Source organism: Rhizobium laguerreae (assembly GCF_019778565.1).
GTDB lineage: Bacteria > Pseudomonadota > Alphaproteobacteria > Rhizobiales > Rhizobiaceae > Rhizobium > Rhizobium laguerreae.
Genome location: NZ_JAAXQT010000007.1, coordinates 345,711 through 399,947, shown reverse-complemented (window position 1 = coordinate 399,947; position 54,237 = coordinate 345,711). Strand labels below are relative to the sequence as shown.

Here is a 54,237-nt window from a genome sequence, read left to right as displayed (position 1 = left end):
ATCGTAGTAGCGCGACAGAACCGTCGCGGCATCGAGCGAAACCTCACCGTAGGCGGCAATGATGAACGGGCCACTCCGTGGCAGCGGCATCGCCGGCTGGCCGGCCAAAGCCTCGGCTTCGAGGGAGAGGAAATCGATCTCCAACGCCCCGCCGATGGCGGCGCTCAACGGGCCAAGTTCTTTGGGTAAGGGCCTTTCGTTCTTGTCTCTGCCGAACCAGCCGATCATGATACCTCTCCCATTCGAGCCCAAGCGATGGCAGCGGGATCTAGCCGCATTCCGCTGATGTAGTAAAGGGTCTCGCCGCCCCGAAGCGGCGTCTCGTCTCGGCAATTGAGGTCGGTCATGCCCTGGCTCAGCATGCCCACCAGCGTCACATTGTGCTGACGTTTGAGGCTTAAAAACACGTCCCCATAGAGTAGCGGGGTTTGCAAGGGCGGTACCGGCAGGGAAAAGGCCGTGTCGGTGGAGGCGGCCGACAGCAGCCGTGCGGCGATTTCCGAAGAGCCCGGATCACGGGCGGAACGCGACAGCAGCTCCTCGGCGAGCGAGCCCACCGCCTCGACGCGCGGCCGGCGTTGTTTGACCATCTGTGCCGTGCGGTCGTCGGCGAAATAGGCCACGATATGAGCATTGGGGGCGTGGTCTTCGGCAATCAGCACGGCAGCGAGCGTCTCGTCGTCATTTGCTCCGCGCGCGATGATCGCGCGCGCCTTCGCCACTCCGGCCCGCACCAGAGCGTCGGCATCGGCAAGCCGCTCGGTTCTGATATAGTCGGCGTAATTGCTGGCGGGATTTTCCGGCAGGTCCTTGGCAACCAGAACACTCATCGGTTCATTGGCCTGTCGTTCGGAGTACAGCAGCCGCAGCGTCTGATATGTCTGCCCCTCTTGCCAGCCCAGGACGATGATATGGCCGGCGCGTTCGCTGTAATCACCCAATCCACGCATGCGGTTCCTCCAGATCGTACCGATAGTTGTCAACAACTTGCCAAGAACAGCGGTGAAGATGGCAATGCCGCCGGGAAGAACGAACAGGACAGCAATTAATCGGCCGAGCCCCGATTTTGGAGAAAGATCGCCATAACCGACAGTCGTTGCCGTCACCATATAGTAATAAAGAAAGTCGACCGGATTGCCGACGAGATCGCTTTCGCCGGCCAGCATGAAGAGCAGGTAAGAAGCGACCAGGTGGATTACGAGGATAACAAAAAGGGCTGACCAGGCCAATTCGCTGAGCGAGAGATATACACGCCGCATCAATGAAGCGATAAATGGCAAGCGATTCGCCCCCGTTCCTAACGCGTACCCTAGCGAAATTTATTTAGCGCACCAGATCTTTAAGTTGCAAACCGATTACCCAAATATTTTGACGTTCCAACCGATGGAGGACTTTTTGGAGACCTGGAACCTCACCACCTTAACGCGCCTGTTCGCCGCCGATCCCGACGCCCTGGGCGATGTGGATGTAGCCGTACCCGCACAAGGCGACGTCATATGCGTGACTCTTAAGGAAAAAGGCGATCTCGACGTCTTCGTCGCAGTGAGCGGGGAGCGCGACATCCTTGTCAGCGCAGTTCTGGTGCCCTGCAAGGACGTGCCCAATCGAGAAGCCTTCGAACGTATGGTGCTGAAGACCCATAAGTTCGTGCCGCTCTCCAGCTTCGGCATCACCACGATCGACGGTGAGGATTGGTATGAATTGTTCGGCTCGCTGTCAGCACGCTCGCCGGCCGAGACGGTGGTCGAGGAAGTGGCGATTCTGGCTGCCAATGCCGTCGATGCGGCACATATGATTGAAGAATGGAAAAGCGGGGAGATTGCAGCGTGAGCACCTGGGGAAAGATTTTCACCGCCATTCGCGGCGGCATCAACGAGGCAGCGGAAGCGGCCGCCGACAGCCAGTCCATGCGCATTCTTGATCAAGAAATCCGCGACGCCGAACAGTCGCTGCGTGCGGCGCGATCCGATCTGGCCGGCATTATGGCGGCCAACAAGAGCGTGATGCGCCGACTTGACGAAAACCGCGCCAAGGAGACCAAGGATACCGACAGCGCTCGCGCCGCGATCTCCGCGGGCCGCACGGATCTGGCGCAGGGTCTCGCTCAGCGCATTGCCGGTACCCGTGCCGAAGTGCAGCGCGACCAAGAAGAGCTCGATCGGCTACTGCCCCGCCAGCAGCAGATGCTGCGCACGATCCAGGAGACCGAAGCGCGCATTGCTCAGATGAAGCGCGAGGTGGAGAATGTCAAAGCCAACGAGTCGCTGCTGCGCGCTCAGTCGGCGATCGCCCATAGCCAGTCGGGCATCAATACCCGCCTCGGCAGCGCCGTCGAAAGTCTCGAACGCATCAAGAAACGCCAGGAAGTCACTGCCGGCCGCATCGAAGCCGGTGCTGAGCTGGCCGCGCTGGAAAACGGCAGCGACCTCGATCGTCAACTGCGCGAAGCCGGCATTGGCAGTTCCAGTCACTCGGCCGACGACATCCTTGCACAGCTGATGGCACCGAAACATTCGGTCGAGCCCATCTTGCTGCCAGCGCCGACCAGCAAAAAAGACTGACAATCCCGGGAGCGGCAGCCCTGCCTGCCATTCCCGCACGCTTACGGAATTGGAGCGCCGCGACCCAGCCTCTTAAAGCAGTGGGATCGCGGCATTTCAATCCGCTGCAAGCTGCCCTTGGCAGGGCGTGCCATCGCCGCCTGCCCGCTTGTTTGGCGCCGGCAGCGAGAAAGGCACGGTTCCGCGGCCGATACGCCGGATACGCCCGTTAGATCTTGAAATTCATCGCGACACATGACATATAAAAAGCGACAGATGACGTAGGAGAAAGATCATGGCCGTCGCAGCAAAAGCACCTGCTTCAGCGGCAGGCGGTGGTGAACTGCAAAAAATAGAGGCATTGCTCGGCGGCTCGCGCATTCTGTCGCGCAGCCTGACCAATGCTCTCGACGCCCATGAGCTACTCCTGCACGGCCTGCCTGCAACGGCGCTGGATCATCTTGTCGGTACTCTCGTCGTCCTCGGCAAGAACGAGTCCCTCGAAAAGGCGGTGGGCATGAGCTTGCGCACCTGGCAGCGGCGGAAGGATACGCCTTCCAAGCCGCTCAGCCAGGAACAGAGCGGCCGCGCGTGGAAATTCGCCGAGATTCTCGCAAAGGCAACGGATATCTTCGGATCGCAGGCGGAAGCCGAACAATGGCTGGAGCGTCCGGCGGTCGGACTTGAGCAGCGCCGCCCGATCGATCTTCTCGGGACGCCCGCCGGCGTCGAGCTTGTCGAAGATCATCTCGATCGCATGGAATACGGCGTCTATGCATGACCCTTTTGCCGATCGCGCTCGGCGGGGCCGAGCTGGTCGCGTGGCGGCTCGATCAGGCCGTCCATGCGCCGACTTGGGATAGCGGAGAAGGCGCCTATCGGGTTGGCGGCCGCTGGAACAGCAAGGGGGTTCGCGCGGTCTACTGCTCGCTCGATCCCGCGACGGCGATCCTTGAAGTCGCGGTCCACAAGGGGTTTCGGGCTCTCGACACGGTGGCGCATATAATGACAGCAGCCGTCATTGCCGATGCCGGCGATATCCATGTTGTCGATCCGGGAAGCGTGCCCAATCCCAACTGGCTGCGCCCGGGCATTCCCAGCGCCGGGCAGCAAGCCTTCGGAGACGATTTGCTTCGACAGCATCGTTTCGTGGCGATCCCGAGCGCGGTCTCGCGGCATAGCTGGAACCTGATTTTTCTGGCAGGCGGCGCAACGGGCGCCTATGCGCTGAAGTTCCAGGAGAAGTTTGCCCTCGATACACGGCTGCATCCACCCACGTCATGAACGTCTTGGAGCCACGGGGATAGTCGGAAGGGACCGAATCTCAATGTCAAATATTGACATCGCGACCCGGATACAGAACAATTTCAGGAATTTGATAAGGAGGGTGCTACATGACCAGCAGCCTGCATGTAAGCTTGCCCGATGAAATGCGCGCCTTCGTCGATATGCGCGCCAACGGGAAGAGCCAGTACACGACGCCGAGCGAATATGTACGCGCCCTTATTCGCGAAGATATGGCACGCGAAGAAGATCGCCGCTATGCCATCCGCTCGCTGCTGCGGGCGGAAGAGGAATTCCGGCGCGGAGAGACGCTGCCCCTTTCTGCTCTGGATGCTATCGATGCGGAGCTGGATGAAGAACTGCGCTAGTGGCTCCTCGCGTTCTCATCCTGCCGACCGCCCTTGATAACTACCGTCTGGCAGTCCGCGAAACGGCGCGAAAATGGTCCACCGAACAGGCGAAAGCCTATGGCCGCTTGCTGCGGGCGGGATTTGAAGGCATCCCCGAAGCCTGTGCCCGCGTAAGGATAAAGAAAGACGAGCGCGCCGGGAATTCGCTCTTCCGGCTCCACAAGATAGAGCACCATTACGCCGTATACATCGTCGTTGACGACTCAACCTTCATCATTGCCGCGGTCTTGCATGAGCGGATGGATATTCCCGCACAGCTAAGGACAATCGAACGATTGACCGACAGAGAGTATGCAGCGTTGATGGGACATCCTCGGCCGAAGTCCTGAGGACGGTCGGCCGCGATCACCGGCGGCGCGGCAGCAGATCGAGCAGCAAGCCGCGTTAGATAGGCGAAAGGCGCCCCGCTTACAGAGCGGATAATCGACGCGCAAACGCAGCTCGCCATAAAAATGCTCGATCCGCCAAGTCCGCTATTCTCACTGCCTCCTAAAGCGTGTCGCGATCTTTCAGATTCGCTTGTCGCGCTTTAGCTCTTTGTTTTTACGCATGTCGTTGTCGCAAAACCGCTGCACACTTTTGCGCGACATGCTTTAGTTGACACCGAGAAATTGCTTCAACTCGGCAGTCTGCGGATTGGCAAAGACTTCCTCCGGCGGGCCAGCTTCGTGGACTCGGCCCTGGTGCATGAAGACGACGCGGTTGCAGACGTCGCGGGCGAACTTCATCTCGTGCGTCACCATCAGGAGGGTCATTCCCTCGGCGGCGAGTTCGCGCACGACGGCCAGAACTTCGGCGACCAGTTCCGGATCGAGCGCCGAGGTGATTTCGTCGCAAAGAAGTGCAGTCGGCTGCATGGCCAGTGCACGGGCGATGGCGACACGCTGCTGCTGGCCACCCGAGAGCTCGTCCGGATAGGCGTCGAACCGGTGGCCCAGCCCTACCCGCTCCAGCATCTTGCGGGCGGTGGCCTCGGCTTCGGCCTTCGGGGTCTTCTTGACCACGGTCTGCGACAGCATGACGTTGCCGCCGACAGTCAGGTGCGGGAAGAGGTTGAACTGCTGAAAGATCATGCCGACCTTGAGGCGCAGTGCCTTCAGATGGACTTCGTCATCAAGGAGCTGGGCGCCGGCCACGGAGATGGAGCCGTCAGTGATGGTCTCCAGGCCGTTGATGCAGCGAAGCAGGGTCGATTTGCCCGAGCCGCTCTTGCCGATGATGGCGATGACCTCGCCGGCCTCCACGTCGAGATTGATGCCTTTCAGCACCTCGGTGGTGCCAAAGCTCTTGCGGACTTCAGTGATTTCGATGAGCGACATTGAGCTTCCTTTCCAGGATCTGGCTGCTTTTCGACAAAGGCCAGCAAAGGGCGAAGTAGATGAGAGCGACGAGCCCGTAGACGGTGAAGGGCTGGAAAGTGGCATTGGTGACCACGGTGCCGGCTTTCGACAATTCGACGAAACCGATGATCGAGGTCAGCGCCGTTCCCTTGACGATTTGAACGGAGAAACCGACCGTCGGCGGTATGGCGACCCTCAGCGCCTGGGGCAAGATGACATAGCGCATCTGCTGCAGCCGGCCCATGCCGAGGCTGGCAGAGGCTTCCCATTGACCCTTCGCGACCGCTTCGACGCAGCCTCGCCAGATTTCGGCGAGAAAGGCGGCACTCCACAGGGTGAGCGCCAATCCCGCAGCAAGCCAGGCCGGCACGTCTATCCCGAAGAGGCCGAGACCGAAAAATGCGATGAAGAGCTGCATCAGCAGCGGCGTGCCCTGGAAGAGCTCGATGTAATATTTCGCGAGTGCCTTGAATGCCTTGCGCTTGCTGATGCGCAGGAACAGCAGCCCCAGTCCGACCGCGCCGCCGCCGATGAACGAAACGAGCGAAAGCAGGATCGTCCAGCGGGTGGCGAGCAGCAGGTTGCGCAGGATGTCCCAGAGTGTGAACTCGATCATCGTGCTGCTCTCCTCGGGAAAATGAACCCGCCGACCACCCCCAGCAGCTGCCGGAGCAGGATCGCCAGCACAAGGTAGATGGCTGTCGAAACGATGTAGGCCTCGAAGGCGCGGAAGGTTCGCGATTGTATGAAGTTTGCGGCAAAGGTCAGATCCTCGGCGGCGATCTGCGACACCACCGATGAGCCGAGCATGACGATGACCACTTGCGACGACAGCGCCGGCCAGATGCGCTGCAGGGATGGTACGAGAACGACATGCCGGAAGGTTTCGAAGCGCGTCATGGCGAGGCTCTCGCCAGCCTCGAACTGGCCTTTCGGGGTTGCCTGGATGCCCGCGCGGATAATTTCGCAGCTATAGGCGCCGAGGTTGACGACCATCGCGAGGTTGGCAGCCGTCAGTTCGGGAAGCTGCAGGCCGAGCGACGGTAGACCGAAGAAGATGAAAAAGAGCTGGATCAGGAACGGCGTGTTGCGGATCAGCTCGACATAGGTCGCAACGACAGGCTTCAGCCAGGCCGGGCCGAGTGCCCGCACCCAGGCACAGAAGATCCCGAGCGATATGCCAAGCACGCCACCGATCGCGATAAGCTCCAGGGTAACCAATATGCCCTTGATGATCTCAGGATAATATTCAAGCAGCCAGCCGAATTCGAAATGATAGCTCAAGGAACTGTCCCCTCTTGCGGTAACGGAGCATCACGTCATCCCGCGTGCGGACGCGGGATGACATCCGTAAGACCGGGTCCTAGAGATCCGAGGGAAGATCGGCGCCGAGCCACTTCTGCGATATGGCGTTCAGCGCCCCATCGGTTTTTGCGGCGGCGATGATGCCGTTCACCTTCTCCAGAAGCGCCGCCTGTTCCTTGTTGAGGCCGATATAGCAGGGCGAGTTCTTGATGAGGAACTTCATCTCAGGGCGCTTGGGGGGATTCTTGGCGAGGATCGCCGCGGCCACGACGTTGCCGGTGGCGATGGTGTCGACCTGGCCGGACAGGAATGCCGAGATGGTGCCGTTATTGTCCTCGTAACGCTTGATCGTCGCATCGGTCGGCGCGATCTTCGTCAGCTCGAGATCCTCCACGGCGCCGCGCGTGACACCGATGCTCTTGCCGGCGAGATCTTCCACCTTGGCGACCGAAAGATCGGCCGGTGCGAACACGCCGTTGAAGAAGGGGGCGTAGGCCGCGGTGAAATCGATCACCTTTTCGCGCTCCGCATTCTTGCCGAGGCTTGATATGACCAGATCGACTTTGTTCGTCTGCAGATAGGGAACGCGGTTGGCGCTGGTGACCGGCACGAGTTCGGTCTTGACGCCGAGCTTTTCGGCAATGAGATTGGCTACATCGATGTCGTAGCCCATCGGCGCCATCTCGGTACCGACGCTGCCGAAGGGCGGGAAATCCTGAGGGACGGCGACACGCAGCGTCCCGCGCGCCGTGATGTCGGCGAGAGCATCGGCGTAAGACGCGGAGCCGAAGCCGAAGGTTGCAGCCAGGGTCGCGATTGCGAAGAGGACTCGTCTTGTCAGCATGGTTTAATTGCTCCTTTGGATTTGTGGTTTTTGGGGTCTGACAGTTGGGGCGGAGGATACGGTCTTGGGAGGAAGTGACAGGGAACTGCGCAGTTCCGAGAGCGGGTCCGGGCGTGTGGTGAGGTCGAGGCCCGTTTCCACTTCGTCCAGATGTTCGATGGAGAGTTCTGCGGCTCTGACGAAATCGCCCGCTTGCATGGCCTCGAAGATGCGGCAATGCCCGTCATGAGACTGTGCTGCATGAAATTCGGACTGATAGAGCATCGAAATGAGGATCGTCCTCGCGGTGAGATCGCGGAGGATATCGACGATGATAGCGTTACCGCTCAATTCTGCGATGCGGATGTGGAAATCGCCCATCAAATAGGTCAGGCGCTGGCGGTCGCCCGCAGCCATTGCGCTTTTTTCCTCGTTCAAATGCGCGCCGAGCGCTTCGCGTCCCTCGTCCGTCAGCACACGCATGCTGCGAAGCAATCCGGCCTCGATGACGCGCCGTGCCTCATAGACCGCGATCGCCTCTTCACCGGACGGCTCGACGACAAACCAGCCCCGTCTCGGACTGACATGCACGATGCCGCGTGTTTCCAGGCGCATCATGGCTTCGCGGACACGGGTTCGGGACACGCTGAAGAGCGCCGCCAGCTGGTTTTCGCTGAGACGCGTCCCAGGCCGAATTTTAGCTGAAAGAATCCCGGAAACGATCGTCTCCTCGATGGTCTTTTGCGTGCTCTCAGATGTGTGGCTATCTTGCATACAAGACAGGAAAGCAAAGCTCGTGCCAAAATCCTGCCTTCAGGATTTCCAAGATGTCTCGGATCCCTCCCTTGGAATTTGCACGCTGGGATGCAAACTGAGCGTAAATTGAGCGACTCCCCGCAATTCCTTGCAAACTCCTCAGCGTCGGCCGCCCAAAGCCGGCAAAGCCCCTTCCCTGTCAAAAAGTTGCTTGCGGCTAGACCGCTTCGGCTTATATAGTCATGATAGTCACTATAGTCAGGATATAGCGAATGCAGCCCTCACGACCAGAGGATAAAAGTTGGACCGTCGCCAGTGCGAAGGCCAAGCTGTCTGAGGTTATCGAACGCGCGCAAGCAACGCCGCAAACGATCATGCGCAATGGTAAACCAAGCGTCGTCGTCGTTTCGGCCGAGGAATGGCAGCGGAAGACCGCCCGCAAGGGCACCCTTGCAGAGTTTCTGATGCAATCGCCGCTGCGTGGCGCCGATCTGGACGTCGAACGACAGCGCGACGAACCGCGTGATCTCCAGCTGTGAGACTTCTGCTGGACACCAATGTGCTTTCCGAGGTGACAAGGCCGCGTCCCGATGCACGTGTCCTACAATGGCTGGACAGTCTCGACGAGGATCGCTCATTCATCAGCATCGTATCGATCGCGGAGATTCGGCGTGGTGTTGCATTGATGGAAAGCGGGCGGAAGCGCGACGCGCTGGCTGAATGGCTTGCCCAGGACCTGCCGCAGCGCTTCGAACAGCGCGTCATCCCTGTGGACCAGCCGGTTGCGATAGCCTGGGGCGACGTGATGGGGCTCGCAAAGCGAAGCGGACGCGGCTTGTCGTCAATGGACGGCTTGATTGCTGCCACCGCGATTGCTCACGATCTCACTCTCGCCACGCGCAATATAAAGGATTTCGAGGGCTTTGGGATCGAGCTTGTCGACCCTTGGACCGAACGCTCGTGACGACCCACCGAGCGGATCGTCATGAGATCTTTCTTTTCGTCTAGTTGAAACTCGAGGTTTTGAGGAATTCCGCCAGCCGTTCGGTCTTCGGGTGCACGAACATGTGCTTCGGATCGCCCTCCTCGCAAATAACGCCCTGGTTCATGAAGATGACGCGTGACGAAACGTCGTAGGCAAAGCGCATCTCGTGGGTGACGAGCAGCATGGTCATGCCGTCGGCGGCAAGCCCCTTGATCACCTGGAGCACTTCGCCCACCAGCTCCGGGTCGAGCGCAGAGGTCACTTCATCGAACAGCATCAATCTCGGCGACATGGCGATGGCGCGGGCGATCGCGACGCGCTGCTGCTGACCACCGGAAAGCTGTCCGGGATAATGGTTCGAGCGGGCGGAAAGGCCGACACGATCGAGCCATTTTTCCGCGATGGCACGGGCATCCGGCTTCGCCATTTTCTTCACCTTGACGAGGCCGAGCATGACGTTTTCAGCGGCGCTCATATGCGGGAAAAGATTGAACTGCTGAAACGCCATGCCGGTCAGCGCGCGCTGGCGCGCAATCTCCTTCTCGCTCTTGCGGCGCCGCGTCGCGCCTTCGGCGCGGTAGCCGATCTCCTCGCCGTCGAGGCTGATCGTGCCGCCCTGGAATTCTTCGAGCATGTTGATGCAACGTAGCAACGTGGTCTTTCCGGAGCCGGACGAGCCGATGATGGAAATGACTTCGCCCTCCTGCACGGCGCAATCGACGCCCTTGAGGACTTCGTGGATGCCGTAAGTCTTGCGCAGACCCTGGATGTCGAGAATGGTCTTGGCCATCGGAAAGTCTCCTCAGGACGGCAGGGCGGTCTTGCGCTCGACATATTTGCCGAAGTGCTCGATGCCGTAGTTGATGATGAAATAGAGACCACCGGCCAGGAAATAGAACTGGAGGCTCATGAAATTGCGGGAGATGATCTCCTGCGTGCGCAGGAGAAGCTCGGCGACACCGATGACGGAGAGCAGCGTCGAAGCCTTCACCATCTCGGCCGCCGTATTCACCCAGGCCGGCAAGCACTGGCGCATGGCCTGCGGCCACAGCACCGAGGTGAAGGTCTGTGTAAAGGTCAGGCCGATCGCCTTGGCGGCTTCGGTCTGCCCCTTCGGGATTGCCTGAAGCGCCCCGCGCACGATTTCGCCGACATGGGAGGAGCAGAAGATGGCGAGGGCGAGCACGCCTGCCGAGAACGGCCCGAGATCGAGGCCGACAGCGGCGGAGACATAGTAGCTCGCCAGCACCAGCACGAGCACCGGCGTGCCGCGGATGATATCCGTATACGCGCGCACGGCCAGACGCAAAACAACGCCGCCATAGACGAGCGCCAAGCCGACGAAAACACCGAGTACGGAGCCTGCAAGGATGGCCAGCAGGGAGATCGACACGGTCACGCCGATGCCATTCATGATGACGTATCGGGCGATCCAGAGTTGTTCGAGAAAGGTGTGGGACATCGGCTTATCTCGGCAGGGCCAGACGGCGCTCGATGAAGCGCATCACGGCGGCGATGAGGAAACAGGTCGCGACATAAAGGGCTGATGTGACCATCCAGGTTTCTATGACGCGGAAGCTCTCGACATTGATCTTGCGGGCGGCAAAGGTCAGTTCCGGCACGGCGATGGCAGCGGCGAGCGAGGTGTCCTTGAAGAGCGAGATGATCGTCGAGGACAGCGATGGCAGCACGTTGCGCAGCATCAGCGGAGCGATGATGGAACTGCGGATCTGCATCCCCGTCAGGCCGATGGCGAGCCCCGCTTCCGTCAGTCCTCTCGGAATGGACAGCAGCCCGGCACGGAACACCTCGGCCAGATAGGCACCTGAATAGAGGGACAGAACCAGGACGAAGCTTTTTATCTTGTCGAGGCGAAAGCCCATCTGCGGCAGCGCGAAAAAGACGAAAAGCACCAGGACGAGAATCGGCAGGTTGCGAATGACAGTGACATAGACCCGTGCCGGCACGACTGCAAAACGGCTCTTGGAGGTCAGGGCGAAGGCCACGACAAGGCCGATCGCGGCCCCGATCAGGATCGAGATCACCGCAAGGCCGAGACTGAGCGCCAGCCCGCTCAAGAGAAAATCGAAGTTGCGCCAGACGGCAGCGAAATTCAACGTGTAACCCATACGGGCCGCCCTTTCAGACCAGAGCATGATGCCGAAAAGTGCGAGTGGTTTTCGGCATCATGCTCTCACTCTTTAAATGCAGAGCGGGAAACATGTCCCGCTCCGCATGGCTGTTACTTGAACTCGACCGGGAAGCCGATCTGCGGCGGCGTCAGATCTTTGCCGAACCAGGTCTTGAAGGACTTGGCGTAAAAGTCGAATTCAACGCCGGTCATGGCTTCGTGCAGGGCGGTGTTGACGAAGTTCAGCCAATCCTGATCGCCGCGCTTGACGGCACAGGCATAGGTCTGCGGGTTCCAGCCGTAGCCGGCATCTTTATAGCGGCCCGGGTTCTGCGTCATGTACCAGGCGAGCGACGACTGGTCCGTGGCGACTGCATCGGCGCGTCCCGATTCCAGCGCCTGATAGATCAGGTCGACGGAATCGTATTGGTCAACGGTCGCCTCCGGCAAGGCCGCATGCACCATTGCCTCGGCATAAACGTTCTGGAGAACCGAAATGGTGACGGAGGAGCCGGCCGCCTTGAGGGTGGCGTAGTCGGCATATTTGCCATCCGCCTTGAGCATCAGGCCGACACCCTCGCGATAATAAGGAATGGTGAAGGCAACCTGCTGGGCGCGCTCGCCGGTAACGGTCATGAACTGGCAGGTGATGTCGACTTTGTCGGTGGTGATGTTCGGAATGCGGGCGTCGGAGGACTGGTTCACATATTCGATCTTCTCAGGATCGCCGAAGAGCGCCTTGGCGATGATATGGCCCATGTCGACGTCGAATCCCTGAAGCTTGTCGTCGGCGCTCTTGAAGTGCCAAGGCGCATTGGTGCTGCCCGTGCCGAGGACGAGATGGCCGCGGGCCAGCACTTCATCGAGCTTGCTGCCTTCGGCCAGCGCAGGCGTGGACAACAGAGCGGCGACGGCCAGCGACATCACGCCGGTGCGAAAGGAAATGGTCATGGCGTTCCCCTTATGGATGATTCCTACTGTTCCAGTATAATGGACGCATGTCTGTTTTACTGGAACAATGTTATGAAGTGCCATCAAGGATGAATTGTCAATGGGTCATGCCGAAAAAACGCGCAGTGGTGCGCGTGGCGATTTTTTCGGCAGTGCAGCATTCTTTTTTTTCAGAGGTTCGACGCGTGCCGCCTCGACGATCGCCGTGACGTTGGTATTGATTTCGTCAACCTGACTGGCGATTTCCTGGAGCGCGGACCCGGCATTCGTGACGAGGGCGACACCGTTTGCGACATGGAAACCGGAGGCTGTGATCAGGCTCTTTATCTCCTTGGCGCTTTCGCCGACCGTTGCGCCAGCTCACGGACCTCCTGGGCAACAACCGCAAAACCCTCGCCGGCCTCCCCTGCTCGTGCCGCCTTCCAGGATTTTTCGAATGCGCTTTAGGCGGCGCCGACGCCTGCGGCAAAGATGGCAATGCAGCGGCGAAGATGGGCAAACTGTTGAGCCCGATCGGGCCAGGCCCGCGCGCGCCCTTCCGGCGGACCCATGCCGCCGAGGATCATATCCATCAGCATCCGGGCTCCGCTCGCCGTATCGTCCAGCGTCAATCTGCCTTCCGACCGGCGTTCGCTCAGCCAGTCGGCGAGATGCTGGCGGCTGGCAAGCATGCCTTCGCGCTGCAGGATATCGACAAGTTCCGGAAATTGCGCCGCTTCGCGAAAGACGAGCTGCAGGAAGCCGGTGCGATCGGCATCCTTGTCCTCGTCCATATCGATCATGAAGATACGTTCGAGGCTCGCGGCGATCGAGATATCTTCAACAGGCCTGGGCAGATCGAGCATCAGGCGTCGATGCGCGCCGACCACGGCAGCAAACAACTCTTCCTTGCTCTCAAACAGCTTATAGAGCGTCTGCTTCGAAACGCCCGCCTCGGAAGCGACGATCGCGGTCGTGCTTCCGGCGTAACCGTATTTGACGAAAACGCGGCCGGCGACTTCAACGATATGCGCCCGCTTGTCCTCGTCGCTGGAAACTTTCGGCCGGCCCCGCTTGCGCGGCTCAGCCGCAGGCTCGTCGACACTATCCATGATGGTCTAGACCGCTCTGCCGAAACGCGTAGCGACGACCTGAGAACGTAGACTACGATTTCTGAGGGATACTGTTCTCGGTTGTGGCATTAGTGAATTCGATTTAAGGAACTAATCAGTTCCGCAATGTGCGTTGCGTCCCCACCTCCCTAGCGATGGAGCGCTTATGACGACCATTTCCACTGCGAGATCAGTCACTTCCTATTCCTATAGCAAGCGCCCGACATCCGCGTCCCAGAACATCTTATCCTCTAATACGGTTTCGTCGGCAAAAGCAACCAAAAGCGGGCTGCTCGACGGAGAGACGTCGAGCAGCGCCGATCCGATATGACGTTGATATCGATAAAGATCAAGGTTCGATGCCCTTGTGTGCCCGCCTGTCCTCTTTGATAACTGATTCAAGGTCGATATCCGTGGCACTTTGCTGCAGAAGACGAGCATAGAAGGTCGTGGCTGCCTCGCGGCCGGCTTCCCGTATTTCATACGATTCCAGAGCCCGCTCAACGATGTCAGCTATTGAGCGATTTTCGCGCCGGGCAAGCCGATGCGCAAGATCGCGTGCCTTCGCACTGCGCACGGAAAGTCGAGGTTCAGCCATGTCGGTCTCCTTTCACCTGTACATAGCAACTTGCATCAGTCAGCCATCAACATGGCAACTGATGGCTTGATACCACAAGTATTCAGGGTCCTGATTTTGCTCCGATGTCTAAAAGAATTAACCATATCTCAGTGGTCTTACGAAATAATGCCATACGTAGATCAGGCATCTCGAAGCAGAGAGGCCAAAGTTATTTGGAGACAGTCTTGGCATTTACCATTGCTCGCAGCCTGGTCGCGTTCGGTGTCGCTGTTTCGGCTGGCCTTTTCATGTCGATCGGATTGCAGCAATCGGCGCTCGAACGGCTGAAAGTCAACGGTCCGGTTTACGAGCAGGTCGTCTATGGCAAGGATTTGATCGCCGATATTCTGCCGCCGCCGCTGTTTGTGGTCGAATCCTACATGCTGTCCTTCGAGGCGAGCAAATTTCCGGAGCTCACCGAAACCAATCTTGCCAAGATCGCAAATCTCAAGGCCGCCTACGACGACCGCCGCGCCTACTGGAAAACTACCCGGCTGCCGCAGGCTTTGAAGGACGAGCTTGAAAACGATGTCATCGGCAAAGGCGATGCTTTCTGGGGGGTAATGAACCGTGAGATCATCCCGGCCCTGAATGCCAAGGACGAAGACAAGGCGCACGGTGCGATCGAGCAGCTGCGCGTCGCCTTTCATTCGCACCAGGACGCGGTCGAGAAACTCGTTGCCAATTCCGACGCCTTCCTGAAGGGCGAGGAGCGTAATGCAGCCTCGGAGATCGTCACCTGGACGATCTATGCAGGTGCTGCGGGCCTCGGATCGTTCGGGCTGTTGCTGGTGGGGCTTTATCTCCTGCGTCACCGAGCAATCGTGCCGCTTGATGGCATGAAGGCCTATATGGGCAACCTTGCCGAAGGCGACTTTTCGACCGAAGTTCCCTACGCCAACCGGTCCGACGAGATCGGAGCCATGTCCAAGGCCGTGGCGGTATTCCGCCGCAACGCGCTCGAGCGGCAGGAGGCGCAGAGGCGCGAGACCGCACTACGCGATGCGGAATTTGAGCGCGAACGCAGCCAGCTGGCCGAAAGGGCAGCCGAGGAGCAGATCCGCGAAACGGTGATCGATCGGCTGACATACGGCCTGGAACAGCTATCGACCGGCAATCTCGATTGCCGGATCACGACGCCGTTCGCCACCTCCTACGAGACTTTGCGCGCCAAGTTCAACGACAGTATGGACGCGCTTTGCGCGTCGATGGCGGAGATCGCCCAGACCTCCAAGCAAGTGGGCAGTTCCTCGGCCGGCATCACCGATGCAGCCGACAGCCTTGCCTCGCGCACGGAACAGCAGGCCGCGATGCTCGAAGAGGCCACAGCCGCGCTCGATGAAATGAATGTCAAAGCCAAAGACGCCTCCGACCATGCCGGCAGGGCGACAGGCATGATGGCTCAGACCCGCACCAGCGCCGAACATTCGGCGGCCGTCGTTCGCGAAGCCATCGCCGCCATGGAAAGGATCGAAGGCTCGTCCTCTCAGATTGGCGCCATCGTCAATGTCATCGATGAAATCGCCTTCCAAACCAATCTTCTGGCGCTCAATGCCGGGGTTGAAGCCGCACGTGCCGGCGAAGCAGGCAAAGGTTTTGCCGTCGTGGCGCAGGAAGTGCGCGAACTTGCCATGCGCTCGGCCAACGCCGCCAAGGAGATCAGAGCTCTGATCTCCACCTCCTCGGCCCAGGTCTCCACCGGTGTGGAACTCGTCAACCGAACCGGCAAGGCGCTCCTGGAAATCGAAGGGCAGGTCGAGCAGGTTGCCGGCCTGATCGCCCGCATCGTGTCGGTGTCCTCCGAACAGGCGGTGGCGATAGGCGAGATCAACGCCTCCGTCAACGCGCTTGATCAGGTCACGCAACGCAACGCAGCCATGGCCGTCGAAACCGCCTCGGCCTGCCGGGCGCTCGGCAGCCAAACGCAGACGCTGGAAGGGGTCGTAAACCGCTTTCAGATCGATGCTGCCGCCAGCGGGTCAAGACCGCGGAAAGCTGCTTGACGTGTGATCGTCGAAACCCATTCTGTTCTAGCCGTCAACAATCGCCACCACGGCAACGCAGTCACCAGCCTTGACCAGCCCGGGGAAATGCCTGGCACAGAGAATTCCGTTCATGCCGGCGCGGATCTCGCGGGGGCCTACCCCGGTCCGCCCGGTCGGATAGATGCGAGCGATGATGGCATCGTCCGTGACGGCTTCACCGAGATCGATGACAGGTTCGATCAGCCCGCCCTCCTCTGCGAAAGAGAAGCAGCGACCGTCCGGCATGTCGAGCCAGGTCGTCGGACCGGGATCGACTGCGCCCGCGACGATCCCGGCGTGGCGCAGCACGTTCATGGTGCCGCGCTTGGCAATCGCCGCACTTTTGGCCGTGGCGGTGCCGCCGCCGCCGAGTTCCGTGGTGATGAAGATCTTGCCCATCTCCTCGGCAGCGGTGTCGTACATGCCGACCGCATCGATCTCCAGCATCTTCATCGAATAGGGAGCGGCAAAGGCCCTCACGAATTCGAAGGCTTTTTCCTCCTGTTGCTTGTTCGGCAGGATGTGGGCTGCGCAGAACGGCAGAAAATCGAGCGTCTTGCCGCCGGAATGAAAATCGAGGACGAGATCCGCCATCGGCAACAGCACACGGCTGAAATAGTCGGCGATCTTCTCCGTCACTGTGCCGTCCGGCCGGCCCGGGAAGCTGCGGTTCATATTGCCCCTGTCGATGGGCGAGGTTCTGGTTCCCGCCAGGAATGCCGGATAATTCATGGCCGGGACGATGATGACTGTGCCCCTCACCTCTTCGGCCTTCAGCGAGCGGGCAAGATCGAAAAGCGCAATCGGTCCTTCATACTCGTCGCCGTGATTGCCGCCGGTCAGCAAGGCCGTTGGCCCCTTGCCGTTCCTGATGACCGTTATCGGCACCATCACCGATCCCCAGGCGGAATCGTCGCGGCTGTAAGGCAGGCGCAGGAAGCCGTGCTGGACGCCCTCGGCGGCGAAATTGACCGTCGCGCTGATCGGCGACGGCCGCAAGCCAATCTCTGTCATGACAGCCTCAATCCTTGACCATCAGCCTGCGCGGCACGTTCGCGAAGCACTCGACACCGCTCTCGGTGATCAGGATGCTCTCGGTCGTCTCGAAGCCCATGTCGTCGAGCCAGAGACCGGTCATGAAATGGAAGGTCATGCCCGGCTTCAGTTCCGTCCGGTCGCCCGGCCGCAGGCTCATGGTGCGTTCGCCCCAGTCCGGCGGATAGGAAAGGCCGATCGGATAACCGGTGCGGTTATCCTTGACGATCCCGTATTTCTTCAGCATGGCGAAGAAGGCGTTGGCGATATCCTCGCAGCTATTGCCGGGTTTGGCGACCGCAAGACCGGCTTCCATGCCCTCCAGCGTCGCCTTTTCGGCGTCGAGAAAGGCCTGCGTCGGTTTGCCGAGGAAGACAGTGCGCGATAGCGGCAGGTGATAGCGGTTATAGCAGCCGGCGATCTCGAAGAAGGTGCCCTCGCCCTTCTTCAGCGGCCGGTCGTCCCAGGTCAGGTGCGGTGCGGATGCCTCGACGCCGGACGGCAGTAGCGGCACGATCGCCGGATAATCGCCCCCGATCCCGTCGACGCCGCGGGTGCCGGCATCATAGATTTCCGCGACCAGATCGCACTTGCGCATGCCGACCTCGATCTTGTCGAAGATGCGGGCGTGCATCGCCTCGACGATACGGGCGGCATTACGCATGTAGCCGATCTCGGTCTCGCTCTTGACGGCTCGCTGCCAGTTGACGAGGGCGGTCGCGTCGACGAAACGCGCATTCGGCAAGTGCTTCTGCAGCGCCGCAAAGGCCGCCGCCGAAAACCAGTAATTGTCCATTTCGACGCCGATCGTCAGCTTGCCGAAGCCGCGCTCGGTCAGGATGCCCGAGAGGTAGTCCATCGGGTGGCGCTCGGTCGACTGCACGTAGTGATCGGGATAACCGACAATGTTGTCGTGCTTCAGATAGGCGGTGAACTTGGCGCCGTTGGCGTCCTGGCCGCGGCCGAACCAGATCGGCTCGCCCTGCGGCGGCACGATCACCGCCTGATGCACGTAGAAGGACCAGCCGTCATAGCCGGTCAGCCAGGCCATGTTCGACGGGTCGCTGACGATCAGCAGGTCTACGCCCTTCGTCTCCATGGCACGCCGTGTCTTTTCCAGCCGCGCGGCATATTCGCCGAGCGAGAATTTGAGTTTGGGCTGGGTCATGTTTCTTCCCTTCTCTTCCGGCGCCGCGCCGGTCAGCTTTCGAATGTGGTCCCGGCATTCGCCGCGCCGGCACGGGCAAAGGCGAGCGTGGCGATGGCGGTGTCCTGGATGCCGGTCCCGGTCAGGTCCGCAATGGTGATCTGGTCGCTGCGCATCCGCCCCGGCGTCCGGCCGGCGACGATCTGGCCGAGCTCGGCAAAGACGGCATCGCTTGCGACCAGGCCGGCGTCGACTGCGTGATGCAACTCGCCGAGGCGCCGCGTCTGCTTCAAGCTGTCGGCGACGTAGAGGCCGGCACCCGCGATGGCGGCCGGATCGATCTCATTCTTGTGCTCAGCATCCGAGCCCATGGCCGTCAGATGCTGTCCGGGTTCCAGCCATCCGGCCTCGATGATCGGCGTTTCCGACGGCGTAGTGGTGACGATGAGATCAGCGCCGGTCACCGCACCTCTGGCGTCCGCTATCGCGGTGACGGGAAAGCCGAGCTTTGCGGCCAATTCCGCTGCCACGCCTTGCGCCTTGGCGGCATCGCGCGCCCATATCCTCGCCTCGCGGATCGGCCGGACCAGCGTCAGTGCTTCGAGCTGCAGCCGCGCCTGCATGCCCGCACCGAAGATCGCGGCCACGGACGCATTTTCCCGCGACAGATGTTTTGCCGCCACAGCGCCGGCTGCTGCGGTGCGCACGTCGGTGAGATAGCCGTTGTCCAGCAGCAGCGCCTGCACCAGTCCGGTCCGGCTCGACAGCAGCACCATCATACCGTTGGTGCTTGGCAGGCCGATCTTCGGATTGTCGAAGAAACCGGGGCTGATCTTGATTGCGAAGCCCTCGATGCCGGGCACGTAGGCCGTCTTCACATCGACTTCGCCCCGATATTCCGGAATGTCGAGCCGCAGGATCGGCGGCATGGCGACGGATTTGGTCGCAAGCGCTGCGAAAGCGGCCTCGACGCAATCAACCGCATCGCGATCAAGCGCGATGACTTTCCTCAGTTCTGCTTCCGTCAGAATGATCATCCGGCTCATGGTCCCTCCTCGCCGTAGAGCGGCTGTGTCCCGTTGATCACCCGAAGGTGCTGCTCCATGTCGACATTCGCCCCGGACAAGATCGCGACGATGGGACCGCCGCCCCTGATTTTTCTGGCAAGCAGCGCTGCGATGCCGACCGCGCCCGCGCCTTCGACGATCTGGCGTTCGCAGGCATAGGCATGGCGCATGCCGGCGGCGATTTCCGCCTCGGTCAGCAGGATGACCTCGTCGAGAAGGTCGCGGCACATGGCAAAGGTCACGCGATTGTCGAGGCCGATGCCGCCGCCGAGCGAGTCGGCAAGGCTCGGCACTTCCTCCACCTGCACCGGGCGGCCGGCATTGAGGCTCGCCTTCATTGCGGCACCCTTCTCCATCGTCAGGCCGATCACTTTGGTCGTCGAACTGATGCCTTTGACTGCGGCGGCAACGCCGGCCGCAAGGCCGCCGCCCGAGAGCGGCACCAGTACGGTTGCCGCCTCCGGCAAGGTGTCGATGATTTCGAGCCCCAGTGTTCCCTGCCCGGCCACGACATCAGGATCATCGAAGGGCGGGACCATCACCAGCCCCTCCTCACGAACCAGCCGATCGACCTCCTGCTGCGCCTCGTCCTGCGATACGCCGACGATGCGGACATCGGCACCGAGGCGACGGATTTCCAAAACCTTGTTCTCCGGCACCAGCCGCGACATGCAGATGGTCGCGACGGCACCTTCCGCCTTTGCCGCAAAGGCAAGCGCCCGGCCGTGATTTCCGGTCGAGGCCGCGACGACGCCACGCGAGCGCTCTGCCGGCGACAAGGAGAGCACTGCATTGGTCGCGCCGCGCAGCTTGAAGCTGCCGGTCGTCTGATGATGTTCGAGCTTGAGATGGACAGGCACGCCGGCCAATTCGCCGAGGGAAAAGGACTGCACCATAGGTGTGCCGAGCACGCGGCCGGCAATCCGGCGCGCCGCCGCACGGATATCCTCCAGCGAAACGGGCAAGGTGCTCACCATGATCTCAGCCTTCCCGGTAGGGCTTGGTCATCAATTGACCGAGTTCGGACCGCGCCCGATCGTCGCCGCAAAGCCTCAGGCAAGCCCAGGCGGTCGCGAGGTTGCTGGTGACCACCGGCTTGCCGATTTCAGCCTCGATCCCAGCCGCGACCTCTGCTGCCCGCACCGCCGTACAGGAGATAAACAGCGCGTCCGACTGCGGTGCCAGCGCCTGGCGCGCGAAGGCAGGGATCTCGTCCGGTGCGATCCGCGCCATCTCGCGATCATCGGTCAGGCCGAGACAGGTGAAGCGGTCGATCGCAAAGCCGAGCTCCGCGAAATAATCCGCCATCGGCCGGCTGGTCTCGATCGTATAGGGCGTCAGCACCGAAATCCGTCTGGCGCCCAGCGCCTTCAGGCCGGTCACGGCGGCAGCCGTCGGCGTCACGACGGGCACGCCGGGCTTGGCCGCATGGATCGCCGCTTCGATGTTCCGGTCGCCGATCACCACCGAGGCGGAGGTGCAGGAATAGACGATGGCATCGAGCGCCTCGTCCGGAAGGATCAGTGCCGCGCCTTCGGTCAGCGACGGCTGCATCTTCAGGAGATTTTCCGGCGTGACCGGATTGGCATAATGGATGCGACTGACATAGACCCCGAGGCGAGCGCCGGCGACCATGCGCTGGAAGTCGACTTCCGTCGTGTGGTCGGTCGCGAGGATGACCAGGCCGATGCGTTTTTCCAGCGGCCGATCCTCCAGCCGCGGCGGCCGGCCGGCAGCGATGATCTCGATCTCTACGGTCATGGTCAGTTATCCATCCTGGCGTAGCGTTCCTCGAGCCAGCGTAATCCCACCACCGAGATCAGGCTGATGACGAGGAAGAAGACGCCGACCAGCGTCATCGGCTCGATGTAGCGGTAGTTGCTGTTGGCGATGCTCTTTGCCTGGTTCATCAGTTCGAGCACGGTGATCGCCGAAAGCAGCGGCGTTTCCTTGAACATGGCGATGAAATAATTGGCGAGCGCCGGGATCATCGGCGGAATCGCCTGCGGCAGGATCACGTGGATCCAGGCCTGGCGCGTCGACAGATTGGTGGCCTTGGCCGCCTCCCATTGTCCGCGCGGCACGTTCTCGATGCCGGCGCGATAGACCTCGGCGGTATAGGTCGCATAGTGAATGCCCATGCCGATGACGCCGGCGACCAGCGGCGCCAGCCGGATGCCGATATCCGGCAGCACGTAGAAGATGAAGTAAAGCTGCACCAGCAGCGGCGTGCCGCGGATGAATTCTGAGACGAAGGCGACCGTCCTGGAAATGCCAGCGACCGGTGATCGCCGTGCAATGGCGAGCCCCAGGCCGGCGATCATGGCGACGGCTGCGCCGAGGATGGTCGCAAGAAGAGTGATCTTGAAGCCTTCGAGAAGGGTCGGCATGATCTGCCAGACGAAGTCCCAATCCCATTCCATCTGATCAGGTCCTTATGCCGTCGAGGCTGCGCGCCATCCGCCGCTCCAGCCAGCGCATCGTCGCGGAGATCGCCGAGGCCATGAGGAAATAGAGGATGAGGATCGTCGCGAAGGGCACCAGCGTATTGCCGGTCTGCGCCCGCACCACCTGGGCCTGGAACGTCATATCCGTCAGCGAGATCAGCGACACGACAGCCGTGCCCTTCAGGAGTTCGATCGCATTGTTGCAGAAGGTCGGCAGCATCAGCGGCAGCGCCTGCGGCAGGATGACGTGACGCATGCGCTGATATCGCGAAAGGTTGAGCGCGATGCAGGCTTCCGACTGTTCGCGCCCGACAGCCTTGACGGCGCCACGCACCACTTCCGCCGCATAGGCGCCGACATTCAGCCCGAGCGCCAGCACGCCCGCCTGCAGCGGCGTCAGGGTCAAGCCTGCGAAAGGCAGTACGAAATAGACCCAGAAGAGCTGGACGAAGATCGAGGTGCCGCGGAAGAACTCGATATAGGCCGTCGCCAGAGCCCGCACGGCGAAGAAGCGCGATAGGCGGCCGAGGCCCGCCAGGAAGGCCATCACCAGCGCCAGCGCAGACCCCATGATCGTCAGTTCGAGCGTCACCAGGGCGCCCTCAAGGATCAGTGTCAGATAGCCGGACCATCCCGACATCGGCAGCTCACTTCTCTTCTCTGGAGATCGTTCGAGGACGATCCGGCCATGCCCATGGCATGGCCGGCTGCTTACCCTTTGTTACTTCGCCGCGGTGCAGAGCTTTTCGCGGCTCGTCGACATCGCCGCCTTGGCCGAGAAGCCGTAGGGCTCGATGATCTTGGCGAATTCCCCGGATTCCTTCAGCTTCTTCAGCTCAGCGTCGAAGGCGTCGCGCAGTGCAACGTCCTGCTTGCGGAAGGCCGCGCCATCGCAATAGACCGGGGCATTGACGACGGGAGCGACGGTTTCGAGGTTCGGATCGTTTGCCTTGGCCATCAGATCGTGGATCGACAGAACCGGCAGCGAGTAGACGTCGATGCGGCCGTCCTGCAGCATCTTGATGCCGCTCTGGCCATCCGGAACGACGATGACGCGGTCACGCGGCACGCCGGCCTCGAGCGCCAGTTTTTCCTCGGTGCCACCGCCCGGCGCGCCGATCTTGGCGTCCGGATTGTCGGCGATGTCCTTGTAGCTCGTCAGCTTCAGCGGATTGCCCTTCTTGAGAGCGAAAGCTTCGGCGTCGCAAAGGATCGGTTCGGAATAGGCGACGGCAGCGCAGCGCTCGGGCTTCATGAAGAGGCCTGCGGTGATTGCGTCGTGGCGGCCGGCCTGCAGGCCGGGGATCATCGCGCCATATTCCGAGATCGAGGCGACCACTTCCTTGATGCCCAGCTTTTCGAAGATTGCGCGCGCCACATCGGGTGCGGCGCCGGACACCTTGCCGTCGGCGCCGACGGCGGTGAACGGCGGCTCGTTGGCGATGGCGATACGCGCAAAGCCTTGCTCCTTCAGCTGCTCGAGCTTGTCATCGGCGGCGGAGGCCGGGGCGGCCGTCATGACCAGAAGCACCGACAGGCTGGCGGCGCTCAAAAGATATCCTGTTTTCATCGTTCCCAACTCCTCTGATTTTCCTTGAGTTTTGTTCTTGCGGGCAATGTCTGAGTTCAGACGCGGTGCCCCGCCGCAATGATCTTGCGCAGGAAAGTCTGCGTCCTCTCCTGCGTCGGATTGCGAAAGATGTCGCTCGGCTTGCCTTCCTCGACGATCTTGCCGCGATCGAAGAACAGCACACGGTCGGCGAAATCATGGGCAAAGCCCATCTCATGCGTGACGAGAAGCATGGTCATGTCGGTCTCGGAGGCGAGCCGCCGCATGACGTTCAGCACCTCCTCGACCAGCTCCGGATCGAGCGCCGATGTCACCTCGTCGAACAGCATGATCTTCGGCGACAGCGCCAGCGCCCTGGCAATGGCGACGCGCTGCTTCTGCCCGCCGGAAAGCTGCGCCGGAACGCTCTTTGCCTTGTCGGCCAAGCCGACCATATCGAGAAGCTCCATCGCCCGCTTTTCAGCCACGGGCCGCTTGATACCCTTCGTCAGCATCGGCGCCAGCGTCACGTTGTCGAGCACGCATTTATGCGGGAACAGATTGAAATGCTGAAAGACCATGCCGATCTTTTCGCGCATGCGATGCAGATGCCGTTCATCGGCCGGCACCAGCCCACTGCTGCCAGGCATGTGGTAGAGCTGTTCGCCGTCGACCTCGATATGGCCGCCGCTGATCGTCTCCAAAGTCATCAGAATGCGCAGGATCGTCGTCTTGCCGGAGCCGGATGGCCCGATCAGCGCCAGCTTCTCGCCCGGCATGACATTCATCGACAGGCCGTCGAGCACGGTCAGCGGGCCGTATTTCTTGACGATATTGTCGATGCGGATGATGGGCGGAAGCATTCATGTCTCTCCCTGTTGAGACAAGCAATGTCCTAACGATGACGGTCCATCAAAATCATGTCAATTCGTAAAATAATATCATGACAATTATTCTGCACACGCTCAAATACAAGGCAGCGGCATCAGATCGCAAGCAGCAGCTCTTCCGGATTGCCTTGCGCCAATGAGGCGACGATGCCGAGCCCCGTCCGCAGCTCGCTTTCGGTTGTCGAGCCAAGCGAGATGCGCACGGCTGGCGTCCAGCCTTGATCGCCGGTGTGGAACGATTTGCCAGGCGCGATCGCCACGCCGCGCAGCCTTGCCTGCGATACGAAGCCGTCCTCCGTATGATTGCCTGAGAGCGGCAGCCAGACGTGCAGGCTTTGCGGATGCGCCCGGTACGGCAGGCCGGCCAGCATCTCCGCCGCGATCGCATGCCGGCTCAAAAGGGCACGGCGCTGCCAGTTGACCAACTCCATCGCCGTGCCGTCGCTGACCCAGCGGGTGGCGATCTCGGCCATGGCAGGCGTCGCCATCCAGTTGGAGACGAGATGCCGATTGGCGACGGCGGCGACATAGCGGTCGGGCGCGGTGAGATAACCGATCCGCAGGCCGGGAACAGTAATTTTCGTGAAGCTCGTGACGTAGAGTGTCCTCTCCGGCGCAAACGCGGCCATCGGCGGTGCACGACCCTCGACCATCGGGCCGAGAATGTCGTTTTCGATGATCGCGATATCATGTTTCGCAGCGACGGTGGCGAGCGCCTGCCTGCGCTCCGCGCTCATCAGCGCCGCCATCGGGTTGATCACCGAGGGCTGCAGGAAAATGGCGCGGATCGGTCCCTTTCGACAGGCTTCGTCCAGCGCTTCGGGGATCATGCCCTCCTCGTCGATCGCCAGCCCTTCGAGGTGCAGACCGAGATAGGTGGAGAGCGGAACCAGCGTATGATGGCTGATCGCTTCGGTCGCGACCGTCGAGCCGGGCGGGGCGACGCTCATCAGCGCCACCGTCATGCCCGATGTCGCACCGTTCGTCACGCTGATGTTCAGCGGCGATACCTCCAGCCCGCAGCGCGCCAGCCATTCCGTAGCGACCGCGCGATGGCGCGGAAATACCATGTTCGGCCTGAACGAAAGGGCCGAGCTCGAAGGCAGGTTTTCGGAAAGCCAGCCGAAAGCCTGCCGCAGCCTTTCCAAATGGATCTGCTCGCAGACCGGTTTCAGGATCGAAAGATCGATTACCTCGCCCAGCCGTTCCGGCAGATAGGGCGGTTCCGGCTCGCGCGGCCTAGTCTGGACGAAGCTGCCGCGTCCGATCTCGCCGGAGATCAGCCCCCGGCGGATCAACTCGTCATAGGCGCGGCTGACCGTCTGCACGGAAAGATGCAGATCATCCGCCATCTTGCGGTGCGGCGGCAATCGTGTGCCGTCGGAGAGCTTGCCGTCCGTGATCGCGCTTGCGATCTGTTCGGCAAGCGAGAGATAGGCCGGCCGGCGAAGTTGCGAGGGATCGGGGCGCCACTTTGTCATGATTTCAACACTGCTGAAAATCAGTTCAATTGACAATGCAAAAATGCGCTCCCATTGTCTTTTCCCTGCGTTTGAAATGATTTCTTTCTAAAGAAAGCACCATGAAGCTCGACGCCATCGACCTGCGTATTCTCGACGCCGTCCAGCGCGACGGCCGCATCACCAAACTGGCGCTGGCCGAAAAGGCCGGGCTGTCGCCGACGCCGTGCTGGATGCGGCTGCGCAAGCTCGAAAAGGCGGGTGTTATCACCGGCTATCACGCGCGCATCGCGCCGCGGCGGATCGCTCCGGTCGCCAGCGTGATGATGGAAGTGACGCTCGCCAACCATCGCCAGGCAGATTTCGAGCGCTTCGAGCGCGCCGTGACCGCGATCCCGGAGATTGTCGCCTGCTGGTCGGTCGGCGGCGGCGTCGATTACATCCTGAAGATCATCGCGCCCGATATCGATGCCTATCAGCGGCTGGTCGACGGGCTTCTCGACCGCGAACTCGGCATCGACCGCTACTTCACCTACATCGTCACCAAGACGGTGAAGGAGGACACAGTCCTTTCGGTCTCTTCCTTCACTGCCACCGATGAAGAACCGAGCGCGTCGTAGACAATCTCTCTGCCAGGCGGCCATCCTTTAGACCATCTCTCTCTTTTCGCATTCGCCAACAGACAATCTCTCGCCCGCTCCCGTGGAAGACTTGCGTCAACCGCCACGAGGAGAATGGATATGACCGCCGTTTTTGCCCGCCCCGCCTATCATGACGCGCTGTCGCGGCTCGCCGACCGTCATCTCCTGCGCGATCTCGCCTATGTCGGCGGCCGGTGGATCGCCGGCCAATCAGGGAAAAGTTTCGAGGTCACGGATCCCGCTTCTTCGGCGACGCTGGCCTGGGTTGCAAGCCTTGGCGCGGATGAGACGGCGGTGGCGATCGATGCTGCGTCGGAGGCTTTTGCCGCATGGCGCGCGATGCTGCCGCAGAGCCGCGCGGCGATCCTGCGCAAATGGTTCGAGCTGATGCTGGCGGCCAAAGAGGATCTGGCGCTGATCATGACGCTCGAACAGGGCAAGCCGCTTGCGGAATCGCGTGGCGAGATTGATTACGCCGCCTCCTTCGTTGAATGGTATGCCGAGGAAGGCAAGCGGCTGAACGCCGAGAGCGTCACCAGCCACCTGCCCGGCGCGGAAATGATTGTCCGGCGCGAGGCGCTCGGCGTCGTCGGCATCGTCACGCCCTGGAATTTCCCCTCTGCCATGCTCACCCGAAAGGCTGCCGCAGCGCTGGCCGCCGGCTGCACGGTCGTCGCCCACCCCTCCTCCGAAACGCCGCTTTCGGCACTGGCTCTTGCCGAGCTTGGCGAGCGCGCCGGTATTCCCGCCGGCGTCTTCAACGTTATCACCGGCAATGCCGCTACGATCGTCGGGCGCATGTGCTCCGACAATCGCGTGCGCGCCATGAGCTTCACCGGCTCCACCGGCATCGGACGGCTGATCGCCGCCCAATGCGCACCAACCCTGAAGCAATTGGTGATGGAACTCGGCGGCCACGCCCCGCTGATCATCTTCGACGACGCCGATATATCAAAGGCGGTCGAGATCGCCGTCAATGCCAAGTTTGCCACATCCGGCCAGGATTGCCTCGCCGCCAATCGTATCTTCGTCCAGCGGCGCATCGCCGATGCCTTTGCCAAGGCCTTCGCCTACCGCATTGCCGAACTGAAGATTGGTCCAGGGCTCGAAGATAGCGCAGAGATCGGACCGCTGATGCATGAACGCGCCGTAGCCAAGGTCGAGGAACACGTCTCCGACGCGCTGGCGCGTGGCGCGCGGCTCGTTACCGGCGGCAAGCGCCACAGGGCCGGCCGGCTCTTCTACGAGCCGACGCTGCTGACCGATGTGCCGGCGGATGCGCTGATCATGCGCGAGGAGACTTTTGGCCCTGTGGCGGCCATGACCGTCTTCGACACGGAAGACGAGGTTATCGCCCGCGCCAACGATACCGAATACGGCCTCGTCGCCTATATCGTCACGGAGAACGGCGCCCGCCAGATGCGGCTCGGCCGTGCGCTGGAATACGGCATGGTGGCGGTCAACCGCGTGAAAATCACCGGCGCTCCCATTCCCTTCGGCGGCTGGAAGCAGTCCGGCCTCGGCCGCGAGGGTTCACGCCATGGGCTCGAGGCTTTCACCGAGCTCAAATATCTCTGCATCGATACGGCTGCCTGAGCCGCCCCATTTTCAAGAAAGAGGCTACGACATGCTCGATAGAAGCAACGAACTCACCGCCTGGGACCGCGATCACTTCTTCCATCCCTCGACCCATATGGGCGGGCATGCCCGCGGCGAGACGCCGACCCGCGTCGTCGCTGGCGGCGAAGGCGTCTACATCACCGATACGACAGGCCGCAAAAGCCTCGACGCCTTTGCCGGCCTTTACTGCGTCAATGTCGGCTACGGTCGCCAGAAGATTGCCGATGCGATCGCCGAACAGGCGAAGAACCTCGCCTATTACCACGCCTATGTCGGCCACGGCACGGAAGCCTCGATTACGCTGTCGAAGATGATCATCGACCGCGCGCCCGCCGGCATGAGCCGCGTCTATTTCGGTCTCTCCGGCTCGGACGCCAACGAGACCAACATCAAGCTCATCTGGTACTACAACAACATCCTCGGCCGTCCGGAAAAGAAGAAGATCATCTCACGCTGGCGCGGTTATCACGGCTCTGGCGTCATGACCGGCAGCCTCACCGGCCTTGCGCTCTTTCACAACGCTTTCGATCTGCCGCGGGCACCGGTGCTACACACCGAAGCACCCTATTATTTCCGCCGCCCCGACCGGTCGATGAGCGAGGAGCAGTTCTCGCAATATTGCGCCGACAAGCTCGAGGAGATGATCATCGCCGAAGGCCCGGAAACGATCGCCGCCTTCATCGGCGAACCCATCCTCGGCACCGGCGGTATCGTAACGCCGCCGAAAAGCTACTGGCAGAAGATCCAGGCCGTGCTCGACAAATATGACATCCTGCTCGTCGCCGATGAAGTCGTCACCGGCTTCGGCCGTCTCGGCACGATGTTCGGCTCGGACCATTACGGCATGAAACCGGACCTGATCACCATCGCAAAGGGCCTGACCTCGGCCTACGCTCCTCTTTCCGGCACGATCGTGTCGAACAAGATGTGGCAAGTTCTGGTGCAGGGTTCCGATCAGCTGGGCGCGATCGGGCACGGCTGGACCTATTCCGCCCATCCGATCTGTGCCGCCGCAGGCATTGCCAACCTCGAACTGATCGACGAGCTCGGCATTGTCGAGAATGCCGGCGCGACCGGCGCCTATTTCCGTTCGGAACTCGCAAAAGCCGTCGGCGGCCACCGCAACGTCGGCGAAGTCCGCGGCGACGGGCTGATGGCGGCCGTCGAATTCGTCGAGGACAAGGACGACCGCACGTTCTTCGATGCCGGCCGCAAGATCGGCCCGCAGGTCGCCTCCGCCGTCCTCGAACGCGGTGTCATCGGCCGCGCCATGCCGCAGGGCGACATCCTCGGCTTCGCCCCGCCGCTTTGCCTGACACGCGAGGAGGCCGATATCGTGGTCAAGGCCGCGGCGGATGCGATCGAAACCGTCTTCAAGAACATCTGAGGGAGAAGAGCGGCATGACGATCCCGGAAAAGATGGCTGCGGTATTGCTCACCGGCCATGGCGGTTTGGACAAGCTCGGCTACAGCATGGACGTGGCTGTTCCGAGACCCACGGACGGCGAGGTTCTGATCCGCGTCACGGCCTGCGGCATGAACAATACCGACGTCTGGGTCCGCCAAGGCGCCTACGGCACCGAGGACGATCCGTCGGCCGTCTCCACATGGCGCAGGCAAGGCAATACGCTGACATTCCCGCGCATTCAGGGCACCGATGCGGTCGGCCATATCGTCGGCGTCGGCGCCGGCGTTGATCCGGCGCGCATCGGCGAACGCGTCATGGTCGACTTCTCGATCTATAACCGGGACGACGACAGCCTCGCCGACATCGATTACATGGGCCATGGCCGCGACGGCGGTTATGCCGAATACATGGCACTGCCGGCCGAGAACGCCCATGTCGTCGCAACCGATCTGACCGACGTCGAACTCGCCACCTTCTGCTGCGCCTATCTGACCGGCGAGCGCATGCTGGAACGGGCAAGGCTTGTCGCCGGTGAACGCGTCCTCGTGACCGGCGCCTCGGGCGGCGTCGGCTCGGCGATCATCCAGCTCGCACGTGCCCGCGGCGCCATCCCGATCGCGGTCGCAGGCCCCGGCAAGGAGGCGGCGATGCTCGATATCGGCGCCGAGGCGGTGGTGACCCGCGGCAAGGGCGATCTGGTGGAAGCCATCCATTCCGCCAGCCGTGGCCACCCGATCGATGTCGTCGCCGATCTCGTCGGCGGGCCGCTGTTCAACGATCTCCTGAAGATCCTGCGCCCCGAAGGCCGCTACACGACAGCCGGCGCCATCGCCGGCCCGGTCGTTCAGCTCGATTTGCGAACCATGTATCTGAAGCAGCTGGAGCTGCACGGTTCGAGCCAGGGAAGCCGCGCCGACTTCCGCCGGATCGTCGGCTACATCGAAAGCCGGAAAATCCGGCCTCTCGTCGGCGGCGTCTATCCGCTGTCGGAATTCCACCGCGCGCAGACCGACTTCATGGCGAAGAACTTCGTGGGCAAATTGGTCGTGGTTCCCGACGAGAGATGATCCTTGCTTTCGCGGGCGAACCTTATCGGGTTTGCCGCGTTTCACGGCCATGGAATATCATCATGGCACCGGGCTTTCGCTGCGTCGGAATATTTCGCAGCAATGCGATGACATCCTTCCCGCGCCCTCGCTGGAGGGGGCGGTACGGTCGTTTACGCCGAAAGGTCGCTGATGCCAGCCTCCGCCAGCACGAAACACCTGACGTCCATCGAACTTGGAAGAATTCGGCGCGCCGTCGGCATAGCGCGCCTGATGGATACCGCTGTCAGATTGCCTGTCATCGGCGTGCGGATCGGTGCAGACTCGATTCTCGGCCTTATCCCGGCCGTCGGCGACATTGCCGCATCCCTCATCGGTCTTTTCATCATCGATGAGGCAAGACGCCTCGGCATTCCCACCCACAAGCTCGCACGCATGGCCGTCAATCTCGGGATCGACGCCGCCGGCGGAACCGTTCCGCTACTTGGCGATATCTTCGACGTCTATTTCAAATCTCATCGCCGAAACGTCGGCATCATTCTCGACCACTTTGGGATCAGCGAAGATGAGCTGAATCGGCGCATCTGACCAAGCCGGCGTCCTTTGCAACTTCCCTGTCGAGGAATTTGTACGAGGCCGTCGGCACCGGTCCCAAGGAGGCCGCGTAACCGGTGCCCTCGCCTTAAAAGACGAGCAACCTGCAGAGGTGGATCTGAACTGGAGCGCTTTCGCTTAAAGTTCAGTCAGAGCGCCGGCCGTCTTCACTGCGTGGTCAAGAACGAATTGCAGCTTGGCGGCGTGGCCGAAACCCGGCTCATCTGGCTGCCCCTTTTGTACGGCGTTTGCAAATCGCTGGAAATTGGTGATGACCGGTTCGACCTCGATCGTGCGCCAGATTGCCTTGTCCGCGTCGGGACCTTCACATGCCCTGAGCGTCGAACCTTCAGGCGTATGCACCACCTCCAGCGCGCCCTTGTCTCCATGCAGGCGCAGGCGCAATTCGTTCAGATGGCCAGTCGCCCAGCGCGTTGCGTGAATGACGCCAGCGGCACCGTTTTCGAGTTCAGCCATCATCAGGAAACTGTCATTTGCATCGAGATCATACTCGCCGATCCGATTTCCGGGGCTCTTGTCGAACACCTTGAGATGCGATGCGGCCGCCTTGACGTCACTTCCGGCGGCAAAAACCGCGAAGTCGAGAATATGGATACCGACATCGCCCAGCACGCCATTGGAGCCGTGCTTTGTCGACAATCGCCAAAGCCATTGCGATTCCTTGGTCCAGTCGCCCCACGCCTTTGAAACCAGCCAGCTCTGGAGATAAGACGCTTCGAAGTGGCGGATCGCGCCGATGCGTCCGTCCAGCACCATCTTACGCGCTGCTTGCAGCGGCGCTACATTACGATAGGTAAGGTTTACCATCGTGACCTTGCCGGACGCAGCGGCGGCGTCGGCCATCTCTTTGGCTTCGCGGTAGTTAACTGCAAGCGGCTTCTCGCAGAGGACATGCTTTCCGGCGCCGAGTATCTTCATTGTCGTGGAATAATGCGCGCGATCCGGCGTGACATTGGTCACGGCGTCAAACTCTCCCCAGGCAAGCGCGTCATCAAGCGACGTGAAAGTAAGTGGGATACCATGCCTGAGCGCGAAGGCCCGAAGCCGGACCTCGTCCGTATCGACAGCAGCAACGATTTTTACGTCGGCGATTTCGGAAAAATTCATGGCATGGGTGTTTGCCCATCCTCCGGTTCCGAGAATGATCAAGCGCATTTTTGTCCTCATGGTCGTTTATCGAACTGTTAGCAGCAAAATCGATCGTCTTTCACAAGCACCAGACGCCCTTGCAGATAGCGCCCGTCTGTCATGGTCTCCACGCTAAGGAAGGTGTTTCAGTTCCTCAGCGGCAACCAGCTTCGCCGGCCTGGTGCAGTGTCGGGCCACGTTCGACGATCGGCTCCAGTGCCTTTTCTACCGGCACATTTGGAGCGTCGGTGATACCAGTCAACGACCCCTCAGGCTTATAGGCCCACTTCACGCCGTTGATCAGCACCTTCTGGACATTAACCTCGTGACAGGTGGGATAGGTCTGGTGGCCCGGGCGGAACCTTGCCGCTCAGAAACGCCAGAGCCGCGGCGCCGACGAGGCCCGAGTTCTGATCCAACGCCGCCAGCATTACCCTGACATCCTTGAATGCCGGCATTGCCCATTGCGTGATGTAGCCTTGAATGCCCGGTTGCAGCCGGTCGAACTCGTGGGAAAGCCCGCCTCCCATCACGATGATATCGGGACTGAATATATGGATCAGGCTGGTGAAGCCGCGACCGAGAATTTCCGCTTCCTCGTCAATCAGTTGATTTGCGAGACGATCGCCATCTCTAGCGGCCGCGAAAACGCTGCGGCTGTCGATGGCGCCGCCGTCGCTGCCGATCGTCGTCCCACTGGTCTCCATCGCCTTCATCTGGGCGCGGCGCGCAAAAGCCGTTCCGGATCCGTAGGCCTCGAAACAACCTCTGTTGCCGCAGGGGCAAAGCTCTCCGTTCGGCACGACCGACATGTGCCCGACATGGGCTGCCATGCCCTTCCGGCCGCGCACGACGCGACCGTCCGACACAACGCCACCGCCAATGCCGGTGCTCACCGTGACATAGACAAGATTATCGAGCCCTCTGCCGGCTCCGAACTGCCACTCGCCGATGGCAGCGGCAATAGCATCGTTCTCGAGGTCGACCGGAAACGGAAACCGCTTCTGTAATTCCGCCTTCAGCGGAAAATCGACAAAGCCGGAGAGGGTCGGGATATGCGAGGCGATACCAGCGACCGTATCGAGCGGGCCCGGAGCGGATACGCCGACGCCCACCACAGAAGCAGGGTTCGATGCTGCAAGCAGTCCATCGGTCAATCCGCAAATCTGGTCGAGCACGCGGGCGGGGCCTGCCAGCGCATCCGTTGATTCCGCTGCACGCTCCAGAATCCTGCCCTGCTCGTCGACGAGGGCAGCGCGCACCTGCGTCCCGCCGAGGTCGATTCCAATGGCAATCTGCTGCATGTGAAGACCATGAGTTAGAGTGCGCGCACCCATGCCATCCGCTCGTCGAGCGACGGCGCATTGAAAGCCAGGGAACCGAGGACCACCGTTTCCGCACCCGACTGGCGCAGAAGAGGCACGGTGTGTTCGCGAATACCGCCGTCGGCGGCCAGCACGATCCGATGAGCCGCACCGCAGCCGGCGATGATCTGCTTTGCCTGCTGAAGCCGCGCTCCGGCCTTCTCGTCGAGGCCCTGGCCCTTCACGCCGATCGCGGTACCGAGCAGCGTCACAAAGCGCAGCCGGGAAGCGTATTTCTCGACGCGTTCGACAGGGGTATCGACCTTCAGCACCATGCCGGCGGCCACGCCGCGGCGATCGAGAAGATCGAGAGCCTCGGCGGCGACACTTTCGTTTTCAACATGAAGACTGATCAGATCGCTGCCCGCATCGGCGAACTGCTCGATCTGCGACAGGAGGATGCTGTCGGCGACCATCAGGTGAACATGGATTGGGCGCGCGGACACTTTGCGCACACCGGCAACAAGATCAGGGAAAAACAACATTGCCGGGGCGAAATGGCCATCGGCGACATCGATGTGGAGGACGTCGACGTGAGGATCGACACGTGCGAGATCATCTGCCAGATGCACGAGATCGGCGGACCAGACGGAGAATTCGGCAATCAGACGATCCTTCGGAAGATCGGCGATCCAGGACTTGGAGGGGGTCGTCATTGTTTCAGAGCTCCTTCAGAAAATTGCCCATGGCAAGCCGGAAGTCGGCGACGTATTGCGGACGGCTCTCGGTCTTCGATGTGATGTGCACCAAACGCGCGCCGGCAATCCGCTCGGCCAGAGCACGCGCATGGCTGAGAGGATGAATGCTGTCCCGATCATGGCCGATGATGAGCGTCGGCACAGTGAGATTGCCGACCTCCTCGTCGGTCACATCGGGACCATCATTGGAAATCCGGGTGAGCAGTTCGGCGGTCACATCCAAAGGCGTGCGGGAGAAAAAGCCGGCAAGCGAGGCCAGATTGTCCGGTGCCTCGGCGGCGAGCCGCACGCCAACCGGCCCGGCGAGGAATGCGGTCTTTGCCTCATCCGGCGGGAGAGTTTTCAAAAGATGCCCGACTTCGGCGTTGGATGCCATATTCTCCGGCGCGGATGCCGTCAGCCAGGCCGGCCTTGCGATGATCAGAGCCTTGACAAGATCGGGGCGCTTGACCGCGAGACGCAAGGCGATCGCCGCACCCATCGAGATGCCGCCGATCACGATCGGCGGCGTAAGGTTTTTTTCGACATAGGCGGCGATATCATCGCAGAAGGTCGCGATCGACAGGCGCTCCGTATTGCCGGCTTGGGAATGGCCGTGGCCGCGCGCTTCGATGGTAACCCGGCGAAAACCCGCTTCGAGCGGAAAGACCTCATCGGTCTGCGTCGCGTCGCCGCATAGGCCGTGCTGGAATATGACGGACGCGCCCTCGCCCGCCATATCGACATTGAGAATGGTGCCGTCGCTGGTTTCGAACGGTTGCGCGCGTCTCATGTTCCTGCCCCCGCAGCTTCGCCGCCGAGACTGCTCTTCAGGAAACTCGCCGCACCGGCCGCCTCCGAAGCCGAAAGGCCATGCGTGACGAGACTGCCCTCGAAGCCGATCGCCTTGAGACGGCCGAGATAATGCGCGTAGTCGAGCACGCCCTTGCCGGCGGTCGCGAAACTACCGTCCGGGTTGCGATCTTTCGCATGCGCCATGACGATCCGATCGGCCAGAAGGTCGATGGCGGAAGACACAATGCTCCGCTGCTCATCGAGTGTCGCGACCTCGAAGAGATTGGCCGGATCGAGTACGATCTTGATGCGGGGGCTCTTCAGTGCCGCGATCAGCCGGTAAGCTTTCTCAGCCGAGTTGACGACATTGGCAAGCTCGGGCTCGATGCCGAGATCGACATCGTAACGCTCGGCGATCTCGATGGCCGCCCCCATGGCGTCGAGGAGATCCCGCCAGGCCTCCGGCGTGTCGTTGTCGGCATGCGCCTTCCACTGGTCGATGGGGTCGCGTGTGCCGGTGCAAAGCGTGATCAGAGCCGTCGACATGCCGGCGCAGCGTTCGGCCAGCGTTGCCAGTCTGCGAAGGCCGGCCTCGCGAACGGCGGGATCCGGATGGATCATGTTGAAGGTGCCCGAAACGGCAACGATCTCGACGCCGCTTTCGCGCGCCGCTTCGGCGACCGAGCCGGCCTGGGCTTCCGTGATGATCTCCGGCATCGGCGCAAGGCCTGAGCAGGCCATATTATATTGTGCGCAGGTGAACCCGGCTGCGGCGACCGCATTCAGAACGGTCAAGGGTTCCGTTCCCTCGAAGGTCTTTGCGAAGATGCCGAGCTTCATCACACGCCACCCGTGACGTCGGACAGCGCAACCGCCTTGCCGCTTTCGACGGAGCGCGCAACCGCGACCATGGCCCGGACGGATGCCAGACCATCATCGATGTCGGCGCCTTCCATCATGGCACCATCCAGAATGGTGCGGGCGAAGCCTTCGACCTGACGGCGATAGAAATGGCCGTCGGCACCGAGGACGCGATGGGTGGCGCCGTCCGCTTCCCGGAAAATGTCCACCTCGCTGGTCTTGTAGTACCATGGGTTATAGGTCTTGCCCAAAATGCTGCCGTTCTTGCCGTAGATCTGAAAGCCTTCGTGCCAGTCCATGCGCACCTGGACGGTGAGATCGAGATGGCCGAGCGTGCCGGAGGCAAATTCCACGTCCACGAACCAGCACCAGATACCGGCTCGCTCTGACAGACGAGCGTTGACGGAAACGATGTCGCCGGCGAAATAACGTGCCGTGTCGATCAGATGGCAACCGTGCGCAAGCATATAGTAGCGCCGCAGGTCGGCCTTCGGATTGGTGGAGGGTTTCTTCGCATTGGCGCTGGTGACGATCAGAGGCTGGACCGCATCGGTCATCGGATAGCGGTGCGTGCTGTCGCAATACCATGCTTTGAGAGCGACCATCTCGCCCATTTCATCGCGGATGAAGGATTTGGCAGCTTGGAGCCCCGCGTCGAAACGCTTCATGTGCCCGACCTGAAACACCTTTCCCGACTTGTCGACTGCGGCCTTCAGCTCAAGGCATTCCTCGATGGTGACGCCGACCGGTTTTTCGCACAGCACATGTTTGCCCGCCTGAAGGGCGCGAAGGGAAGCCGGGACGTGAAAGGCATCGGCCGTCGCAATGACCACGGCATCGAGGTCGGGATCGGCCAGCATCTGATCGTAATCGCCATAGGTCTTTTCCGCCCCGTGGGTGATAGCCATGCGTTCGCGGAGATCCTCGGCGACGTCGCAAATCGCATAGAGGTCGGCATTGGCTGCCTTCGTGCAGCTCTCGAAGTGCGCGGCCTGGGCAATCTGGCCCGCTCCCAATACGCCGATGCGGAGACGTCGTTCCTGTTTTGCTGGCATCGATAAGCCCTTTGGATCGGATATTGAAGATGAATGCTGGTTTCGGCGTCGGATGGAATGCTTTCAAGACATCGAACGTCGCCGACGTCTTCTGGCCGGACCGCCACCGGCGTGTCGGCTCTCCCTCGTCACGTCACAGCGCCATATGTGTTTGAGGATTGAAAAAGTGAAGTTTCGCCGGGTCGATGGCCAGATCGATCGATTGGCCCGCCTCGACCGCGCTGACCGCTTCGAACCGCGCGACGGCGTTGGCGGCCCCGCTCAGGTCTTCGACGGCATCGGGGTCGCCCGAGTCGATCCGGACCGCGTCGATCTTCAAATGCACGATCAACTCGGAGCCGAGCTCCTCGATCGATTTCACGACAACCGGGATCGTCGGATGGGAGGCTCCAGACGGCAACCGGCTGTCGTAGAGGTCCTCCGGCCTGACCCCAAAGATCACGTCCTTTCCCTCGAAAGCCGATAGACCGGGAGCACGCTCGAAGGCGCTGCCGGACAAAGGAATGGAGAAGCCCGGCAGATGGATCCGTCCGCTCGCCAGACGCCCTTCGAAAAGGTTCATCGATGGCGAACCGATAAAGCCCGCCACAAACGCATTGACCGGGCGGTGATACAGAGCCTTGGGCGTATCCACCTGCTGAAGGACACCGCCCTTCAGCACCGCGACTCGATCGCCCATGGTCAGCGCTTCGGTCTGGTCATGGGTCACGTAGATCGTCGTCACGCCCAGCTGTCTCTGCAGGCTTGCGATCTCTGCCCGCATCTGAACACGCAGCTTCGCATCGAGGTTCGAGAGCGGTTCGTCCATGAGGAATGCCGCAGGCTCGCGGACCATGGCGCGGCCCATCGCAACACGCTGGCGCTGGCCGCCGGAAAGCTGTGCGGGCTTGTTGCCCAGCAGGGACTCCAGCTGCAGGATCTTGGCGATCTCGTGCACGCGCTTGGTGCGTTCGGCCTTGTTCTTTCCGGCCAGCTTCATCGAAAAGGCGATGTTGTCGAAGACGGTCATGTGCGGATAAAGCGCATAGCTCTGAAAGACCATGGCAATGTCCCGGTCCTTGGGCGCGAGATCCACGACGTCCTGACCGCCAATGCTCAATGTTCCGCTGCTGATTTCCTCGAGCCCGGCAATCATCCGCAGAGCGGTCGATTTTCCGCATCCGGACGGCCCGACCAGAATCAGAAACTCGCCATCATGGATCGTCAGGCTCAGATCCTTGATCGCATGGTAGCTGTTTCCATAGGTCTTGCAGATCTTGTCGAGTACAACCACAGCCACGTCTCGTCCTCCCGTACCAGTTCGGATCATATCTTCAGACGGCGCTCGCGCCGTCTCCGATCCTTTCGACAAGAAAGCTCAGGCCTGAGCTTCAAAGTCAACCAAAGAATCGAGGATAGTTCGCCGCAGATCACCAACCGTTTCCAATATCTATTTGAAAAATATAAATAATTTGAGAGAAATTAAAAATTAAATGCGGAATTATATTTTTTGCCGCGCGTAACTTTTATGGTTGAAGTTGCAGCCGTTGAGAGATCGCTCAGTGCGATTCAATAACACGTGACCCGTGAGGCTCTGTTGGGGCGGTCGACCGGAGCCAGCACCCATCGCCGCCCGCGCTCATTCTTGACATCCGGAAACCGGGAGCGGCGCGGGCGCATTCTCCGCCGCCATCCATGCCATGCACGTCTGGTGATCTGGCAGGCCTCTGCGCCCTCCCCGTGCGGTCACCGAGATGGCGGCCGCCGCCGTGGCATAGGCAGCGCAATCAAGCGGGCTCTTACCCCTAGCGACGGCGAGAGCGTAGGCACCGTGAAAACAATCACCGGCGCCGGTCGTGTCGACCGCCTGAACCTGATAGGCCGGCACATGCCATCGGATGGCATCACCTTTCTGGCGGAGATAAGCCCCTCGTTCGCCATCGGTGAGGACAACCGCGGACCGATCCGCGGACCAGAGCTTGTCCAGGATCATCGCGGGATCACCCTCGCCGGTGTACTCCTGCGCAAAGGCGAGCGGCAGCACCAGATGGTCAGCGAAAGCCAGGATCCGGTCGGTCGCGGCACCGATCGTCCATTCGATATCGGCTATCACGGCAAGGCCCAAGGCGCGTGCGCGCGCCACGACACTTTCGGAGTGCGTGGCATAACCATCGATCAGCAGTACCGGCGCCTCCATCAGAACATCATCGGGCAGCGCATCCGATGTGCCGTGCAGCACATCGTCATCATAAGCGATGAAGCGGTCGCCGTCGGGACCGACCGTGATCACGGAGCGGATCGGCGCGGCATCAGCGTGGCGGGGAGCCAGCGATATGTCGACGCCGTCCCGCTCGAGCTCGCTGCCCGCCACGTCGGCCGTTAGCTCATCGCCGAGCCAGCCGATGAAGCCGGCCCGACCGCCGAGCCGGGCGACGGCAACAAGGGCCGTCGCCACGTTGCCGCCATGGTCCGTGGCGCGCTTCGTCACCTTGCCCTTGCCGGCCGTCAGCCCCCGATCGACATAGATGATGTCATCGATTGCCAGGGCGCCGAAGCCCAGAACCTGGAAAGGGCGCGACACCTCTCAAGCACCGGCCGCCGCAAGCGCATCCTCCGGCGTCATGCCCTTATGAATGACGAATTTGAAGGCGCGCGCGGCCATGGTGGTATCGCCGTGACCCCAAAGGTTGCGACCGACGACCGCGCCTTTGGCTCCAGCGCGCAATGCCTCCGAGGTCTGGACGAGCGCTCCGAGCAGCGTATCGGTCTTCGGGCCGCCGGCGATCACGACCGGGATCGGGCAGGTCGCAACGGTCTCGCGGAAGGACTCGAAATCGCCGGTGTAGCCGACCTTAATCACGTCGACGCCGGCCTCGAAGCCGATGCGCACCGCGTAAGCGATTTCATCCGGGGTGAACACGATCTTGCCGCCGTCGGAGAAATCGCGGGGATAGACGTGGGCAACGACCGGCATCTCGAAGCGGGCAGCGGCGTTGACCGTATCGGTGAGCCAGCGGATATACTCTCCTTCGGTGGCGCCGCGCACGGGAATGGCGACAGCCAGAGCGTCCGCACCATAACGCACCGCGTCCTCCGGGGTCGCAATGAGCTGGCGAATACGGTCGTCGGCGGTGAAGCAACCGCCCTGAATGACGAGCGCTGCCTTTCCGGCATATTCCGACCAGAGGTGGCGCGCCGCGCCAGGCTGGATGCTGATATAGTCGGGGCCTCCCGCCATGACGCGTCTCAGCGCACCCGGCAGGTCGGCAAGCCCTCCCTCACGCACATTGCCATAACCGACAAAATGATCGACGGCGCCTCCGAACAGATGACCCGATGGGTTCGAGAACAGGCGTGCGAGGCGGACTTTGGTTCCGAGACCCATGGCGATACTTCCTTTGTGATGGCAGCCTTTGCGATTGCTGGCGCCGATGCTGGCAAAACCCTAACTCGAAAACAAACAAATATTCAATATTTCGATTACTTTCGTTTTTATATCAATCATGAATTTTTGACGTGCATTTTTGTCATCAGACGGCTATTTCTGCAGCAGTAGCCGTGGAATGAGACGGAGAACTTTCGTTTTTCAAAAGTCGCGTTTTTGCAAATTACCGCAGTTGGGATCACATATGCTTGCAGAACAGAGGCGGCAGCAGATCATGCTGGAACTTCAACGGGTCGGCCAGGCACGCACCCGCCAACTGGCGGAATTCTTCGAGGTCTCGGAAGTGACGATCCGCTCCGATCTCGAAATCATGGACGCCAAGAAGCAGCTGATCAAAACGCATGGCGGGGCAATCGCCCTGCCGTCCGACTCCCCGGCCGCAGCCTTCGAGGAACGCATGCAGCGCAATTTCGATGCGAAGCGACGCATCGCCCAGATGGCTGCGCGACAGATCATCGATAACCAGTCGATCGTCTTCGACAGCGGTTCGACCCTGCTGCAGGTGGCCATGCAGATGCCACCGGTCAACAACGTCGTGGTCGCGACAACGGCAATGAATATCGCCCAGCATCTGATGTACCGGCCAGGGCTCGACGTGCACATGATCGGCGGCCGCGTGTTTCCGAGCACCGTGAGCACGATCGTACAGGATTCCGACAGGGCGGTCGGCGGCCTCGTCGCCCACCAGGCCTTTGTCGGCGCCCACGCGATCGATCAGGCGTTTGACGTCGTCGATGTTTCTGAGGACGTGGCGCGGACCAAGCGCAACCTGGTTCGCATGGCCCGGCGTGTCGTCCTCGTGGCGGATTCGAGCAAATTTGACATCGGCGCATCCTCCAAAGCCTTCTCGCTGTCGCGCGTCGACCTGATCATCACCGACAGCAACATGCCGCACAGCATTCGCCACAGGCTCGACAAGCTGGGCGTGGAGGTTCGCTACGCGTGACCTGCAGTCCACCTCTCCAATTTACAAGAGAGACAGGAGAGGCTTTGGTGTCGACGGATAGCTTTCGCCGACGCCACGGAATACGAGATGGGCTAAAACCCGAGATGTCGAAGCGTCTCGCGGTTCGCGCGAACGGCGCCTGCAGGATCGGTTCCGGCATGGTCCGATTCTTCTTCCACCACGATCCAGCCGATAAACTTCGGCGCCTCCTGAACGGCCGAAATCACGGCAGGCACGTCGCAGACGCCTTCGCCCAGCATCGCCCAGAGCCCGCCGGCGTCGACATCCTTCAGATGCACATAGCGGATCCGGTCCCGGTGGGCCGCCAGCGTATCGCCGATCTGCTGGCCGCCACGCAGGATATGGCCGGTATCCGGCACCCAACCCACTTGTGGATCCAACAGAGCAAACAGCTGATCATAGTCGTTCCGCGTGAAGAGCAGCGTATTGTGGTGCGAGGAAGGATGGACAGCTACAGTGACGCCAGCCGACCGTCCGATTTCGGCCGCACGATTGTAGCACTCGGCCGCAATGGCGAATTTCTCATCGCGTGGACCATCCGAGACAACCGTCGCCGATCCCATCGATACCAATGCACCGGTAAAATTCGCCGCGAAATCGATCCATTGCCGCGCCGCGTCGAGATCGGAGGCGATCTTTTCCGCCACCGTGAAGCCACTGGCGGAGCCGAAGGCAAAGGAGACCAACGTCAAGCCGGCATCCGTCAGAGTACGGGCAAAGTCGGCGGGCTTCAGCGCGTAGTGACCGATCATCGTGTCAGTGATTTCGATACCGGCATATCCGCCATCAGCGATGGCGCGCACCAGATCGTCCGGACCGCCGCTCCAACCTGGCCCCAGCATCTCCCAGGTGAATGTTTGGCAGCCGATCTGCAGCTCAGCATTTTTCATATCGCGGTCCTAACCTATTCGTTGATGACAGCCCATACCGAAGCCGGCGGCTTCCCCGCACGGGCAATCCTCGGGGCTTCGCTGGCCTTGCCGAAAGCCCCTTCCGCCTGGAGAGGCGGCCGAAGACCGGAACGGCGGGCTCTTCAGTGGGGATTGCGACGCCGGCGTCTTGCCATTACGTACGGTCAAATGTTACCGTGCGTCAATATATTTTATTCCTTGCGATTAAAATGTAACGCGCCCCTCAACCCTTCGCACCCGCAACGGCAAAATCAGGTTCTTAGATGGCACAGACCAATGACATGAAACTCAGGATCGGCGTTGTGGGATGCGGCAATATTTCGCTCGCCTATATGCGCAACGCGCCGCTGTTCCGCGGTGTCGAAATAATCGCCTGTGCCGATCTTAACGCAGACGCCGCCAAGCGTCGCGCGGCGGAGTTCAATTTGCGCGCGGCTGACGTCGATAGCCTCATTGACGATAAGAACATCGACCTCATCCTCAACCTGACGATCCCGGCTGCGCATTTTGACGTTTCGATGCGGGCTCTGTCGGCAGGCAAGCATGTCTTCACGGAGAAGCCGCTCGGCGTCACGGCCGCAGAAGGACGCGGCTTGGTGGATGCCGCCGCGGCGAAGGGCCTCATGCTGGGCTCGGCGCCAGACACGTTCCTCGGCGCGGCCGGACGCCATGCCCGGCGGCAGATGGAAGCCAGCGCCATCGGCAAGCCGGTGACCGGGACAGCCTTCATGATGGGGCGCGGCATGGAGCACTGGCATCCGGATCCCAGCTTTTATTACCAGGCCGGCGCAGGCCCGCTGATGGATATGGGGCCTTACTATCTGACGATGATGGTCAATCTGATGGGGCCGATCCGCCGTGTGCAGGCCGTCGCCACAAGCGGGCAGGAAGAGCGGCTCATCACGGCGGAGGGACCGAAGCAGGGCACAACGTTCACGGTCGGCACGCCGACCAGCGTGCTGTCGCTACTGGAATTCGAGTGCGGTGCTACCGTCACCTTCGGCACCTCGTGGGACGTATTCCGCCATTCCAACCATCCCATCGAACTCCACGGAACCGAAGGCTCGCTGCGCCTGCCCGACCCCGACAATTTCGGCGGCTCCGTCGCGCTCTCCAGCCGCGGCGCGCCCTGGCAGGAAACGGATACATCAGGCGAACTCTTCGGTGCCGTCAACTGGCCGATCGCAGCGCCGGATCGCGCCAACTATCGCATGCTTGGCCTCGCCGATCTCGCACGCGCAATCGTCGAAGGCCGTAAGCCGCGCGCTTCGGGCGATCTGGCGCTGCACGTGCTCGAAGTCATGGAAGCGATCCTGCGTGCCGGCGAAACCGGTATCGCGCAGACCATTTCGGGTACTGTCGCGCAGCCGAGAGAATTGCGGGAAGACGAAGCGAGGAGTTTGCTCAAATGACACAATTGGACGAATCCGCCAAACGCGCGCTTGCATGGCCTGGCGATCCGCAGACCCCGGTCGAAAACTGCACGCCGGCGCTGGCGCGGCAGCAATATCTGGATAGTTTCGCAGACATTCAACGGCCGCTCGAACACGTGGTCGAGACCCTGGAAAGGCATGCAGGCGCAATCAGGTTGAAGATATGGCGCGGCCGCGCTGCGCCGCGCCAGGGCGCGCCGGCCTTGCTTTATCTCCATGGCGGCGGTTTTGTGATCGGCGCGCCGGAAACTCATGAGGATATCTGCCGGACGCTCGCCAATATGGCAGGCGCCGTCGTGGTTTCGCCCGACTATCGCCTCGCCCCGGAGCATCCCTTTCCTGCTGCCATCGACGACTGCGCCGCCACACTCGTCTGGATGACGGAGCAGGCCGATGCGCTCGGCATCGATCCCTTGCGGGTTGTCGTCGCCGGCGATAGCGCGGGCGGCAATCTGGCCGCCGTCGTCGCCCTGCTGGCGCGGGACAGACAGGTGCCGCCTGTCATCGGACAGGTGCTGATCTATCCGGTGACCGACCAGTTGCAGACGACCGACAGCTACTCACGTTACGAAGAGGGTTTCGGCCTGACGGCAGCCGCGATGAAATGGTTCCGAGACCACTACCTGCCGGACGCCGCAAGCCGGTCGGACTGGCGAGCCTCGCCGTTGAGCGTAGCGTCGCTGGCGGGCGTGGCGCCGGCCCTTCTGATCCTTGCCGGACATGACGTGCTGTTCGACGAAGGGGCGGCTTATGCCGAGCGGCTCAGCACCGAGGCGAAGGCAACGACCCGGACCTGGCCCGGACAGATCCATGGCTTCGTCTCGAAGAGGCGGGCCATTCCGGAGGGGCAAGAGGCCCTGGAAGCCATCGCAACGGGATGGCGCGCCATGGACCCAGCGCTTGCCCGTTGACGCGAAAACACGGCATCAAGCCGACTCGCGCATAACCAGCGTTGCCTCGAGGATTACCTTGTTCGTCACAGGGGTCGTTCCATCATCCTCACTTTCGATATGCGCCAGCAAAAGCTCCACGGATTTCGCGGCGATCTCGGGCGCGTTCTGGGCCATCGTCGTCAGCGACGGACAGGTATATCGGCTTAGCGGGTGGTCGTCGTGCCCGGCGATGCGCACGTCGCAAGCGTCGTTCCGGCCGATTTTCAGTCCCGACGCGAATGCGGCTGCCATCGCGCCGAAAGCAAAGCGGTCGTTGGCGCATAGCAGCGTTTTGCCCGGAAGACCGCCATTGGCAAGAATTCTCTGCATCTGCTCGTATCCGAGACGCTCGAATTCCCAGGAAGGCGGCACGTCGCAATCGATGACGAGCGGGGAATGCCCTTCCCTCGCCATGGTCGCGCAGTAGCCCGCCTGCCGCTCGCCGGCATTTTCGGTCATATGCGGAATTTCCAGGAAGATCGGCGGCTCACCGGACCGGCAGAGATATTGCACAATCGCTGCCATGCTTTGCGCGTTATCGTTGCCAACATAAGGAAGGTCGGCGTCGGCAGGATTGTCGAAGCAGACGACGGGGATGGCATCCCTCAGCCTTTCCAGCGCGGAACGGCGAGAACCGGCTCCGAGCGGCGCCACGATCGCACCCGCCACCTTCAGCGAGAGCAAAGTCCGAACGGCCTCCGCCTCCAGCTCCGGCCGCGTGTGCGACGAAATCTGGACAGGCCAGAATCCCTTTTCCCGCAACTCCAGCTCGATCAGCGACACGACCTGCACATAAAAGGGATCCGACATGGTCGGGACCAGAATGCCGATATTCCTGGTCCGCTTGCGATTGAGATGCCGCGCGAAAAGGTTCGGCTCGAAATGCGACTTCTTGAGAGCCGCCTCGATACGCTTGCGGGTCACCTCCTTGATCTGCGAGGGATCATCGAAATATTTGGACAAGGTCGGACGCGATACGCCGGAGGCGCTCGCGAAATCGTCCATCGATTTATAACTTTTCTTGGCCATTCAATTCCTTGTTGGCGATGCCACGACGCTCCGGATCGAAATGATTTCGCGTCAACGGCAATTCCGCTGACGCGCCAAACCACGCACAGGGCAATTTGTACAGGGTGATCTTCGCTTTCCGGATCGTCGAAAATCAACGCATAGACCGGCGTGATCCGTCATTTTTTTGCGCAGGCTCCGCCCTCCCTTTCGAAAATCGAAATATTCCCTTCATTTGCGACTTGGGCGGTCTGCGCCGCGGGGTTGCAAAAGGCGTTTGTTTCAGCACCCAAAATTCGAAAATTTGCAGTGAAGAAGCCGGGTGCCACGCTTTTCACTTTGTTGGGTAAACTTTCATTTGTTTACGAAAGTAAAGAAAAAATGCGTCACAAGCAATACAAATGCTGCAGAAAAACACTGATGATGTCAATCAATTTTATGATTTTTTATCAATGATTTAACGTAACGCGCACTGTCAATGCCGGCCTCCCATCTTTTCCTGATCGCAGTTCTTCATTGACAGATAGAGGCTTCAGGGAACCTACTTTGCCTACGGTCTTGAGGAGGATCGATTAACTGACAAATCTTTGGGAGGCACAGATGAATATCAGAAAATTCGGCGTGACGATGCGGGCTGCCGTGGCGGTATGGGCGCTCTGCGCCACATCGGCGTTTGCCGACACCACCATCGAGTTCATTCAATGGTGGGAACCCGAAATGCCGTCGGGCGCTCTGCGCGGCATCATGAACGATTTCGAAGCCAAAAACCCCGGCATCAAGGTGACGCTGGTCAGCGGTCCCTATGCCACAACGCGTGACCAGATCGTCGTCGGCGCAGCCTCCGGAACGCTGAGCGACGTGGTGGGCCTGGATGGTGCCTGGGTAAACGGGCTCTCCAAGCAGGGCGCGATCGCCTCCATGGACGAGCTGATGGAGCAGGCGAAATACGACAAGAGCCAGATCACCGATATCGTTAAGATCGATGGCAAGAGCGTGATGTTCCCGCTGGCATCCTTCGTCTACCCGGTCTTCGTGAACCTGGATATCGCCAAGGCCGCCGGCGTCGACAAGCTGCCGGCCACGCGCACGGAATTTGCCGAAGCCGCGAAGAAAATGACGGACGCCTCGAAGAACCAGTACGGCTGGGTCCTGCCGCTATCGCTGCAGTCTCCGAGCGGAATCCAGAACGACGTCATGTCCTGGGTCTGGGCCTCCGGCGCCTCGATGCTGAAGGACGGCAAGCCTGACCTCGAAAATGAAGCCGTCGTCGGCACTCTCGACTATATCGCTTCGCTCAACAAGGAAGGCGTTATTTCTCCTGGCATTTTTGCCAAGAAGGAACAGGACAAGGTCGAGGAATTCGTCAATGGCCGCGTCGGCATGATGGTCGACTCCCTCGCCCATGTGAACCTCATCCGCGAGCGCAATCCGAAGCTCAATTTCGGCATCTCCGCCTTGCCGGCCATTGACGGCTACACCGGCAAGCGCGGCATGCCCTACGCATCCTGGGGTATCGGCATAAGCGAGGGCAGCCAGCACAAGGAAGAAGCCTGGAAGCTCGTCGAATATCTGATGAGCCCTGACGTCAACGGCCGTCTCGTCTCGATTGCCAACGCCTTCCCCGGCAACGTCCATGCAAAGCCGGACTTCGTGGCCTCGGACCCGATCTTCTCGGAAGCCTTCAAAATCTTCCAAAGCGGTTATCCTGCGAACGAGTTCGTCGGCCTTCCGGTTGCCGAAGAGCTGATGCGCGACATGAACGTCGAAGTTCAGAAGATGTTCGACGGCGGGCAGTCAGCCAAGGAGGCAGCTGCCAATACCGAGAAGGCGTGGCTGGCGAAGTTCTAAGCACGTCGCTTTCACGGATCACCGGCAGCGCAACCAGGCGCTGCCGGTGCAAGTCGTCAAATTTCGGCAGAATAGAAAGTCACAGCTCATGAATCATTCGGCTACGGCGCTGGTCGCTGCGCAAGCCAAAGCGCGAAGAAAAGGATGGCTTCGTTACAGCACCCTGAGGAAGCTGGTGCCGTATTTCTACGTTTCGCCGGCGACCCTGCTGCTTGTCCTGCTGATGCTGTTTCCTATGGTGATGGTCTTCAAATATTCACTGATGGACGGCGCCATCATGAAAAAGGACGCTGCCTTCGCGGGCCTCCAGAATTATATGACCATCTTCGAGAATCCGGTCTTCTGGCAGTCGGTCGTGCAGACGCTTTATTTCACGATCATGAGCGTCATCTTCCACTTCATCATCGGCCTGGCCTTCGCGCTGCTGTTGAACACCAACCGCGTCGATCCGCTCATTCGCAGCATCCTGCGCGTGCTCTTCATCCTGCCCTGGCTGTTCACGGCCGTCATCATCGCCATCATCTGGCGCCTGCTGCTCGACCCGAACGGCGTCGTCAACAGCGTGCTGATGGCGCTCCATATCATCAACTTCAAGGTCGAGTGGTTCTCCTCGACGCGCACCGCCATCCACGCTTTGACCTTCGCAAACATCTGGGCAGGCTATCCGCTCTACATGGTCAGCCTGCTCGCCGGCCTCCAGGGTATTTCGAAGGAGCTTTACGAGGCAGCCGGCATCGATGGTGCGAACGAACTCCAAAAGTTCTGGTACATCACCATTCCGCAGTTGATGCCGATCATCATCAGCATCGCGCTCCTGGATTTCATCTGGACGATGCAGGTTTTTCCACTCGTATGGATGACGACGGGCGGCGGCCCGATCTATTCGACGGAAGTGCTCTCCACCTTCACCTACAAGCTCGCCTTTTCCCAGTACGAATTCTCGCTGGCTTCGGCGAGCGCAATGATCATCCTCATCATCTCGATGAGCGTCACCTACTTCTACATTAAACACCAGCAGCGCAGGTGATCCATGGCAAAGCGTTCCTTCAAGAGCTCGGTATTGCCGACCATCCTGACCTATCTCGGCCTGGCGATCGGCCTCGTCTTTTCGGCCTTTCCGATCGTGTGGATGTTTTTCAGTTCGCTGAAATCGAATACGGAAATCTTCGCCCTTCCGCCGCGGCTGTTGCCCGATGATTTTACGGTGGCCGCCTATCTGACGATCTTCAACGATCCAGTGAAAGTGCGGTTCTTCATCAACAGTTACTTCGTCGCCGGCGTCGTCACCGCCCTGACCCTGGTTGTCGCGATCGTAACCGCCTACGGCTTCAGCCGCTATCAGTTCCGGTTCAAGAACACCTTGAACATCTTCATCATCAGCACCCAGACCGTTCCGCCCATCACCCTTCTCATCCCCTATTTCGGAATGGTGGTCGCCTTCAGGATCTTCGATACTTACCTGGCGCTGATCCTCACCTACATGGTCTTCACTCTGCCTTACGCCGTCCTGCTGATGACAGGCTATCTCAACACCCTGCCGAAAGAGCTGGACGAGGCCGTCCTGGTCGACGGCGGTTCGAGCTGGACGGCGCTTTGGCGCGTCATCGTTCCCGTCTCCATCCCCGGGATCGTCGCCACCGCGGTCTACACCTTCCTGCTGGCCTGGAACGAATTCCTCTTTGCGCTGACGCTGACGAAATCGATGGACCTCAGAACCGTTCCGATCGGCATCCAGCTTCTGATGGGCCAGCACGCTTTCGAATGGAACGAGATGATGGCGATGAGCGTGCTCGGTTCCCTTCCCCTTCTGGTCCTTTACCTGGTTGCTCAACGCTACTTCCTGGCGGGCATGACCGCCGGCTCGGTCAAAAGCTGACGAGACGTCTCAGAACCCGCGCCAGCCGCGTCCAAGATCGTTTGGGCAATATCGGCAAAGCCAAGGCCGGCGGGCTGCGAGGAGACCCATTTCGGCGTGTATTGCAATTGTGAAAGAACCGGGATGATGTTGTTGACCCCGAAGGAGTTGCGGATAAAGCCGAACATTGGCGCATCGTTTCGAGAGTCGCCGACGAAGGCGGTAACGGCGGGAGTTTCAGCCGAGTCGACACCGAATATCTCGGTTAGAACGCGTTCGCTCATCGACCGCTTGTTGTAATCGCCGATCCACGTGTTGATGTGAATGGAACTGATCGCGACCGTTCCGCCAATGGCTCTTATCCTGGACGCGAGGTCCTCGACCTCACGCGGGTCGTGACCCTGGATATCGATCGCGACGTCCGCCAGCCGAAAGACCTGATCGTGGGCAATTCTGAACGTCTTGCTCCCCTGAGAGACCAGCTCTTTGATTGCCTGGAGATGCTGGCGCTGGCGCTCAGCCTGCAGGGTGGCGTCCTCCCAATAGTCGAAGACGACTGCGCCGTCCTGACGGGTGACACAATATGCGCCACTTTCGCCGATGACCGCGGCTACCGGCCAGGCACGAACGATATGTTCGCACCATCCGGCTGAGCCCCCCGTCACCGGCACGACGGCAATGCCCGCCCGGCTGAGATCCCAGAGAGCTTCGTAGGTTTGCGGCAGTAACTTGCCTTCGGTGGTCAGCGTATCGTCGATGTCGGTGAACAGGTAGCGCACATCCCGTAATTCACGAGCTGATGGCGCCAAGTCTACATAGCTCATGTCATATCCTCGCTGCATGTGACCACGTCCAAGCTGCTCTCGGCCAGAGCATTTGTGGCGGCCGCGTCGCCAGGTAGCCGATCGGTGTAGAAACGGGTGAGTTTGCTGAATGGCGCCACACGCACGGCCGCGTTGCGCGTCCACTTGCTGACGTCCGCGGCCAGGATCTGCGTTTGTGAATTCTCCAGCAGGGCATTGGTGATCTGGGCTTCGCTGTAGCTGAAATCCATCAGACCGTTAAGCGGGCTCAACGCGCCAGCGCCGACGACAGCGTAAGTCGCATAGAATTTTTCGACGAACCTGATTACATCCGTGCCGACCACATCGCGGTCATCGTGACGCAAAAGACCGCCCGTCAAATGGACCTCCACGCTCGGCGCGTCGCAAAGGCTCAGGGCGACGTGGATGTTGTTGGTGATCACCGTCAGGCCCTGGTGATCACGCAGCGCCTCGGCAACGAACCGAACCGTGCTGCCGATCCCGAGGAACACTGTCGCCTCTGTCCCGATGTCGGCGGCGACGCGCTTGGCGATCAGCCGCTTGGCGCGCCGATTGAGCTGGGCGCGCGCATTGAGCGAGATGTTGCTGCCTTCGACCGGCAGATCGACGCCGCCGTGAAAGCGGCGCGCGTGCCCGAGATCGCATAATGCATTGATATCGCGACGGATCGTCTGCGTCGTCAGATCGTACCGGCGTGCCAGCTCCTCGATGTACTGAACACCTTCGGTCTCGATCAGCGCGAGGATCTCACGTTGCCGGCTCGATATGATCCGCTGCCCCATCGCCGCTCCTTAGGTGAGGTAGACACTGGGGTCGTCTGTTATCACGCCGGTCAAACCCACATCCCAGAACGATGCGAGCCGTCTGGGATCATTGCAGGTCCACGCCCGCACCGAGATGCCGCGACGCACGGCCTCTTCGATAAACCCGATACTCAGAGCCTTGTAGTCAAGATGGATGGTCTTTGCGGGAATCGACCGCAGGATATCCGTCCAATCCGCAGGCAACTTGCTCCACAGCATGGCGAGTTCGTAGCTTGGATCAAGCTCGTGCATTCCCTTCAGCGCAGCGGCATCAAAGCTCGAGATCATGATCTTGGTTTGCGCCGCCCGCGCCTTCAGATGTTGATCAACGACTTTGACCAGCTGGTCGAGTGACTTGTGATGGGCATGCTGTTTGATCTCGACATTGGCGTTGAGGCCGAGTTCGCCCAGCGCGGAAACAACGCGAGCCAGCGTCGGCAGTGGTTCGCCTTTGAATTTCGGGCTGAACCACGAGCCGGCGTCGATGGCGTCGAGATCCGACGCGGTGAGGTCGGCAAGATTTCCCTTCGACGACGAACAGCGATCGATGGAGACGTCGTGGATGACAACCGGGGTACCATCGGCAAGAAGTGCAACATCGAGTTCGACCCATTCCGCGCCTTGTTCTGCAGCCGCCCGGAAAGCGGCAATGGTATTCTCGGGCGCAATGGCAGAGGCGCCTCGATGCGCCTGAACCTCGCTGCGTCTCGGGCCGGTTCGCGGCTCTACAGTCGTCATCGTCTCATCTCTTTCGTCGTCATCTGGGGTGGGATGAAGAATTAAAAACCGGAGTCAATCTGTGCGTTTTCCGGTATCGCTGTTGAAAGGGTGCATCGCCCCGACACGTGCAAAGACGTCGATATTTGTATTCTCGGCAAAATCCGGACGACCCGGCACGGTCAGGACGACCGTCTGCTGGCTTCCGCGCAATCGCACATGCAGATGGCTTTCTCCCCCGATTGGCTCGAGCAATTCGACCGTCGCATTGAGACGAACGGAAGGCTCTGCCGGCTTGGTGACGAGCAACGCGTCCGGACGAAGGCCGACCATGTCGGTGCCGGCGGGCAATGCCAGGGCACTTGCGCTGTCGGCTGCCCTGAGGACGTCGATCGGCACGAGATTCATAGGCGGCGAGCCGATGAAACTGGCAACAAACAGGCTCGCCGGGCGATCGTAGACCGCCACGGGCGTGCCGACCTGTTCGACAAGTCCTTCGTTCATCACGACCAGCCGGTCTGCCAGCGTCATCGCTTCAAGCTGGTCATGGGTGACGTAAATGCTGGTGGTCTTCAGGCGCCGTTGCAGCCGGCGTATTTCAACGCGCATCTGCACCCGCAATTTGGCATCGAGATTGGACAAAGGCTCATCGAAAAGGAAGGCGGCCGGCTCACGAACGATGGCGCGCCCCATCGCAACACGCTGGCGCTGCCCGCCGGAGAGTTCGCGAGGTTTACGATCCAACATCGGCCCGATTTCGAGGATCTCGGCCGCCTCCGCCACGCGGCGGTTGATTTCCGCCCGTTCTGTGCCGCGATTTTTCAAACCATATTCGAGATTTCCGCGTACGGTCATATGCGGATAAAGCGCGTAATTTTGAAAGACCATGGCGATATCGCGGTCGGCCGGTTCTGCCTTGTTGACATTGCGGCCGGCAATCTCGACATGACCCTCGCTGATGGTTTCCAACCCGGCAATCATGCGAAGCAGGGTTGATTTGCCACAGCCGGAGGGGCCGACGAGGACGATGAGTTCGCCGTCTGCAACAGACAGGTTGATACCCTTGACCGCCGGAACGGCACCATAATTCTTCTTGACGTCAATGATGTTGATCGTTGCCATTTCACTTCTCCGTTTCGACCAGGCCTTTGACGAAAAGGCGTTGCATGGCGACGATGACGAGGACGGGTGGTAGGGCAGCCAGAATGACGGCTGCCATCACAAGGTTCCAGCGCGGCTCGGCATCGGCAACCGCTGCCATGCGCTGGATTCCCATCACAACGGTATAGAAGCTCTGGTCGGTCGTTATGATGAGCGGCCACAGATACTGGTTCCAGCCGAGCACAAACAGGATGATGAACAACGCGGCGATGTTGGTGATCGACAGCGGCAGCAGGATATCGCGGAAGAACTTCATCGGCCCTGCCCCATCGACACGGGCAGCCTCCATGAGTTCGTCGGGGACAGTCAGAAAGAACTGGCGAAACAGGAAGGTTGCCGTTGCCGATGCGATTAGCGGAATGATGAGGCCGCCATAATTGTTCAGCATTCCAAGGTCGGCGACGACTTTATAGGTCGGCACGATGCGCACCTCCACCGGCAGCATCAGCGTGATGAAGATCATCCAGAACGCCAGGGTCCGGAACGGAAACCGGAAATAGACGATGGCAAAGGCCGAAAGGATCGAAATAGCGATCTTTCCGACGGCGACGCCAACAGCCATGATCAGCGAGTTGATCAGCATCGGCCCGATCGGCGGCGCCCCGGAGCTTGTCATTCCCGACGACAGCATCGTCGAATAGTTCTCGATGATATGGCTTCCCGGTGTCAGCGGCACGACGCCAGACAGGAAGTCGTTTGGGCCGTGGCTCGATGCGATGAAAGCCACATAGACCGGAAATACGACGATCGTGACGCCAATGATGAGGACAAGGTGCGCCAGGAAATTCAGGAAAGGGCGATTTTCAACCATCCTCGGGCTTCCTCAATATTGCACGCGGCGTTCGATGAAACGGAATTGCACCGCGGTCAGAGCGATGACGATCACCATGAGAATGACCGACTGCGCCGCCGACGAGCCCAAATTCAGTCCGATGAAGCCATCGAAATAAACCTTGTAGACAAGGATCTCGGTTGCCCGCGCCGGTCCGCCCTGGGTGGTCGCATGAATGATGCCGAACGTATCGAACATCGCGTAAACGATGTTGATGACAATCAGATAGAAGGTCGTCGGCGAGATCAGCGGGAACACGATCGTCCAAAAACGCTTCACTGGACCGGCTCCGTCGATGGCCCCGGCTTCCTGAAGCGAGCGCGGGACGGATTGCAGCGCAGCCAAGAAGAACAAGAAGTTATATGATATCTGCTTCCACGTCGCCGCGATCACGATCAGGACCATGGCGTGGTCGGGATTGATTAGGTGGTTCCAGTTGATCCCCATCGTACGCAACA

The 54,237-nt window shown here is 60.7% G+C and carries 62 protein-coding genes and 2 pseudogenes (2 of these 64 running past the window's edge); 22 read left to right on the top strand and 42 right to left on the bottom strand.

Going from position 1 to position 54,237, the window contains the following annotated elements:
- Positions 1 to 228, bottom strand: partial view of a YjfK family protein gene (locus HFO71_RS22860; protein WP_077977028.1) — the start only. It extends 429 nt beyond the left edge of the window; 228 of the gene's 657 nt are visible here — the first part of the coding sequence; its start codon is at positions 226 to 228; the stop codon falls past the left edge of the window.
- Complete coding sequence (locus HFO71_RS22855) at positions 225 to 1,280, bottom strand: ion channel (protein ID WP_168287607.1); 1,056 nt, start codon at positions 1,278 to 1,280, stop codon at positions 225 to 227. Before HFO71_RS22855 ends, HFO71_RS22860 begins: the two co-directional genes overlap by 4 nt.
- Positions 1,281 to 1,383: 103 nt before the next feature.
- On the opposite strand from HFO71_RS22855, the gene HFO71_RS22850 reads away from it, so the two are divergent.
- The 6 genes from HFO71_RS22850 (at position 1,384) to HFO71_RS22825 (ending at position 4,563) form a co-directional block, all read left to right on the top strand.
- Positions 1,384 to 1,830: a YjfI family protein gene (locus tag HFO71_RS22850; protein WP_168287613.1), complete on the top strand. Its 447-nt coding sequence runs from the start codon at positions 1,384 to 1,386 to the stop codon at positions 1,828 to 1,830.
- On the top strand, positions 1,827 to 2,561 hold the full coding sequence (locus tag HFO71_RS22845) for a PspA/IM30 family protein (protein WP_077977026.1): 735 nt from the start codon (positions 1,827 to 1,829) through the stop codon (positions 2,559 to 2,561). The genes HFO71_RS22850 and HFO71_RS22845 overlap by 4 nt, the downstream gene beginning before the upstream one ends.
- 274 nt (positions 2,562 to 2,835) lie before the next feature.
- Positions 2,836 to 3,321 (top strand): type II RES/Xre toxin-antitoxin system antitoxin, encoded by a 486-nt coding sequence (gene parS / locus HFO71_RS22840; RefSeq protein WP_077977025.1) that lies wholly within the window; start codon positions 2,836 to 2,838, stop codon positions 3,319 to 3,321.
- Complete coding sequence (locus HFO71_RS22835) at positions 3,318 to 3,824, top strand: RES family NAD+ phosphorylase (protein ID WP_168287606.1); 507 nt, start codon at positions 3,318 to 3,320, stop codon at positions 3,822 to 3,824. The genes parS and HFO71_RS22835 overlap by 4 nt, the downstream gene beginning before the upstream one ends.
- Positions 3,825 to 3,934: 110 nt before the next feature.
- Positions 3,935 to 4,192, top strand: a complete 258-nt coding sequence (locus tag HFO71_RS22830) for a ribbon-helix-helix domain-containing protein (RefSeq protein ID WP_131641202.1) — start codon at positions 3,935 to 3,937, stop codon at positions 4,190 to 4,192.
- Positions 4,192 to 4,563 (top strand): type II toxin-antitoxin system RelE/ParE family toxin, encoded by a 372-nt coding sequence (locus tag HFO71_RS22825; protein WP_132611930.1) that lies wholly within the window; start codon positions 4,192 to 4,194, stop codon positions 4,561 to 4,563. Before HFO71_RS22830 ends, HFO71_RS22825 begins: the two co-directional genes overlap by 1 nt.
- 264 nt (positions 4,564 to 4,827) lie before the next feature.
- On the opposite strand, the gene HFO71_RS22820 is transcribed toward HFO71_RS22825, so the two are convergent.
- The 5 genes from HFO71_RS22820 to HFO71_RS22800 all read right to left on the bottom strand — a co-directional run bounded on the left by HFO71_RS22820 (position 4,828) and on the right by HFO71_RS22800 (position 8,476).
- On the bottom strand, positions 4,828 to 5,553 hold the full coding sequence (locus tag HFO71_RS22820; RefSeq protein ID WP_012755581.1) for an amino acid ABC transporter ATP-binding protein: 726 nt from the start codon (positions 5,551 to 5,553) through the stop codon (positions 4,828 to 4,830).
- Entirely contained in the window at positions 5,531 to 6,190 is a 660-nt protein-coding gene (locus HFO71_RS22815) for an amino acid ABC transporter permease (protein WP_027664862.1), read from the bottom strand. The genes HFO71_RS22820 and HFO71_RS22815 overlap by 23 nt, the downstream gene beginning before the upstream one ends.
- The gene (locus tag HFO71_RS22810) at positions 6,187 to 6,858 is read right to left on the bottom strand and encodes an amino acid ABC transporter permease (protein WP_077977020.1); all 672 of its coding nucleotides are present in this window, start codon (positions 6,856 to 6,858) and stop codon (positions 6,187 to 6,189) included. Before HFO71_RS22810 ends, HFO71_RS22815 begins: the two co-directional genes overlap by 4 nt.
- A gap of 79 nt (positions 6,859 to 6,937) precedes the next feature.
- Entirely contained in the window at positions 6,938 to 7,723 is a 786-nt protein-coding gene (locus HFO71_RS22805; protein ID WP_168287604.1) for a transporter substrate-binding domain-containing protein, read from the bottom strand.
- A 3-nt stretch (positions 7,724 to 7,726) separates the two neighbouring features.
- A complete protein-coding gene (locus HFO71_RS22800) occupies positions 7,727 to 8,476 on the bottom strand; it encodes a GntR family transcriptional regulator (protein WP_077977018.1) in 750 nt (249 codons plus the stop codon).
- Between the two features lie 254 nt (positions 8,477 to 8,730).
- Here HFO71_RS22800 and HFO71_RS22795 point away from each other — a divergent pair, with 254 nt between their 5' ends.
- Together HFO71_RS22795 and HFO71_RS22790 are read left to right on the top strand one after the other, a co-directional pair.
- Positions 8,731 to 8,997 (top strand): type II toxin-antitoxin system prevent-host-death family antitoxin, encoded by a 267-nt coding sequence (locus HFO71_RS22795; RefSeq protein WP_077977017.1) that lies wholly within the window; start codon positions 8,731 to 8,733, stop codon positions 8,995 to 8,997.
- A complete protein-coding gene (locus HFO71_RS22790) occupies positions 8,994 to 9,422 on the top strand; it encodes a type II toxin-antitoxin system VapC family toxin (protein WP_077977016.1) in 429 nt (142 codons plus the stop codon). The genes HFO71_RS22795 and HFO71_RS22790 overlap by 4 nt, the downstream gene beginning before the upstream one ends.
- Positions 9,423 to 9,462: 40 nt before the next feature.
- Here the strand turns inward: HFO71_RS22790 and HFO71_RS22785 are convergent, their stop codons facing one another.
- The 4 genes from HFO71_RS22785 to HFO71_RS22770 all read right to left on the bottom strand — a co-directional run bounded on the left by HFO71_RS22785 (position 9,463) and on the right by HFO71_RS22770 (position 12,525).
- On the bottom strand, positions 9,463 to 10,233 hold the full coding sequence (locus HFO71_RS22785) for an amino acid ABC transporter ATP-binding protein (RefSeq protein ID WP_168287603.1): 771 nt from the start codon (positions 10,231 to 10,233) through the stop codon (positions 9,463 to 9,465).
- A gap of 12 nt (positions 10,234 to 10,245) precedes the next feature.
- Positions 10,246 to 10,905 (bottom strand): amino acid ABC transporter permease, encoded by a 660-nt coding sequence (locus HFO71_RS22780; RefSeq protein ID WP_024319797.1) that lies wholly within the window; start codon positions 10,903 to 10,905, stop codon positions 10,246 to 10,248.
- A 4-nt stretch (positions 10,906 to 10,909) separates the two neighbouring features.
- Positions 10,910 to 11,572 carry an amino acid ABC transporter permease gene (locus HFO71_RS22775; protein ID WP_094088149.1) on the bottom strand — a complete coding sequence of 221 codons (663 nt, stop codon included), beginning with the start codon at positions 11,570 to 11,572 and terminating at the stop codon, positions 10,910 to 10,912.
- A 113-nt stretch (positions 11,573 to 11,685) separates the two neighbouring features.
- A complete protein-coding gene (locus HFO71_RS22770) occupies positions 11,686 to 12,525 on the bottom strand; it encodes a transporter substrate-binding domain-containing protein (protein WP_017956578.1) in 840 nt (279 codons plus the stop codon).
- Positions 12,526 to 12,625: 100 nt separating this feature from the next.
- Here HFO71_RS22770 and HFO71_RS36220 point away from each other — a divergent pair, with 100 nt between their 5' ends.
- Entirely contained in the window at positions 12,626 to 12,760 is a 135-nt protein-coding gene (locus HFO71_RS36220) for a hypothetical protein (protein WP_260685628.1), read from the top strand.
- Here the strand turns inward: HFO71_RS36220 and HFO71_RS36215 are convergent.
- The 3 genes and pseudogenes from HFO71_RS36215 to HFO71_RS22755 form a co-directional block, all read right to left on the bottom strand.
- Positions 12,709 to 12,947 (bottom strand): annotated as a pseudogene (locus HFO71_RS36215) (methyl-accepting chemotaxis protein); the annotation flags it as partial. The gene HFO71_RS36220 and the pseudogene HFO71_RS36215 sit on opposite strands and share 52 nt — an antisense overlap.
- 21 nt (positions 12,948 to 12,968) lie before the next feature.
- Complete coding sequence (locus HFO71_RS22760; protein WP_132611934.1) at positions 12,969 to 13,616, bottom strand: TetR/AcrR family transcriptional regulator; 648 nt, start codon at positions 13,614 to 13,616, stop codon at positions 12,969 to 12,971.
- Positions 13,617 to 13,965: 349 nt separating this feature from the next.
- A complete protein-coding gene (locus HFO71_RS22755; RefSeq protein ID WP_132611936.1) occupies positions 13,966 to 14,214 on the bottom strand; it encodes a type II toxin-antitoxin system VapB family antitoxin in 249 nt (82 codons plus the stop codon).
- Between the two features lie 206 nt (positions 14,215 to 14,420).
- Between HFO71_RS22755 and HFO71_RS22750 the strand changes: the two genes are divergently transcribed.
- Positions 14,421 to 16,238 (top strand): methyl-accepting chemotaxis protein, encoded by a 1,818-nt coding sequence (locus HFO71_RS22750; RefSeq protein WP_221988423.1) that lies wholly within the window; start codon positions 14,421 to 14,423, stop codon positions 16,236 to 16,238.
- Between the two features lie 27 nt (positions 16,239 to 16,265).
- Here HFO71_RS22750 and doeB read toward each other — a convergent pair whose 3' ends face one another.
- From doeB to ehuR, 10 genes are all read right to left on the bottom strand, one after another.
- Entirely contained in the window at positions 16,266 to 17,273 is a 1,008-nt protein-coding gene (doeB, locus tag HFO71_RS22745; protein WP_077977012.1) for a N(2)-acetyl-L-2,4-diaminobutanoate deacetylase DoeB, read from the bottom strand.
- Between the two features lie 7 nt (positions 17,274 to 17,280).
- Positions 17,281 to 18,462: an ectoine hydrolase DoeA gene (doeA, locus tag HFO71_RS22740; protein WP_168287601.1), complete on the bottom strand. Its 1,182-nt coding sequence runs from the start codon at positions 18,460 to 18,462 to the stop codon at positions 17,281 to 17,283.
- A 32-nt stretch (positions 18,463 to 18,494) separates the two neighbouring features.
- Positions 18,495 to 19,487: an ectoine utilization protein EutC gene (gene eutC / locus HFO71_RS22735; protein ID WP_168287600.1), complete on the bottom strand. Its 993-nt coding sequence runs from the start codon at positions 19,485 to 19,487 to the stop codon at positions 18,495 to 18,497.
- Positions 19,484 to 20,485 carry a hydroxyectoine utilization dehydratase EutB gene (gene eutB / locus HFO71_RS22730; protein ID WP_168339425.1) on the bottom strand — a complete coding sequence of 334 codons (1,002 nt, stop codon included), beginning with the start codon at positions 20,483 to 20,485 and terminating at the stop codon, positions 19,484 to 19,486. The genes eutC and eutB overlap by 4 nt, the downstream gene beginning before the upstream one ends.
- A 4-nt stretch (positions 20,486 to 20,489) precedes the next feature.
- Entirely contained in the window at positions 20,490 to 21,269 is a 780-nt protein-coding gene (gene eutA / locus HFO71_RS22725) for an ectoine utilization protein EutA (protein WP_168287598.1), read from the bottom strand.
- Positions 21,270 to 21,271: 2 nt separating this feature from the next.
- On the bottom strand, positions 21,272 to 21,931 hold the full coding sequence (gene ehuD, locus HFO71_RS22720) for an ectoine/hydroxyectoine ABC transporter permease subunit EhuD (protein WP_077977007.1): 660 nt from the start codon (positions 21,929 to 21,931) through the stop codon (positions 21,272 to 21,274).
- Positions 21,932 to 21,935: 4 nt separating this feature from the next.
- The gene (ehuC, locus tag HFO71_RS22715) at positions 21,936 to 22,595 is read right to left on the bottom strand and encodes an ectoine/hydroxyectoine ABC transporter permease subunit EhuC (protein ID WP_020047068.1); all 660 of its coding nucleotides are present in this window, start codon (positions 22,593 to 22,595) and stop codon (positions 21,936 to 21,938) included.
- An 81-nt stretch (positions 22,596 to 22,676) separates the two neighbouring features.
- A complete protein-coding gene (gene ehuB, locus HFO71_RS22710; RefSeq protein WP_077977006.1) occupies positions 22,677 to 23,525 on the bottom strand; it encodes an ectoine/hydroxyectoine ABC transporter substrate-binding protein EhuB in 849 nt (282 codons plus the stop codon).
- 56 nt (positions 23,526 to 23,581) lie between these two features.
- On the bottom strand, positions 23,582 to 24,367 hold the full coding sequence (gene ehuA / locus HFO71_RS22705) for an ectoine/hydroxyectoine ABC transporter ATP-binding protein EhuA (RefSeq protein ID WP_020047070.1): 786 nt from the start codon (positions 24,365 to 24,367) through the stop codon (positions 23,582 to 23,584).
- Positions 24,368 to 24,489: 122 nt separating this feature from the next.
- Complete coding sequence (gene ehuR / locus HFO71_RS22700) at positions 24,490 to 25,875, bottom strand: MocR-like ectoine utilization transcription factor EhuR (protein WP_131641212.1); 1,386 nt, start codon at positions 25,873 to 25,875, stop codon at positions 24,490 to 24,492.
- Between the two features lie 101 nt (positions 25,876 to 25,976).
- Here ehuR and HFO71_RS22695 point away from each other — a divergent pair, with 101 nt between their 5' ends.
- From HFO71_RS22695 to HFO71_RS22675, 5 genes are all read left to right on the top strand, one after another.
- On the top strand, positions 25,977 to 26,474 hold the full coding sequence (locus HFO71_RS22695) for an Lrp/AsnC family transcriptional regulator (RefSeq protein WP_131662811.1): 498 nt from the start codon (positions 25,977 to 25,979) through the stop codon (positions 26,472 to 26,474).
- Between the two features lie 120 nt (positions 26,475 to 26,594).
- Positions 26,595 to 28,091, top strand: coding sequence for an NAD-dependent succinate-semialdehyde dehydrogenase (locus HFO71_RS22690; RefSeq protein WP_168287596.1), 1,497 nt, complete (start codon positions 26,595 to 26,597; stop codon positions 28,089 to 28,091).
- A 31-nt stretch (positions 28,092 to 28,122) separates the two neighbouring features.
- Entirely contained in the window at positions 28,123 to 29,502 is a 1,380-nt protein-coding gene (locus tag HFO71_RS22685; RefSeq protein ID WP_168287595.1) for an aspartate aminotransferase family protein, read from the top strand.
- Between the two features lie 14 nt (positions 29,503 to 29,516).
- Positions 29,517 to 30,590, top strand: coding sequence for an alcohol dehydrogenase family protein (locus HFO71_RS22680; protein ID WP_168287594.1), 1,074 nt, complete (start codon positions 29,517 to 29,519; stop codon positions 30,588 to 30,590).
- Positions 30,591 to 30,761: 171 nt separating this feature from the next.
- Positions 30,762 to 31,157, top strand: coding sequence for a DUF4112 domain-containing protein (locus HFO71_RS22675; RefSeq protein ID WP_011648837.1), 396 nt, complete (start codon positions 30,762 to 30,764; stop codon positions 31,155 to 31,157).
- 144 nt (positions 31,158 to 31,301) lie between these two features.
- Here HFO71_RS22675 and HFO71_RS22670 read toward each other — a convergent pair whose 3' ends face one another.
- The 10 genes and pseudogenes from HFO71_RS22670 to HFO71_RS22625 all read right to left on the bottom strand — a co-directional run bounded on the left by HFO71_RS22670 (position 31,302) and on the right by HFO71_RS22625 (position 40,428).
- Entirely contained in the window at positions 31,302 to 32,339 is a 1,038-nt protein-coding gene (locus tag HFO71_RS22670) for a Gfo/Idh/MocA family protein (protein ID WP_077977001.1), read from the bottom strand.
- Between the two features lie 127 nt (positions 32,340 to 32,466).
- Positions 32,467 to 32,673, bottom strand: a pseudogene (locus HFO71_RS22665) (ThuA domain-containing protein); the annotation flags it as partial.
- Entirely contained in the window at positions 32,630 to 33,616 is a 987-nt protein-coding gene (locus HFO71_RS22660) for an ROK family protein (protein ID WP_168287612.1), read from the bottom strand. The gene HFO71_RS22660 and the pseudogene HFO71_RS22665, both read right to left, overlap by 44 nt.
- A 14-nt stretch (positions 33,617 to 33,630) precedes the next feature.
- Positions 33,631 to 34,332: a ribulose-phosphate 3-epimerase gene (locus HFO71_RS22655; RefSeq protein WP_025397294.1), complete on the bottom strand. Its 702-nt coding sequence runs from the start codon at positions 34,330 to 34,332 to the stop codon at positions 33,631 to 33,633.
- A gap of 4 nt (positions 34,333 to 34,336) precedes the next feature.
- Positions 34,337 to 35,146 carry an alpha/beta fold hydrolase gene (locus HFO71_RS22650; protein ID WP_168287593.1) on the bottom strand — a complete coding sequence of 270 codons (810 nt, stop codon included), beginning with the start codon at positions 35,144 to 35,146 and terminating at the stop codon, positions 34,337 to 34,339.
- Complete coding sequence (locus tag HFO71_RS22645) at positions 35,143 to 35,988, bottom strand: sugar phosphate isomerase/epimerase family protein (protein WP_131641216.1); 846 nt, start codon at positions 35,986 to 35,988, stop codon at positions 35,143 to 35,145. The genes HFO71_RS22650 and HFO71_RS22645 overlap by 4 nt, the downstream gene beginning before the upstream one ends.
- Positions 35,988 to 37,064 carry a Gfo/Idh/MocA family protein gene (locus HFO71_RS22640; RefSeq protein ID WP_131661103.1) on the bottom strand — a complete coding sequence of 359 codons (1,077 nt, stop codon included), beginning with the start codon at positions 37,062 to 37,064 and terminating at the stop codon, positions 35,988 to 35,990. The genes HFO71_RS22645 and HFO71_RS22640 overlap by 1 nt, the downstream gene beginning before the upstream one ends.
- 133 nt (positions 37,065 to 37,197) lie before the next feature.
- Entirely contained in the window at positions 37,198 to 38,343 is a 1,146-nt protein-coding gene (locus HFO71_RS22635) for an ABC transporter ATP-binding protein (protein ID WP_131641218.1), read from the bottom strand.
- 339 nt (positions 38,344 to 38,682) lie between these two features.
- Positions 38,683 to 39,624, bottom strand: coding sequence for a PfkB family carbohydrate kinase (locus HFO71_RS22630; protein ID WP_131641219.1), 942 nt, complete (start codon positions 39,622 to 39,624; stop codon positions 38,683 to 38,685).
- A gap of 3 nt (positions 39,625 to 39,627) precedes the next feature.
- Complete coding sequence (locus tag HFO71_RS22625; protein WP_128461455.1) at positions 39,628 to 40,428, bottom strand: beta/alpha barrel domain-containing protein; 801 nt, start codon at positions 40,426 to 40,428, stop codon at positions 39,628 to 39,630.
- Positions 40,429 to 40,672: 244 nt separating this feature from the next.
- Here HFO71_RS22625 and HFO71_RS22620 point away from each other — a divergent pair, with 244 nt between their 5' ends.
- A complete protein-coding gene (locus HFO71_RS22620) occupies positions 40,673 to 41,434 on the top strand; it encodes a DeoR/GlpR family DNA-binding transcription regulator (protein WP_025397288.1) in 762 nt (253 codons plus the stop codon).
- 92 nt (positions 41,435 to 41,526) lie between these two features.
- Here the strand turns inward: HFO71_RS22620 and HFO71_RS22615 are convergent, their stop codons facing one another.
- Positions 41,527 to 42,345: a sugar phosphate isomerase/epimerase family protein gene (locus tag HFO71_RS22615; protein WP_131641221.1), complete on the bottom strand. Its 819-nt coding sequence runs from the start codon at positions 42,343 to 42,345 to the stop codon at positions 41,527 to 41,529.
- A 284-nt stretch (positions 42,346 to 42,629) separates the two neighbouring features.
- Between HFO71_RS22615 and HFO71_RS22610 the strand changes: the two genes are divergently transcribed.
- Both HFO71_RS22610 and HFO71_RS22605 read left to right on the top strand, forming a co-directional pair.
- Positions 42,630 to 43,778 (top strand): Gfo/Idh/MocA family protein, encoded by a 1,149-nt coding sequence (locus HFO71_RS22610; protein ID WP_168287591.1) that lies wholly within the window; start codon positions 42,630 to 42,632, stop codon positions 43,776 to 43,778.
- Complete coding sequence (locus tag HFO71_RS22605; protein ID WP_132611976.1) at positions 43,775 to 44,710, top strand: alpha/beta hydrolase; 936 nt, start codon at positions 43,775 to 43,777, stop codon at positions 44,708 to 44,710. Before HFO71_RS22610 ends, HFO71_RS22605 begins: the two co-directional genes overlap by 4 nt.
- A gap of 15 nt (positions 44,711 to 44,725) precedes the next feature.
- Here HFO71_RS22605 and HFO71_RS22600 read toward each other — a convergent pair whose 3' ends face one another.
- Positions 44,726 to 45,760: a LacI family DNA-binding transcriptional regulator gene (locus tag HFO71_RS22600; RefSeq protein ID WP_132611978.1), complete on the bottom strand. Its 1,035-nt coding sequence runs from the start codon at positions 45,758 to 45,760 to the stop codon at positions 44,726 to 44,728.
- Between the two features lie 150 nt (positions 45,761 to 45,910).
- Here HFO71_RS22600 and HFO71_RS22595 point away from each other — a divergent pair, with 150 nt between their 5' ends.
- From HFO71_RS22595 to HFO71_RS22580, 4 genes are all read left to right on the top strand, one after another.
- Positions 45,911 to 46,195: a hypothetical protein gene (locus tag HFO71_RS22595; protein ID WP_231285598.1), complete on the top strand. Its 285-nt coding sequence runs from the start codon at positions 45,911 to 45,913 to the stop codon at positions 46,193 to 46,195.
- Between the two features lie 144 nt (positions 46,196 to 46,339).
- Positions 46,340 to 47,587 carry an ABC transporter substrate-binding protein gene (locus tag HFO71_RS22590; RefSeq protein WP_077976983.1) on the top strand — a complete coding sequence of 416 codons (1,248 nt, stop codon included), beginning with the start codon at positions 46,340 to 46,342 and terminating at the stop codon, positions 47,585 to 47,587.
- Positions 47,588 to 47,675: 88 nt separating this feature from the next.
- Positions 47,676 to 48,614, top strand: a complete 939-nt coding sequence (locus tag HFO71_RS22585; RefSeq protein ID WP_131662788.1) for a carbohydrate ABC transporter permease — start codon at positions 47,676 to 47,678, stop codon at positions 48,612 to 48,614.
- A 3-nt stretch (positions 48,615 to 48,617) separates the two neighbouring features.
- The gene (locus tag HFO71_RS22580) at positions 48,618 to 49,463 is read left to right on the top strand and encodes a carbohydrate ABC transporter permease (protein WP_003550150.1); all 846 of its coding nucleotides are present in this window, start codon (positions 48,618 to 48,620) and stop codon (positions 49,461 to 49,463) included.
- Here the strand turns inward: HFO71_RS22580 and HFO71_RS22575 are convergent.
- The 6 genes in view from HFO71_RS22575 to ugpA are tightly spaced (at most 54 nt apart) and all read right to left on the bottom strand, a layout consistent with a single transcriptional unit that may run on beyond the window.
- Positions 49,421 to 50,266, bottom strand: coding sequence for an HAD-IIB family hydrolase (locus HFO71_RS22575; RefSeq protein ID WP_168287589.1), 846 nt, complete (start codon positions 50,264 to 50,266; stop codon positions 49,421 to 49,423). The genes HFO71_RS22580 and HFO71_RS22575 overlap by 43 nt on opposite strands.
- The gene (locus HFO71_RS22570) at positions 50,263 to 51,048 is read right to left on the bottom strand and encodes a DeoR/GlpR family DNA-binding transcription regulator (RefSeq protein WP_168287588.1); all 786 of its coding nucleotides are present in this window, start codon (positions 51,046 to 51,048) and stop codon (positions 50,263 to 50,265) included. The genes HFO71_RS22575 and HFO71_RS22570 overlap by 4 nt, the downstream gene beginning before the upstream one ends.
- Before the next feature lie 9 nt (positions 51,049 to 51,057).
- Entirely contained in the window at positions 51,058 to 51,807 is a 750-nt protein-coding gene (locus HFO71_RS22565) for a glycerophosphoryl diester phosphodiesterase (RefSeq protein ID WP_077976978.1), read from the bottom strand.
- Between the two features lie 54 nt (positions 51,808 to 51,861).
- Positions 51,862 to 52,908 carry a sn-glycerol-3-phosphate import ATP-binding protein UgpC gene (locus HFO71_RS22560; RefSeq protein ID WP_221988422.1) on the bottom strand — a complete coding sequence of 349 codons (1,047 nt, stop codon included), beginning with the start codon at positions 52,906 to 52,908 and terminating at the stop codon, positions 51,862 to 51,864.
- A 1-nt stretch (position 52,909) separates the two neighbouring features.
- Complete coding sequence (ugpE, locus tag HFO71_RS22555; protein WP_025397277.1) at positions 52,910 to 53,758, bottom strand: sn-glycerol-3-phosphate ABC transporter permease UgpE; 849 nt, start codon at positions 53,756 to 53,758, stop codon at positions 52,910 to 52,912.
- Between the two features lie 12 nt (positions 53,759 to 53,770).
- A protein-coding gene (gene ugpA, locus HFO71_RS22550; protein ID WP_077976976.1) for a sn-glycerol-3-phosphate ABC transporter permease UgpA crosses the window boundary here: on the bottom strand, positions 53,771 to 54,237 show its 3' portion. It continues 418 nt past the right edge of the window; 467 of the gene's 885 nt are visible here — the last part of the coding sequence; its start codon lies beyond the right edge, outside the window — the gene reads right to left on this strand; its stop codon occupies positions 53,771 to 53,773.

Bases quoted from the DNA above. Each gene is read 5' to 3' on its own strand.
- HFO71_RS22850 (WP_168287613.1), top strand. From the start codon at position 1,384: ATGGAGGACTTTTTGGAGACCTGGAACCTCACCACCTTAACGCGCCTG.
- parS (WP_077977025.1), top strand. From the start codon at position 2,836: ATGGCCGTCGCAGCAAAAGCACCTGCTTCAGCGGCAGGCGGTGGTGAA.
- HFO71_RS22835 (WP_168287606.1), top strand. From the start codon at position 3,318: ATGACCCTTTTGCCGATCGCGCTCGGCGGGGCCGAGCTGGTCGCGTGG.
- HFO71_RS22830 (WP_131641202.1), top strand. From the start codon at position 3,935: ATGACCAGCAGCCTGCATGTAAGCTTGCCCGATGAAATGCGCGCCTTC.
- HFO71_RS22820 (WP_012755581.1), bottom strand. From the start codon at position 5,553: ATGTCGCTCATCGAAATCACTGAAGTCCGCAAGAGCTTTGGCACCACC.
- HFO71_RS22815 (WP_027664862.1), bottom strand. From the start codon at position 6,190: ATGATCGAGTTCACACTCTGGGACATCCTGCGCAACCTGCTGCTCGCC.
- HFO71_RS22805 (WP_168287604.1), bottom strand. From the start codon at position 7,723: ATGCTGACAAGACGAGTCCTCTTCGCAATCGCGACCCTGGCTGCAACC.
- HFO71_RS22800 (WP_077977018.1), bottom strand. From the start codon at position 8,476: ATGCAAGATAGCCACACATCTGAGAGCACGCAAAAGACCATCGAGGAG.
- HFO71_RS22795 (WP_077977017.1), top strand. From the start codon at position 8,731: ATGCAGCCCTCACGACCAGAGGATAAAAGTTGGACCGTCGCCAGTGCG.
- HFO71_RS22785 (WP_168287603.1), bottom strand. From the start codon at position 10,233: ATGGCCAAGACCATTCTCGACATCCAGGGTCTGCGCAAGACTTACGGC.
- HFO71_RS22780 (WP_024319797.1), bottom strand. From the start codon at position 10,905: ATGTCCCACACCTTTCTCGAACAACTCTGGATCGCCCGATACGTCATC.
- HFO71_RS22775 (WP_094088149.1), bottom strand. From the start codon at position 11,572: ATGGGTTACACGTTGAATTTCGCTGCCGTCTGGCGCAACTTCGATTTT.
- HFO71_RS22770 (WP_017956578.1), bottom strand. From the start codon at position 12,525: ATGACCATTTCCTTTCGCACCGGCGTGATGTCGCTGGCCGTCGCCGCT.
- HFO71_RS36220 (WP_260685628.1), top strand. From the start codon at position 12,626: ATGGGTCATGCCGAAAAAACGCGCAGTGGTGCGCGTGGCGATTTTTTC.
- HFO71_RS22760 (WP_132611934.1), bottom strand. From the start codon at position 13,616: ATGGATAGTGTCGACGAGCCTGCGGCTGAGCCGCGCAAGCGGGGCCGG.
- HFO71_RS22755 (WP_132611936.1), bottom strand. From the start codon at position 14,214: ATGGCTGAACCTCGACTTTCCGTGCGCAGTGCGAAGGCACGCGATCTT.
- doeB (WP_077977012.1), bottom strand. From the start codon at position 17,273: ATGACAGAGATTGGCTTGCGGCCGTCGCCGATCAGCGCGACGGTCAAT.
- doeA (WP_168287601.1), bottom strand. From the start codon at position 18,462: ATGACCCAGCCCAAACTCAAATTCTCGCTCGGCGAATATGCCGCGCGG.
- eutC (WP_168287600.1), bottom strand. From the start codon at position 19,487: ATGAGCCGGATGATCATTCTGACGGAAGCAGAACTGAGGAAAGTCATC.
- eutB (WP_168339425.1), bottom strand. From the start codon at position 20,485: ATGGTGAGCACCTTGCCCGTTTCGCTGGAGGATATCCGTGCGGCGGCG.
- eutA (WP_168287598.1), bottom strand. From the start codon at position 21,269: ATGACCGTAGAGATCGAGATCATCGCTGCCGGCCGGCCGCCGCGGCTG.
- ehuD (WP_077977007.1), bottom strand. From the start codon at position 21,931: ATGGAATGGGATTGGGACTTCGTCTGGCAGATCATGCCGACCCTTCTC.
- ehuC (WP_020047068.1), bottom strand. From the start codon at position 22,595: ATGTCGGGATGGTCCGGCTATCTGACACTGATCCTTGAGGGCGCCCTG.
- ehuB (WP_077977006.1), bottom strand. From the start codon at position 23,525: ATGAAAACAGGATATCTTTTGAGCGCCGCCAGCCTGTCGGTGCTTCTG.
- ehuA (WP_020047070.1), bottom strand. From the start codon at position 24,367: ATGCTTCCGCCCATCATCCGCATCGACAATATCGTCAAGAAATACGGC.
- ehuR (WP_131641212.1), bottom strand. From the start codon at position 25,875: ATGACAAAGTGGCGCCCCGATCCCTCGCAACTTCGCCGGCCGGCCTAT.
- HFO71_RS22695 (WP_131662811.1), top strand. From the start codon at position 25,977: ATGAAGCTCGACGCCATCGACCTGCGTATTCTCGACGCCGTCCAGCGC.
- HFO71_RS22690 (WP_168287596.1), top strand. From the start codon at position 26,595: ATGACCGCCGTTTTTGCCCGCCCCGCCTATCATGACGCGCTGTCGCGG.
- HFO71_RS22685 (WP_168287595.1), top strand. From the start codon at position 28,123: ATGCTCGATAGAAGCAACGAACTCACCGCCTGGGACCGCGATCACTTC.
- HFO71_RS22680 (WP_168287594.1), top strand. From the start codon at position 29,517: ATGACGATCCCGGAAAAGATGGCTGCGGTATTGCTCACCGGCCATGGC.
- HFO71_RS22675 (WP_011648837.1), top strand. From the start codon at position 30,762: ATGCCAGCCTCCGCCAGCACGAAACACCTGACGTCCATCGAACTTGGA.
- HFO71_RS22670 (WP_077977001.1), bottom strand. From the start codon at position 32,339: ATGCGCTTGATCATTCTCGGAACCGGAGGATGGGCAAACACCCATGCC.
- HFO71_RS22660 (WP_168287612.1), bottom strand. From the start codon at position 33,616: ATGCAGCAGATTGCCATTGGAATCGACCTCGGCGGGACGCAGGTGCGC.
- HFO71_RS22655 (WP_025397294.1), bottom strand. From the start codon at position 34,332: ATGACGACCCCCTCCAAGTCCTGGATCGCCGATCTTCCGAAGGATCGT.
- HFO71_RS22650 (WP_168287593.1), bottom strand. From the start codon at position 35,146: ATGAGACGCGCGCAACCGTTCGAAACCAGCGACGGCACCATTCTCAAT.
- HFO71_RS22645 (WP_131641216.1), bottom strand. From the start codon at position 35,988: ATGAAGCTCGGCATCTTCGCAAAGACCTTCGAGGGAACGGAACCCTTG.
- HFO71_RS22640 (WP_131661103.1), bottom strand. From the start codon at position 37,064: ATGCCAGCAAAACAGGAACGACGTCTCCGCATCGGCGTATTGGGAGCG.
- HFO71_RS22625 (WP_128461455.1), bottom strand. From the start codon at position 40,428: ATGGGTCTCGGAACCAAAGTCCGCCTCGCACGCCTGTTCTCGAACCCA.
- HFO71_RS22620 (WP_025397288.1), top strand. From the start codon at position 40,673: ATGCTTGCAGAACAGAGGCGGCAGCAGATCATGCTGGAACTTCAACGG.
- HFO71_RS22615 (WP_131641221.1), bottom strand. From the start codon at position 42,345: ATGAAAAATGCTGAGCTGCAGATCGGCTGCCAAACATTCACCTGGGAG.
- HFO71_RS22610 (WP_168287591.1), top strand. From the start codon at position 42,630: ATGGCACAGACCAATGACATGAAACTCAGGATCGGCGTTGTGGGATGC.
- HFO71_RS22605 (WP_132611976.1), top strand. From the start codon at position 43,775: ATGACACAATTGGACGAATCCGCCAAACGCGCGCTTGCATGGCCTGGC.
- HFO71_RS22600 (WP_132611978.1), bottom strand. From the start codon at position 45,760: ATGGCCAAGAAAAGTTATAAATCGATGGACGATTTCGCGAGCGCCTCC.
- HFO71_RS22590 (WP_077976983.1), top strand. From the start codon at position 46,340: ATGAATATCAGAAAATTCGGCGTGACGATGCGGGCTGCCGTGGCGGTA.
- HFO71_RS22585 (WP_131662788.1), top strand. From the start codon at position 47,676: ATGAATCATTCGGCTACGGCGCTGGTCGCTGCGCAAGCCAAAGCGCGA.
- HFO71_RS22580 (WP_003550150.1), top strand. From the start codon at position 48,618: ATGGCAAAGCGTTCCTTCAAGAGCTCGGTATTGCCGACCATCCTGACC.
- HFO71_RS22575 (WP_168287589.1), bottom strand. From the start codon at position 50,266: ATGAGCTATGTAGACTTGGCGCCATCAGCTCGTGAATTACGGGATGTG.
- HFO71_RS22570 (WP_168287588.1), bottom strand. From the start codon at position 51,048: ATGGGGCAGCGGATCATATCGAGCCGGCAACGTGAGATCCTCGCGCTG.
- HFO71_RS22565 (WP_077976978.1), bottom strand. From the start codon at position 51,807: ATGACGACTGTAGAGCCGCGAACCGGCCCGAGACGCAGCGAGGTTCAG.
- HFO71_RS22560 (WP_221988422.1), bottom strand. From the start codon at position 52,908: ATGGCAACGATCAACATCATTGACGTCAAGAAGAATTATGGTGCCGTT.
- ugpE (WP_025397277.1), bottom strand. From the start codon at position 53,758: ATGGTTGAAAATCGCCCTTTCCTGAATTTCCTGGCGCACCTTGTCCTC.